This window comes from Sporomusa sp. 246TCP1, from assembly GCF_057319775.1.
The window spans coordinates 4,372,501-4,430,171 of record NZ_CM170492.1 but is presented as its reverse complement, the minus strand read 5'-3'; the positions used below and the strand labels follow the sequence as shown (position 1 = coordinate 4,430,171).

Sequence of the window (57,671 nt, the reverse complement as noted above, 5' to 3'; positions counted from 1 at the left end):
AGCGGACTAAGCATTTCCTTAGGTGGCGAGCTTATAAATGCTGGAACTAGTTTGGCAAGCAACATAGAAAACGCAGGCTATGTACAAGACAAACGACTTAAAGCACTCTATGAATACAAAGCAGTAAAAGATCTAAACACACTAAAAAATCTTAACAAAAATCTTAACAACATAACTAAGGGGTTAAACGTTAACATAAGCATAGGCAGTAGCAAAACAACCATGGAACGAACTATCCACGAGGAAACAGTCAACATGTCTAGCCTGACTGCAGGTGGAAATGTTTCTATCAAAGCTACTCATGAGGATGTCAACCTTGACGCTACAAGCATAAACGCAACCAATGTAAAACTAGATGCAAAGAAAGACCTAAACATCGGATCAGCTCAAAACATAGAGAAGACTAACACCAACAGCAAATCAAGTTCAACATCTGTAGGAGTTTCTGTTTCACCATCAGGTAATGTTAGTGGAGCAAGCATCGGTGGAAGTTCCAGCAAAGGAAAAGAAAATGAAGAAATCAGCACATATACCGAAAGCGTAATCATTGCCAACGATACTGCGATTCTAAAATCTGGTAAAGATGCCAACATTCTCGGCTCCCAGGTCAAAGGCAAAAACGTATTGGCCGCTGTTAGCGGCAACCTCAACATAGCTAGCCAGCAGGACACCGCTAACTACACAGCAAAGAATCAAAATGGTGGGATTAGCATTGGTATTGGTAAAGATAGTACCACCCAGGGTTCTGTCAGTACAGGCAAAACCAACTCTGACTACAGCAGTGTTATTGACCAGGCAGGTATTTACGCAGGACAAGGTGGCTTTGCTATTTATGTTGGAAAGAACACCGACCTGAAGGGGGCAGTCATTAGCAGCGAGGCTACGCCGGATAAAAACAAGATTAGCACCGATACTCTTACTTACTCGGATATACAGAACAAGGCGAAGTATAGTTCAAGCAGTACGGGAGTTAATTATAATAGTAGACTTACTCTAGGTATGAAATTAGGTGATTTAGGTCTTACTCCAAATATCGGAGTAACTGCATCTGATGATGCAGATAGTACCACTAAATCAGCCATTTCTCCAGGAACAATAGAAGTACGTAGTAACCCAAATCAAGATTTATCTAAACTTAGTCGTGATCCAAGTAAAGCTTTAAACGCATTAAATAAGATATTTGATAAACAAACAGTTAAAGAAAAACAGGAATTATCAGCTTTATTTGGAGAAATTGCATTTAGTGAATTACACAAGATTAGTGAAGAAAAAGGGTGGAAAGATGGCGACCCTGAGAAAATTGCACTTCATGCAGCTATAGGAGCTATTATGGCTCAAATGGGTGGAGGAGACGCTCTATCTGGCGGATTTAGTGCAGGTGTAAATGAAGCACTTTCTAAAGAGTTATCTAATATAAAAGACCCCGCACTACGCCAATGGGTAAGTTTTGTGGTAGGTGCTGCCGCCGCTGAAATTGCTGGTGGAACACCTGTTACAGGAGGAGCAACAGCTTCGAGTGGTACTAAGAATAATAATCTTGGAGTTGCTGTAGTTGGAGTAGTTGCAATTCCAGGGGTAGGAGAAGTTGCTATATTAGCTGGCGGAGCTATATTAGTTGGTGGAGTAATATATGAGGCTGGTTCATGGGTTTATAATAAGTATTTAAGCTATAAATATGATAAAGCTGTAGAAAATAGTGAACCAACAGAGAAACATACTGTGGTGGATGGGAAAAAACTGCCTAAGACTGGAGAACCAAATTCTTCTGCTGATATACTAAATCCAGATGGAAGTGTAAAACAGAGAAGATATTACGACAAAGATGGTAATGCGGATTGGGATATAGATTATAATCATACTGATGATGGAACACATACATTTCCTCATAAACATAAGTGGGGACCAGATGGGAGAGGAGAACCAGAGTGATATGAATAATTACGACTATAAATTATTGATGGAAGATTTATCAGATGGACGCGAAATTGAGTTTACATACAATGACATTTTATACGGAATTGTTCACTTTTCTGAGGGGTGGTATTTTGTAGCTGACAGTAAGAGAGTAAGTGAATACTACAAGAACCCGCTAGAGTTAGTAAAAACAATAAGTGTCGATGGAAAAAGTCTTGAAGAATTATTTAATAGTGGTAAAATACCGGACGAAGGATTCTATGTTTTGTAAAACTACATCTTTTCTTAGAGAAGTTAATACATAGAACTCATGACAAAAAGAGGTCAGTGAACGAAAAATCCGCTGACCTCTCTTTTCACCTCAGGTGTCGTCTAGTGAACAAACAATAATTGGATAATATTACGTATTGATAGTTTGCAAAAATCAAATCTCGTGAATCAGAATGATTTAGACTCATTACTGCCACAAAACGGACAACTACCCCCATAGCCATTGCCAGAATAGTTGCCACAAGAAAGTGTCAAGGGGACGGGGTTATTGACAAGAATAAGAGAAAGAAATAAGATAAGGATGGGGGTGAAAGCATGCCAAGAACAGCAAGAAAGAAGAGTAGAAGCGGAATATACCATATAATTATGAGAGGAATAAACCGGCAGACAATTTTTGAAGACGAAGAAGATTGTGTCCAATTTGTTGAGGCGCTGAAACGATATAAAGAAAAAAGCGGATATGAAGTTTATGCATATTGCTTGATGGGAAATCATGTACACCTGTTGATGAAGATAGGAATAGAGCCATTGGAACAAGTAATGCGCCGACTATGTGGCAGCTATGTATATTGGTATAACAATAAATATCAGAGAGTAGGTAATCTATTTCAAGATCGATTTAAGAGTGAACCAGTAGAAGATGATCAATATTTTCAAACAGTACTAAGATATATTCATCAAAATCCAGTTAAAGCGGGACTGGTAAAACACGTTGAAGAATATAAATGGAGTAGCTTTCACGAATATGTAAATCAAGCAAATTTGGTCGATAAAAATTTTCTACTTGAAATGATAAGTGACGACAGAGAAAAGAGAATACGAAAGTTTATAGAATATACTAACGATGTAAGAGATCATGAATGTTTAGATATTGATAATAATGTCAGACAACGAATAGCGGACGAAGAAGCAAGAGTTATAATAAAGACGGTATGTAACTTGAAAAATGTGATAGATTTACAGCAACTTGATTGCCAAACAAGAAATACGTACTTAAGAATACTTAAGCAGAAGCATAACTTATCAATTCGACAAATTGAAAGACTCACAGGAATTAATAGAGGGATTGTTTTAAAAGCATGAGTAAAGTGTCAGTAACCCCGTCCCCTCGACACTTATGGACTAGGTAATTTACAGAAGGTATTTAGTTCTGAGGAAGTTGCTAATGCGTATCAGGGAATTCGAATTATAAATAAAAAGTATGCAGGGCAAGTTTATGAATTAGAGGGTTCATTAGCTAACAAGTATCCTAATGGTGTAAGATTTACAGAAGATGGTTTTCCTGATTTCCGTTCATATGCAAAAGTAGAAGTAGAAGTAAGGGGAATGAAAGGAAATGCAGGTAGTGATATGGATGCCGCAAATAAGGCGGCGGGATTTACGAAGACACCAGAAGGATATACTTGGCATCATGCGGAAGATGGACAAACGATGCTTTTAGTTCCAAGGGATTTGCATAGAGCAGTAAGCCATACTGGAGGTGCTGCGTTACTTCGCAATGGAAGAATTATTCAGTATGATTGAGCTTATACTATGTACAATATTAAGGAGGGGCGATTGTGATTGATTTTAAAAAGAGTAAGGTTGCTTTTGACAAGAATGCGATTGAGGATTTCGAGAAAAATAATGGATTTAAGCTACCAAAAGAATATATAGAATTTTTGGAGACGTATAATGGTGGGAGACCTGAAGCGAATATAGTAAAATTGAAAGGATGTGAAATTGAATCATTTCTGATAGACACATTTTTTGGAGTGAATCTAGATAGCGATGATGATATTGTATATCAATTCAACGTTTTAATTAACCGGATTCCTAATAAATGTGTACCAATTGCAGATGTGGAAGGAGGGAATGTTATATGCATGAATCTTTCTACAGAGAAAAGCGGTTATATATATCTGTGGGATCATGAACTGGAATTGTTATATGGAGAAGGTATAACAATTGATAATATGTATTTTGTTGCAGAGTCATTTACGGAATTTCTTAACATGATAGAGCGACATAATCCTGTGAATACAGATTTGAGTGGATATGAAATAAGAAGTGTGAAAATATTAGATCCTGAGTTCTATAAAAAGATAAAACAAGAACAAGGTATTTAAAATCGAGAAGGATACTATAAAATTCAAAAAAGAGAGGTCAGTGGACGTAAAAATCGCTGATCTCTCTTTTCATCTGAGCCTAAGTGTCAAGGGGACGGGGTTATTGACAAGAATAAGAGAAAGAAATAAGATAAGGATGGGGGTGAAAGCATGCCAAGAACAGCAAGAAAGAAGAGTAGAAGCGGAATTTACCATATAATTATAAGAGGAATAAACTGGCAGACAATTTTTGAAGACGAAGAAGATTGTGTCCAATTTGTTGAGGCGCTGAAACGATATAAAGAAAAAAGCGGATATGAAGTTTATGCATATTGCTTGATGGGAAATCATGTACACCTGTTGATGAAGATAGGAATAGAGCCATTGGAACAAGTAATGCGCCGACTATGTGGCAGCTATGTATATTGGTATAACAATAAATATCAGAGAGTAGGTAATCTATTTCAAGATCGATTTAAGAGTGAACCAGTAGAAGATGATCAATATTTTCAAACAGTACTAAGATATATTCATCAAAATCCAGTTAAAGCGGGACTGGTAAAACACGTTGAAGAATATAAATGGAGTAGCTTTCACGAATATGTAAATCAAGCAAATTTGGTCGATAAAAATTTTCTACTTGAAATGATAAGTGACGACAGAGAAAAGAGAATACGAAAGTTTATAGAATATACTAACGATGTAAGAGATCATGAATGTTTAGATATTGATAATAATGTCAGACAACGAATAGCGGACGAAGAAGCAAGAGTTATAATAAAGACGGTATGTAACTTGAAAAATGTGATAGATTTACAGCAACTTGATTGCCAAACAAGAAATACGTACTTAAGAATACTTAAGCAGAAGCATAACTTATCAATTCGACAAATTGAAAGACTCACAGGAATTAATAGAGGGATTGTTTTAAAAGCATGAGTAAAGTGTCAGTAACCCCGTCCCCTCGACATCTCTTAGCCCAGTGTAATGGGAATTGCAGCAAGTGCAAGGGGAAAAATAAATGTTCCGGATAGAAGAAACCCCAGAGTTCAATTCAGAACTCTGGGGTTTCTTACTTGTGCTCTTATTTAGACATATCAGCCGGGTCGGCAATAGCGATGTCGCCTTCTTCGCCGGTACGGATACGGACGGCATTGGCAACAGGATAAACAAAGATTTTGCCATCACCGATTTTTCCGGTTCGGCAAGCCGTTTTAGCAGCTTCAAGCACCCGTTCAACCGGTACTTCACAGACAACAATTTCGATTTTCACTTTGGGAACTAAGTTAATGCTGTACTCTTGCCCACGGTATACCTCAGTGTGGCCTTTAGTTAGGCCGCAGCCATAAACTTGCGTTACGGTCATACCTGTGACGTTAATTTTTTTCATGGCTTCTTTAAGTTCCTCAAGTTTTTCCGGGCGGGTAATGATGTCAATTTTGGTAATTGGTCTCATGATAAGTTCCTCCTTTTTCTATATACAGCGTGTTAAAGCTTTTTGCAGGCAGATGTGCATTGGTACTACACCATCCGCCTGCACCTACAACTTCTTTAATCGGAATATATAGCTTATATTAGTTACAGTTTACGCGAGAGTCGTTTTTTTCGCAACTAATTCTTGCGGGACGCCACTTGCAGAGGAACCAAAGGCAATTGGTGAACCTGTCATGAAATCTTGATAAGCATAGCCCCGTTCGCCGTGTTCAGTAATGTCAAGGCCCTGAATTTCTTGTTCAGTAGTAGCGCGAACTTCCAAAAATAAGCTAATGGCTTTGAGAATAATGAAAGTCATTATGGCGGCAAATACCCAACTGATGCCAACACCAAGAAGTTGAGTGGTTAACTGACTAGCATTGCCGTAGAATAGGCCATCAGCACCAGCGGGGTTAACGGCTTTGGAGGCAAATAAACCGGTGGCGATAGCACCCCAGGTGCCACCAATGCCATGTACGCCAAAGGCATCAAGGGAATCATCATAACCGAGCTTAGGTTTCAGGACAGCCACAGCCAAGAAGCAGATAATGCCAGCAGACAAACCGATGATGACTGACGGGATAAGGCTGACAAAGCCGGCTGCTGGTGTAATAGCGACAAGACCGGCGACACATCCGGAAGCAGCACCCAAAATGGTGGGCTTGCCATGATATAACCATTCGGTTAATACCCAGGAAACAGTGGCAGCAGCAGCGGCTACATGAGTAACCACGAAGGCGCTGGCAGCAAGACCATTGGCAGATAAAGCGCTGCCGGCATTAAATCCAAACCAACCAAACCAGAGTAGGGAAGCGCCAATAACAGTCATTGGCAGGTGATGAGGCATCATGACTTCAGAGCCATACCCTTTGCGTTTGCCAATCATAAGGGCAATTGTGAGGCCTGAGACCCCGGAAATAATATGAACAACAGTACCACCGGCGAAATCCAGTACACCCAATTCGCGGATCCAACCACCTACACCCCATACCCAGTGAGCCATAGGATCATATACTAAGGTGGTCCAGAGCAAGGTGAAAACTACGAAAGCCCCAAACTTCATTCGTTCAGCAAAGGCACCGGTAATTAAGCCGGCAGTTATAACTGCAAACATAGCTTGGAAGATCATAAAAGCCTGATGCGGAATGGTTGCGGCATAATCGGCATTAGGTTCCATTCCAACACCGCTCAGGCCAACCCAGTCAAGGGAACCAATGAAATGATTGATGTCTGGTCCAAAGGCCAGGGAGTAACCAAATAATACCCATTGTACAGTGACTAACCCAATGATAAAAAAGCTTTGCATGAGGGTACTTAAAGCATTTTTGGTTCTTACCATACCACCATAGAATAAGGCTAAACCTGGAGTCATAATCATAACAAGTGCGGCGCTAACTAGAACGAAAGTTGTATCCCCGGTATCAATCTTGGCTGCTTCAGCTGGCGTTTCGCCGTCAGCAAAGGCAGCAGGTGCAAATACGAGCATTAACAATAAACATACTGTAAAAATAGTCCAGAGCTTTTTCATTTTTACATCCCTTCCTTTACTTAATAATTTTTTTTGAATGAAAGTATATTTTGGAATAAGTACATCCCCCCTTTGCGATATCCGGAAATAAAAAAAGCGCCTTAAAGGGTTACCCCTTCAGGACGCCATTGTCCGGAATCGTAGACACAAAAGCCTTCGCAAATAATTGCGAAGGCTTCATTGCCTAAATGATTAACTTGATGTAGTTACTATAACAAATGGTACAGTCCAGTGTCAAGTAGAATTTTAGTTTTTAAGCAAAAAAGTATTTTTATTGTGGAATTTGAAAAAGATGTCTAACGGAGATGTACCTTGAATATAAAAAGGTCTTATGTTATATTATATATGTAAAGTTGATATGGGAGCGGATGGGGCCTGGTGGCTCCTGCAGTCTTCAAAACTGTTCGTTGGGCGTTAATCCGTCCATGGTGGGTTCGATTCCTACACGCTCCCGCCAGTAGAGAATATAAGGTTTCTGAGGTTTTTCCTCAGGAGCTTTTTTGTTGTCTAGGCAGGAAAAACAATTTATGAGGCGGAAATATTGTTCTTGTTACCGGTGTTTAAACCCCGTGTCTCAATTTTAAAGTATGGAGGATAATTTAGTATGTTGTCACCAGATGAATTGATAGATGCATTTGCAAAAGTCGAAGAAGAAAACTGGTTGCTCAGGGCATTTTTAAAAGTCCAAGAACCTGATGCAGTAGATAAGATCGTTAATAGGCTGCATCGGGAGTTGTTTGCTGGTTTTAATTGCGTAGCCTGCTCAAACTGTTGCCAAACAATTATTCCGGTAATTGAAGAAAAAGAAATTCGCGTGATTTCATCAAAGCTTGGTTTAAATCCCGAGGATTACAAGAAAAAGTTTCTTGTTTCAACAGAGGAAGGCTTTATGATAAATAAAAAGCCTTGCTCGCATTTGGGTATAAATGGATGTTCAATCTATGAATATAGACCCGAAAATTGTCGCGAATATCCCTTTACTGAAAAAAAGGAAATAAGTGGGAGACTTATCAATCTTGTTGCAAATTGTTCAGTATGTCCTGTGGTGTTTGAAATATTTGAAAGGCTAAAGAAACATTATAAGGTTGATTTTGCAAAGTTTAAGGTTGAGCAGCAGGCGGTTTCATGGTTGGACGAAGATGATGATGGATATGATGATTTTGATGAATTGGAAGCTGAAGAAGAATTCTTTGCTGAGGAAGATTGGGCGGGTCTGGTAAAGTATAGATACCAGCGAGTGGAGCAGTATCCGGATGATTTTGACTATCAAAAGAGCCTCGGAGCAGCGTATGTGATGAATAAGGAATATGGGAAAGCGATTTTCTATTTGTATGATTTACATAAAAAGCATCCGGGGGACCTAGATGTTCAGTACGACCTACTGGATGCTCTGTTCGCAATAGGAAAAGATGAAACAGCAATAAACTGGATTGAGCAGCCGAATATTCTCCGGCTTAACAATGTTGTATTGGATGCTTGCTACAATTTTCTAAGAACAAAAAGAAAACCACGGACTGTTTATGACGTGTATCTGGAATTGCAAAGTGAAGGTTATGTAACATTTGATACCAATCAGCTAATAAATTTGCTGTTTTCCGATAACCGGTTTAGCGTTAAAGCAGGCGATGGGGAAAGCGACGATTGTTATGTGAGTATATTAAAAATCCCTAAAAAGTAAGAAACCAAGGGATTAAACCGTTAGTATGTTGGTGGTAATCCCCCAAAACGAGGGGACAGGATATTGTTTCAAGAAATATTTCCTGTCCCCTCGTTTTCGGGAATAGAGTTGACACTGGTGTTTAAATAAAGGAAACAAGACGAAGAACGAAATCGCTCCCGCGATGGCTTATTTACAGTTCAGCCTGGATAAGATAGATTAGATTGCCGCTAAATGCAAAGAACACTGAGTATAATTCGATAGTATATGACTTAATAGAAAGAAAAGCCTCAACCCCTGATTTATAAAGGTTGAGGCTTTTTTCATCGTTAGACCCGATACGTTTCTTATTTGCCAGCATTTAACTGATAAAGCAATGATATGGCGCTCTCCAACCGGACGGTTTGCTGCTCTTCATCCAGAAAAATCCACCAAGCATGTTTATTATCACAGATTTCAAAATCATGTTTAAATTCGGTTGATATCGTTGGCAGCCTTTCAATCGGGAAAAACAAATCAGTTGTTTTTCCATCAACCCGGCCATGAAAATAAAGTCCCTCACGGCAAAGGCTCACATACCCGCAGCCGCAACTGCGAAATGATCCATAAAATTTATCTGCAACCCACAGATCTGTTACTAGAGCCTGGATTTGAAATTTTTCGTCACGCACCCGTTCGCTCATGGTTTCACGTTGCCAAGCAGCCCATTTTACCGGATCATCAAACACTACGCATGTATGACCAACAGGTTGTAAAAATCCACACTCGTCAATAGTCGCGGTATTACCACATGCGCTGCAATATAGTCTGCTTCCCTTACTTCTCATCTTTTGTTCGCCCAGGCAACGCGGGCACTGATGCAAAATAAGATGAAGCTGCTCGGCCGCATGTCGATGGTAATAACGCTCCCTGGCCAAACGATTCCAGTCATAATCATTGTAAGTCAATGCCTGACAAACAACAGCATAGATTTGACTGGAATCCAGCACGCCAATATCTGCTGCTGAAAGAATTTGCTTTGCCACCGTTTCTACACGACCTCTACGCCAAAAAGAAGACCAGCGGGGCCAGGCAAGATAACCGCCATTTGTTTTAACGGCGACAACGGGAACTTTCATTTTTTTAATAAACCGAGCGATTGATTCAGGTATATCGCAACAGTTTCCGTCAATAGAGCGACGTCCCTCCGGAAAAACGCCGATAACACCCCCCCGGGCTATTACTGACAGCGCACCCCGTGTGGAACGAATGTCCGGAAAAAATTGTGTTTTGGGAATTGCGCCAAAAAGAGTCAGTATTTTGCCGATAACCAGTTGGCGAAAGTAAAAGTTTGTGGTGAGGAAGTAGCAGGGATACCTCGCAATCGCACATTGTACTAAAGCCGGATCAATAAATGATGTATGATTTCCCAGAACAATAAATGGCGGTTTTATGTCTTTAATACCGCTACGGTTGAACCTCACGTTGCCTCTAAATACCCAATATACGATACCATACGCCGCTGCTATCTGCAGCCATCCCAATATTTTGAGTTTTATGCGTGTAACAGCTTTAAAAGTATCGAACTTCATCAATATTGGCTCCTTATCAGGATATAAGCCTCTAACCGGCCTTACCTTGGGTTACCCATGCGGGGAATTTTTGCGCATCAAAAATTGTAAAAAAATCAAATACCGGCGGATTAAAATCCACATCCATCGACGGTTCACTAATAAATTCAGCACCATATTTATAATAAGCCTGCATAAGTATTGACATCTTCTTTAAAATGGCTCGCTGGTTAACTTCCGTGACAGCAAGTTCATTAGAAACAGCAGCAAGGTCCAGTTGCTTTTTTGGTTTTACCCCAAAAGCAACATTAACAGCGTTATTGCCGATCAAATACTTTGCTATTACGCCAATATCATTTTTAGCGTCAGCCGGCAACGTTGTAAGACCAATTAAATAATCATGGGGATTGTTCTTTAAGTAGGCTCCTAAGCCGGCAAATAGCAGTTTGAAAACGCTGGTATTTCTGTACTGAGCATCAATACAGGCTCGCCCAAGCTCTAGAATCTGTATCCTCTTATCACTCAACTTCCCAATATCAAACCATTGTTCAGAGTAAAATCCACCGCCTTGCGGTAACCTGTTTCCCGGCAAAAAACGAAAAGTGCCGACACAACGGTTATGTTCCACATCGCGAATAATTAAGTGATCACATAATTCATCAAAATAATCAATTTCCCCAGCATTCTCTTCCTTATACTCATTTTTCTTCTCGTTAAAATTAAGTTCTTGACAATAAACACTATATCGAAGGAGGTATATTTGTTTTTTTTCCGCTGCAGTTTCCGCAAGTTTCAAAAAAAATTTGCCTTCCCGAATTTCCATCAGTACATCACCTCATTTACTTTTGTTGTTTGTCATACCAAATATTTACATAAGTAATAAAGTTACCCTCTGTTTCATTTAATAAAAATATCAATTAGCGAAAGCACCCCTAGTCCGGCGATGATGATTCCCGAAAACTGATTAAGCATTTGCAATTGTCTATCGCAAAAATTAGTTCGCATGCTGACTGCAATCCGGCTCAAGGCCAACCAGGCGATGGCAGAGCCGCTGCAAACACCGCCAATAAGCAGGAGCAACTCCCGGTAATCTGCGTTGGCCCCCACGCCAATTTCAGTAAATACAACGGCAAAAGCCAAGATTGTCAACGGATTAGCCACCGCTAAGAAAAATGCTGCTACAAAACTGCCAAACATAGTAGTTTTCGATGGCATCGGGGCAAGTTCACCCAGTTTTGACCGAAAAATATACCAACCCCCAAAAAGGAGGAAGACACTACTGGCAAGAGCCAGGTAATGCCGATTGTCTTGTAGCAAGTCGGCAATTATCGATACCCCGAATATAGCTATTGCGCCATAAATCGCGTCAGCCATCACCGTTCCCAATCCGAAAGACAAGCCAGCCATCCTTCCCCAGGTCAGGGTATACCGGATGCACATTAACCCAGCTGGCCCTATGGGCGCTGCTATGAGGAAACCGATAACAGCTCCTTTGAAAAACAGGATCACTGTTTTCTTCCCCCTTGTAAAATTACTACATTTCAAGATTTTCCTGATGTAAGACGAAATGATATTATGATTAGGTGACAGAATGTACAGAAATTAACTACCATAATAATTGCACATTCTACAAGTATTTCCATTAAGATCATGTTATTTTTTTATGAAAATTAGCTGTAATAAAAAATTTAACAACTGCTTTACCAAAAAATAACCTTATTCATTTACATTATTTCGTAAAATAAAATTGATAGGGAAAACCATGTCTGTTCATAGGTTAAACCCTTGATAATAATTGACACGAGGAGGATATCTATGATTCGCACCGTCAACAATATCCTTTTGGCCATTTCCGACACTGGCGGCGGCCACCGCAGCGCCGCGACCGCAATAGTAGCTGCCTTGAACAACTGCGAACATGTCCAATGTACTCTTTCCGACTTGCTCAAAGCCACTGGCTTTCCTGTCTTGAGAAAAGCTCCGGAAATCTATGACTATTGTTCTCGCAAGCAGCTCTGGCTGAATAACTTTTTTTTCGAGAAAACTAATAGCATAAAAAGAATGAACCTACTGACTAAGTTTGTATATCAGCAGGCTGCGCCGCAATTCGAATGTGAAATTAGCCAAATCAATCCCGATCTGTTGTTGGCCGTTCACCCCCTGGTCATTGGACTGCTAGTCGCCAGTCGCAAGGCTACTCGTGCTTCCTGGCCAATTTTCACGGTCGTAACCGATCTGGCCACCCTTCACGCTTCTTGGGCAACTCCCGGAGCCGACTTGTATCTGGTACCGACAGAAGAAGCCTTTAATGCTCTTGTACGCCACGGAATCGCGGCCAGTCAGATTATCCTCACCGGCTTTCCCGTTCATCCTAAGTTTAGTTGCTCATCAGCACCCCGCCCAGAAATTCGTAAGGAGTTAGGCATTGATCCAGAACGGTTTTCAGTGCTTCTGACAGGCGGCGGCGTTGGTGTCGGCAACATGTCGGCGTGGATTAAGGAATTTGTGAAAAACTGTCCAGACAAGCAAATTATGGTAGTCACTGGGCGGAATCAAACCCTTAATGACCAGTTACAGGCCTTGAAAAGCCAGTTTGAATACCTTCACGTCTACGGTTTTGTCGACAACATGGAAACTCTGATGGCTGCAAGCGACGTCATCATTAGTAAGGCAGGTCCCGGCACCATCATAGAAGCGGTGGCAATGCGGCGTCCACTCATCATTACTGAGGCTGTCGGTATCCAGGAAACCGGCAACATTGATTTTGTCGTTAATAACCGGCTGGGTTACTTTTGCCCCGACCCGCGCCAGGGCTGCCGCATCATTAATAATCTTGCCGCCGGCGGCGATTTCGTCTTTTCAACTGATAAGATACCCCCGAATAATGGCTCGGCTCGCATTGCTACTATGATTTTCCAACAACTCCATGCCAGTTCAGTTCAAAAGACAAATAGGGAAGTACATGATACCGGCCTCTTCCGCGGTGCCTAACAACAGCTATCGTCGTCTGATACTATCCTTTATGTAAAAATAGCCATAACATACCCGAATGGTAAGTTATGGCTATTTTTCAAAAGGGGCAGGGCGTCAGAGTGCTTCTCGCATGTTGAATAAAACTGATACCCATTTTTACCTGTGGCCTTTACTGAAACTAAATCCCTGTCCCCTTGTTTCTTCTGGCCTTTACTGAAACTAAATCCCTGTCCCCTTGTTTCTTCTGTTTGCTGGAGTTCCAGTTGTGCTTAACAGGTAAGGTGTAAAGGAAATGGCAATACAAAGAAACTGCTTAATAGGGCTAAAAAAGAGTTGCATAATAACTATTATTATGTTATTATCTAATCAAGCACCATCCTTATAGCGACCTAGATTCAACTAAGTATTGCAGAGGTAGAAACGTTCAGTTTCGGTTGCAAAGCGGTTAGTATATCTGGCTCAGGATTGTGTTTTTTGTTTATAATTTAATCATCTGACTCCTAAGTATTGATGTTGAGTAAGTGACTGTTTGAAACAAGTTTTTTCATCTGGTTTGTAGTGGTTTATCTGGTTTTCTGGTTTAAATCTCACAGAGTGCGGACGAATCAACGTGTTAAATTTGGAATAGGTTGTTTGAGATTGTCGTGTGTAGTTTAGTGCTATAGGGATGGATGCGAGTAAAAACAGGTAGGAAGGTTATACTTCCTACCTGTTTTATGTTGCTAATAAAGGAAAAGCCCCACTAGGTTCAGTACCAACATCTGTGTCAGCAAGTGTAAAGTAGAGTAATTGCATACTGTCACTGCAGAATTGTTTTTTGTCTTCCTGGGCTTGATAGTGAAATTCAACCAGTGGTTGTGTTTCTTTCAGATGTCTGCAACTACGGCTAGGTAGACTTTGGCAGCAACCAACGATACAATGGTAGTGTCAGTACTGATAGAATTGAAAAAGGAAGAAAAACTATGTCTAATGGCAATAAAATAGGTCAGCGTATTGCTTTGTTTCGAAAACAACGGGGCTATACGCAAGAACAAGTCAGCTTGACATTGAATGTCACCCCACAAGCGGTCTCCAAATGGGAAAAAGGCAATGCTTTACCCGATACCCCATTACTGCCGCTTTTAGCGAAGGTGCTTGGGACATCAATTGATTGCTTGTTGACAGGAGGGAGCCTATTGGAAAAAGTAAGCCCTTATGATGGTGAATATAAGAAAGAAGAATATTATTGGGGACTCCAGCATTCCCTGCTTGCTGAGCAAATTGTAAAAATCATGCCAGATAAGGTAAACAAGTATTTATTAGATATTGGCAGTGGTGAAGGCCGGGATGCTATCTATTTTGCTAAATGTGGTTTCCAGGTGGATGCGTTGGAAATCTCAACTCCTGGTACCGAAAAAATCAGGCAGTATAGTCAGGCAGCTGGCTGTGAGGTCAATATTATTCAGGCCGATATGATTGGATATGAGTTTGCTGTTGCATATGACGTAATTTATTCTCATGGTTCACTTCAATTTTTGCCGTTGGAGCAACGTCCAAATCATTTTGATAAATATAAACGCTATACGAATATCGGCGGACTTAACGCACATTTACTATTTGTTGAAAAGCCATTTATAAAGACCGCGCCTGATTGGGGAAAAAACGAGTTTTTCTATTTGTCTGGTGATCTGGCTAAGTATTACTATGACTGGGAAATCCTTTGGTGTGAGGAACAAATTATAGACTGTAATTCGGCAGGAATACCACATCAGCATGCGGTAAATAGCATAATTGCTAGAAAAATAGATCGTACTTACTGAAAGGAAAAATATGTCAGGTGAGAAAAAGATAGTTGCCATAGGTGATTCTATCACCTATGGGTTTCCTTATTTACCATGCTTGTCATGGGTTCATTTAGCCGGTGAGGAGTTAGGCTTTTCGATAATCAACAAAGGTGTAAATGGTAACACCAGTTCACAAATGTTGGAACGGTTTGACTATGACGTTATCAGGCAGTTGCCATCACATGTCATTATAATGGGTGGTACTAACGATGCTTGCGTCAGAGTTGAGGCGGAAGAAGTAGATAATAATATTCGTTATATGGCAGAAACAGCTTTACAATATGGGATAACACCGATAATTGGACTACCAATACCTTGCAATTATCCTCAAGATGAATATATTCTCGGTCTATATCGCGAAGATGTGCGGGAATATGCACTTACTAATGATTTATATGTGATTGATTTTTATACAGCCTTTTTAAAATATGAAAGCAAGCAGCCACAAGTAGAATTTTACGCAGATGTGTTACATCCTAATGAGCGAGGCTATAAGGTTATGGCAGGGCTTGTTGTTAAAGCATTACAGATTTTTTTGAAAATCTAGAGGAGAACTTAGTACTTAGGCTTTGATTTAGATTTCCAACCCATTTTTTCGGCTTCATTCATTGCAGCACCTACTGCTAGTTCATCACAACGTTCATTCATCGGGTTGCCGTGATGGCCTTTAACCCAGTTCCAAACTACTTTGTGAAAACTATTTAGCCGGTCCAGTTCTTGCCAGAGATCTTTGTTGAGAACCGGGCTGCCGGCCTTGGTTATCCAGCCGTTTCGCTTCCAGTTTTCCACCCAGCCTTCAGCAAGGCCTTTGCGCAAGTATTGGCTATCTGTATGGAGAATAATACTGGTTGACTTATCAAAAAAATGGAGTGCTTCAATGGCAGCTTTCATTTCCATACGGTTGTTGGTGGTTGATGGCTCTGATCCGGCGATTTCCTTGACCAATGTGCCAAGCTGGATAACCGTGGCGTACCCACCGGGACCGCCAGGGTTTTTCAGGCAAGAACCGTCAGTATAAATAATGACGCTGTCATCATCATAAGCTCTTTGCTTTTGCGGTGGAACCGGAGAAGGACTTGCTTTGGCGGTTTTGGATTTTGCTGGCTTTGAAGGTAGCGAGATATTACGCGGTGGCAGGGCGCCAGTTAAGAATTCTTTAGCTTCGCTCTCGATGGCAAAGCCCTTATAAGCAGCTTTGGGGTAGCCATCTACCTGATCTTTGCATTCGTCCCAGGTCCGATAGATTCCAGGAACACGTCCTGTTTTGACAGCGTAGAAATGTTTAACCATACTTTCTCCTTTCAAGGTTTGGGGTTTATTTATAATTATATGTTAATCAGTAAGCATGTCCATAACAAGAGGTAAAAATAAAAAATAAAAAAAACAATATACATAATCGTCAATAGCAGGAAAATAAAATTAAAAACGGAATATACAGAAAACAATGGGACCTGGACTGTGACCTTTACTTTCCAGGTTTTATAAATAGTTAAAGGGGGTTAAACATGAAAAAGATTGTTATGGTTATTATGGCTTCAATGCTAGTAATGAGTTTACTGTCAGGTTGTGGTGGAGAAAAGTCAGCTGATCAGAAAGCTCCAGTGAAAAAGTTTATTAATATTGCGACAGGTGGTACAGCTGGGGTTTACTATCCTCTTGGTGGTGCAATTGCTGAAATACTGAACAAAAATGTTCCGGGTGCTAATGCTACAGCTCAAAGTACAGGTGCATCGGTAGCCAACATTAATATGCTCAAAGATGCTAAAGTTGAATTAGCTATGGTACAGAATGACACAGCGTATTATGCTTTTAAAGGTATCGAAATGTTCAAAGATAAACAAGTTGCGAATATGAGAGGTGTGTCTACTCTTTATAATGAAACCATTCAAATCATTGTGTTAGAAGACAGTCCGGTTAAAAGCATTAATGATTTGAAAGGCAAGAAGGTGGCTGTTGGCTCAATTGGTAGTGGAACTGAGGCTAATGCTCGTCAAATATTAGAGGCTTATGGCCTTGCATATGCCGATTTAGATCCACAATATCTTTCTTTTGGCGAAGCTGCCAATGGTTTAAAAGACGGTAATGTTGATGCTGCCTTTGTAACAGCAGGTGCTCCGACGGCGGCAATACAAGATATTGCATTTCAAAAGAAGGTTAGATTGATTCCGGTAGAGACTGATAAAGCAGAGGCATTGATCAAAAAATATCCTTTTTATGCTAAACAATTAGTAAACGCAAATACCTATCCTGGGCAAGCAACAGATATTACGACTGTAGCAGTGAAAGCCATGTTAGTCGTTCCTGAGAGCATGGACGCTGAAACGGTTTACCAAATCACAAAAGCGATTTATGGTAACACTGATCGACTAAAAGCCGCTCATAAGTTAGGTGAAGGCATTACTAAAGAAACTGCTTTGGAAGGTATGCCAATTCCTGTTCATCCTGGTGCGGAGAAGTTCTTTAAAGAAAAATAAGATGTAGGAGCAATAAAATGCCGGGATTACTTTAGGGGTACCTGGCATTTTATCCAATAGTATGGTAAAGAAAGTAAGTAAGCAAAAAAAAATGCTTGTGACTGGTTTTTGTTTGTTAATTGGTATTGTAATTTATTGGTGGTTTCTCCCATTAAGGATCGTGATAGAGACAGAGTCAGGGATTGCACTTTCCTTGCCTACCTATCCAGAAGATACTTTTAGTATAAGATTTACTCACTCGGTTCATAAAACACCAGTGTGGGAAAATTTTGTTGTTAGAGGAGTAGATGAACTTACTCTTACATCAACTGAATATCGGTCCTATGGTGTTGGGATGCCCTCGTTGCCTTCTGAAGGTGTATTTACTCAACTTGGAGATCGATTTATATTGACAAATTTGAATCGTTCTTTCAGGCAAATACCAGTAAGGGTAGGTCCGGAGGCAAAATTATCCTTTATTCACCAGGAACAGGAATATCCTCTTTACCAATGGTTTGATGCGGGGACGTTGGTGACTGTGCGCATCAACTATGATTACTGGTGGTTTGTTTCGGGTATGCTTAATCAGAAATAGTCTAGTCTGGCATAACTAAGGAGTGAGTAAATTGGCAGTTGAGGAAGAACAAAAACAGTTTGATGCAGATGAACTACTTAAAGAATTTGATTCAGAGGCTGATAAGCGAGTCCTAACAGGTTTTATTGGTAAGATTGTATCGACCATTGCAATTTGTTTTACTCTTTTTCAGTTATATACTGCTTTTTTTGGCGTTCTTGATGCCCAATTACAGCGGGCCGTCCATTTGAGTTTTGGTATGGGTCTGATTTTTTTACTGTATCCTAGTCGCCATAATTGGTCGCGGACAAGTATACATCCCTTTGATTTATTGTTAGCTATTGTTGGGGCAGCAGTGCCTATGTATGTTGTTGTGACATATCATCAACTGGTATTGCGCGCGGGAACAGTGACTAACCTTGATTATGTAATTGGTGGTATTGGAATTTTAATGGTAATCGAAGGCTGCCGTAGAGTTGTAGGCAAGCCAATGGTTATTGTTGCGTTATGTTTTATCACATATGCTTTTGCGGGGCCTTATCTTCCTAATATCTTAGCGCATCGGGGCGTTAGTCCCTCAGATTTAGTAGCACATTTGTATTTTACAACAGAAGGTATTTTTGGAATTCCGTTGGGTGTTTCATCCACTTTTATCTTTCTGTTCATCTTATTTGGAGCTTATTTGGAGTCAACCGGCTTGGGTAAATTTTTTATTGATATTGCCAATTCTATTGCTGGCTGGGCCAGTGGTGGTCCTGCCAAAGTTACTGTTTTGGCTAGTGGTATGATGGGGACAATATCAGGCAGTTCAGTAGCAAATGTTGTGGGAGTTGGTAGTTTCACCATTCCCATGATGAAAAAATTGGGTTATGAAAAAGAATTTGCTGGTGGAGTTGAAGCCGCCGGGTCTACAGGTGGTCAACTTATGCCGCCAATAATGGGCGCTGCCGCTTTTCTCATGGCTGAGTTTATTGGAGTTCCTTATCTTGATGTAGTGAAAGCTGCAGTCATACCAGCACTTTTATATTACATGGGAATTTGGATTGCTGTTCATCTTGAAGCCAAACGAAAAGGCTTAAAAGGTATTCCCCGCCATCAATTACCCAAACTTAAAGAGGTTTTTTGGAATCGTGGGCATCTTGCATTACCCTTAATTGCAATTCTATATTTGCTTGTGGATGGGCAGACGCCAACCAAAGCGGCTCTGTGGGGAATTGTTATTGCCATTCTTGCAAGTGCATTGCGTAAGTCAACTCGCATGAAACCGGGTCAACTGATTGAAGGATTAGAAAAAGGTGCCAAAGGTGTTTTAGGTGTACTTGTTGCCTGCGCTACCGCTGGTATTATTATTGGTGTTGTGACGAAAACCGGTGTAGGGCTAAAACTTGCTGGTGGGCTCATTGAGTTAGCTGGTGGTATGTTGCTCCCGGTCATGTTTTTTACAATGATTACCTCCATTATTTTAGGAATGGGTGTGCCGACAACAGCAAATTATGTTATTACAGCAACTATTGCTGCGCCGGCATTAATACAATTGGGCATTCCAATTATCGCTGCCCATATGTTTGTATTTTATTTTGGTATCATTGCTGACATCACGCCGCCTGTTGCTTTGGCCGCTTATGCGGCGTCAGGCATATCTGGCGGCAACCCCATGAAAACAGGGATTACGGCATCAAAACTAGCGATAGCAGCTTTTATAGTTCCCTATATGTTTGTTTACGCACCAGTGCTATTGATGGTTAAAGCCACTCCAGTAGAAGTAACTATGGCTGCTGTTTCTGCTGTAATAGGGATGTTTGGCTTAGGGGTAGCGATGATTGGTTATTGGTATACAGCTGTGAGCGGGGCCGTGAGGGTCATATCCTTCATCGGCGGTTTAATGCTGATTGAACCAGGTCTGGTGACTGACATCCTTGGAATTGTAATACTTGTTGGTCTTTATTTTTTCCAACGCAATAAAGCAAATGCACAGTAAAAGCAGTATAAGAATATCAAAAAAACAGAAGGAGCAGAGACGCCCCCGGTGCTTTGAAAGTATTGGGGGCGTTTCCTATTCCCCGGGTGGGGACTCTACCCCACCTGAAGTAACGCCGCCTATAGAGGCGGGAGTATTAGCTTATCGACGAAGTTGAAGAACCAGTTAAACGATTCTGCTTGCATTCATTATTATAAACACTTCTAATATATTAGTAATATCGCCTGGTAAAGTGTGATTGTGCCGACCGCTGATACTATTTAAAGCTGAAGTCAATGCTGCTTGAAAACTGGGTGTTAATACCACATCCGGATTAGACGAAACTAGGGCACTAAGGTTGGTATATAAGAAAATTTCAAGCTCGTCGCCGATATCAGGACTGATTATTGACTCTGCTCTAGAGAGCGAGATTTTGTTCATGTCGACACCTCATCCTAACTAATAATATAGTATATGTGACCACATCTTCTCCAAACACATATTCAGCAATTCTAAAGCTTGCAGACATACGAAGGTTATATGTATTTTCATTTGTAGAAATGGCTCGGTGCATGCAATGATTTTGCTATGTTTGGCAGGAAAAGTGGTTGGGGGGACAGAAAGGTTTTCTTGTGATGGAGTATAAGAATGAAGCAAAAAAATAATAGTTGGTGTTTAGAGAATAGTATTAGGTTTTTGGCAGGAAAATAATGTAAGCCTATAGAAGATATAACAAAAATGACCATTATATGTATTATTTTGCCGAAAATAACTACGATAAGATTGCAATAAAGCATACTGCCGTCTCATTTGTTGAAGGAGGGAAAAATGAAAGAGAATAATTCTGGCGACAAAAGTTATAGCCAGCAATCCGGAAGGGAATCCTCTTCTGTAGCAGCGGCAAAAGCCGCTAGGCCTGTCTTGACAACAGAACAAACAGACGGTAACCAGGAACAGCGGCAGGATTGTTCGATCACTGGTGAAGTTTCGAGGGATGGCCAATCGCGGATTATTTCAAGCCCAGTAACAGACGGCAAGTTGTTCCCGGATGGAACCGAGGCACTTAATCGGATTATTGCTTTGTTATGCAAAACCAGCGGTATTAATTTCGCTGAATATAAGCAGCTAACAATAAAACGGCGGATCATGCGCCGAATGAGTTTGCTTAAGCTCGACAAGCTTGACAATTATGTTGTTTATCTGCAGCAAAATGGTGCAGAACTTACCGCTCTGCAGCAAGATCTGTTGATCAATGTTACGAAATTTTTCCGTGAGCCGCAGGCATTCGAGACTTTAAAAAAGACGATTTTCCCATTGATTGTCAGTACTGTGGCACCCAACGTGCCTATCCGGCTGTGGGTGCCTGGTTGTTCAACAGGCGAGGAAGCCTATTCATTGGCTATTGCTTTGCTGGAATTTTTGGCGGACAACTATGTTGATAGGCGAATCCAGATTTTTGCTACCGATATTAATAAAACGGTTATCGACAAAGCACGAGTTGGAATCTACCCGAAGACAATCATGACTGATGTTAGTACAGAACGTCTTAGCCGTTTTTTTGTTGAAGTGGAACAGGGCTATCAGGTCAGCAAGACGATTCGCGATATATGTGTATTTGCCAGGCAGGATATCGGACAAGATCCGCCTATTTCCAGGGTGGATCTTGTCAGTTGCCGCAATGTGATGATCTATTTTGGGGCGGCATTGCATAAGCGAATATTCCCGATTTTTCATTACGCTCTGAATCCCGACGGCTATCTTATTTTGGGGGCGTCAGAGTCTATCGGTGTATTTGCCGATCTGTTTAACCTGGTGGATAAAAAATATAGGATTTATACGAAAAAATCAGTTGTCACGCCGCTGGTGTTTGATTTTTCGGCTGCTGAGCATGCGGCAACGCTCCAAAACCGCAGTAAGGACGAGGTTGTCGGTTTGAGTGCCGGTTCCTGGCTGGATGTGCAAAAAGAAGCTGACAGGATCGTTCTCAGCAAATACGCTCCAGCTGGTGTCGTTATCAACAGCCAACTGGATATTATTCAATTCCGGGGCCGGACTGGCGTTTATCTTGAACCGGCATCAGGAATGCCGAGCGTAAACCTGCTGAAGATGGCCCGGGACGGTTTGTTTGCCGGACTGCGAGCAGCCGTCAATCAGGCTAAAAAAGAAAATATAACGGTTAAAAAGGAAGGATTGCATGTTCTCCAGAATGGGCAGTCACTCCCGGTTAATGTTGATATTATTCCGATCAATGGGCCTTTTTCCAAAGGAGAGTATTTTTTGGTATTGTTTCGGGAGGGTGTATCACAGCCTCCATTGCCTGATAGTACGTCTAACAGTGCCAGTGCGGCACCGGAAGCGGTACAACAGGCGAGGGCTGTCGATGAAGTCTTGCGTCTGCAACAGGAGGTCGCCGCCACGAAGGAATACCTGCAGTCGATCATCGACCAGCACGAAGCGGACAACGAAGACCTCAGGTATGCGAACGAAGAAGTGCAATCAAGTAACGAAGAATTGCAGAGCATGAATGAAGAAATGGAGACAGCCAAAGAAGAACTCCAGTCGACCAACGAAGAGTTGATGACCCTGAACGAAGAACTGGGAACCCGCAATATGGAATTGAACCATGTCAATAACGATATGATCAATCTACTTCGTAGCATCAGCCTCCCTGTCCTTATACTTAGCAACGATTTGCGCATCAGGCGTTTCAACTCGGCTGCTGAGCCGGTATTTAACCTGATTGGCACCGATGTCGGACGGCCGATCAGCAATATTAAGCCGAATATTGCTGTTCCCGATTTGGAGCAAGTGAGCCTCCAGGTAATCGACACGCTAAACAGCGCTGAGCAAGAAGTTCAGGATCGATGGGGGCATTGGTATTCTATGCAGATACGTCCTTATCGGACTACAGATAACAAAATTGATGGTGTTATTATCACCTTTGCCGATATTGACGTTATCAAGCAAAGCATTAGAGTTGCCCAGGAGGCTCGGGAGTATGCCGAAGCCATTGTGGAAACCGTAAGGCATCCCATGGTGGTTCTTGACACCGACCTGCGACTGAAGACAGCGAACAAGGCTTTTTGTCAGACTTTTCGGATGACGCCTGGAGAAGTGAGTGGTCAATCTATTTTTCAAATCCAAAACAGCAAGTGGAATTTGCTGGAACTGCGCACCCTGCTGACTGCTCTTCTGGAGCAAGATGCGGCATTTGAAGATTTTACGGTTAGCGGCGACTTCACTGATAACCGCAAATTAACCATGTTGATTAATGCCCGCCGGATTGTAAGATTGCACGACAATACCAAATTGATTCTGATGGCCTTTGAGATTGTTGCCTCGTAGCTAGGATAAGGGTAAAACCAAATGGATAGGCGAATAGCAGGACAATGCCAGGAGATGCCCAAGAGAACCGGGTGGGAATAATGTACTCGGTCAGGAGGAGGCTATATATATGGCCAGATCAGATGCCGAAGGTAAGCGGGGAATCGGTAATCCCGCGAAGCCGCTTCTATCTTTGGATAATGCCGGAACAGAAGAAATAGAGCAGCTAAAAGAGAAACTTCAGGCCCAGGAATGGGACTTGGAAATTCAGTGCCAAGCAATGCAAGAGGCTCTTGGGGAGTTGGAAGAATCACGCAACCGCTATGCTGATTTGTATGATTTTGCGCCGGCGGGTTACGTGACTTTTGATGACAAGGGTTGTATCAGTGAGATTAATCTTGCTGGCGCGGCTTTATTAGGCTTGGAGCGATCACGTCTGCTCGGTATGCCGATGACTGTTTTTCTTGATAAAGGTAGTTATAAGCTTTTTTTTGATCATCTGCGTTCATGCAGATTGACTGCTAAAAAAGTAATTAGTGAAGTAGAAATAATATCCAAAAAAACTACGACTATCTATGCACAGATTATCAGTATGCCGCTGCCGGGCGCAGGTAGCTATGGAGCAAACTATCGGTCAATTATCACCGATATCACGGAACGCAAGCTTATGGAAAAAGAGATGTCCCGCATGGAACGGTTAAATCTGATTGGGGAAATGGCCGCTGGTATTGCCCACGAGATTAGGAATCCCTTGACGACAGTAAGAGGGTTTCTGCAGTCTTTTATGAGGAAGAAGGAATTTGTCCAGTATGATTCGCGGCTTAATTTGATGATCACCGAACTGGACAGAGCAAATTCCATCATTACAGAATATCTTTCGCTGGCCAGAAACAAGCTGCTTGATCAGTCACTGCAGAACCTGAATACGATTGTCCAAAAGCTATTGCCACTATTGGAGTCTGATGCACTGCTTAATGAAAAATGGATTGTTACGAAATTAGCGGTCGATATACCTGATTTGCTGCTGGATGCCCAGGAAATGCGTCAACTAATTCTTAATTTTGTCAGGAATGGGCTGGAAGCTATGGTGCCGGGAGGACAATTGACGATTGGCACGTATGCGGAAGCTGAACAGGTGGTCTTATATATTCAAGATCAGGGTATCGGTATTCCACAGGAAATTGAGCAGAAATTAGGTACGCCCTTTGTGACAACGAAAGAAAATGGCACCGGACTGGGGTTGCCGATATGTTTCAACATAGCCAATCGACATAATGCAAAAATTGAGGTAAAGACCGGAGATTCCGGGACCACTTTTATGGTAAAATTTCCACAGCCGTAATCAACTGTGATATGTTACAATCATGAGTAAACTGGCAAATAGTTTATTAAACATAGAAAAGGAGTCTTGTTATGCCAATAGCGCCTACTCCGCCAACAAAACCCACGCCGCCTATTGCGCCTACGCTTACTCCGACAGGTTCCCATACAGGGACTGATAATCCGCCGGTATCTTCAGGTAGTTCAACCCCAAATTCGGATAAAACGGTAAGTCCAGGTCTGTCAGGTACAGCTAAGAAGCTAGATGATTTAGGAAAGGCTTTTCAGGGGAAGTCAGCCCAGACTAAGGATGGCGAAAAGTCAGCACCTGCTGCAACAACGACAAGCAAAACAAATAGTATCCAGGCAGCTCCCGCCGCAGGCCCTGATTCGCAGGCTGCGGTTGCTGCGCAGACTGCTGTTCCGGCGAAACCGCCGGTGGTAAATAGCAAGCCGTCTGGACTGAACTATCTTCCTTTTATTGGGCTAGTGGCAGTTGCTGCGGTGATTTTAGTGGGTTTACGCTTATTTAAAAAGGGACCAAAACAACAGCATACGCTGAGTGATTGTGCTAAGAAAACAGCTACGGTAACTAATAAAGAGGGCCTAGATATAGTTGTATCGCCACAGACGACAGCACCTCAAGCAGAAAAACACTTTGAAGTGCGAGTGTAGTTTGACGAAAGATGGAGAAACTTGGCTTTAAACTGAAAAACACCTAGTTATGAACAGATAATTAGGTGTTTTTCGATTTATACAATGCTTTTTCCAATTGTATATTATAGACAGGGAAAATATTATATAATATAATTAAAAGTACGTTTAAAATATGTTTTTAAATAATTACATTAGGGGAAAGGATGTGAATATAACGAAAAAAGAGATATGCACAGATAAGCCAACAGTTAATAAGCTTATTGAAGCGGCCATTCCTTTATTTGCAACTAAAGGGTTAGCTGCTGTTTCCGTAAAAGAATTGGCTGATGCTGCCGGGGTTAATATTGCCCTAATCTCGTACTATTTTGGCGGGAAAGATAAATTGTATGCATTTGTACTAGAAAATCAATTAGCAATACTAAGAGATGCCATTGATGCCATTAGTAAAGAAGAGATTTCAGCTGTTATGAAATTAAGACGCTTTGCGGATCTATTGATTGTCACTAATAAAAAAAATCCCTACATAGACCGTTTATTTTTCACGGAAGTATTCAATCCGACCAAATATTTTGACAGTTTGGTGAAAAGTGCTACACGTCATTCGCATTTTTTTTTGCAGGGATGTATTGAAGAAGCGAAACGTAATGGTGAATTTAGATCAGATATTGATTCAGATCTTGCTGCTATGTCGCTGTTGAAAATATTGAACTTATCCTTTACAGCTCAGGATCTTTTTAAAGAATTGATGCCAAGCAAACAAGACATTGCTACAGAATATATGTCACAGGCCCTTGAAATCTATTTAAATGGTGTTGCCAAGCACTCTTAAAAACAGTAAAAATGGGAGGGAAAATGGTGAATAAAAAAAGTATTCTATGCCTTGCTGTAGTATTTCTAATTGTAGCAGCAGGCTGTAGTAAACAACAAGCGCCCCGTCAACATAAAGAAGTGGCAGTCAAGGCTATGCAGGTTATACAGCAGGATACCCCTGTTACATACGAGTTTGTTGGCGAAATTGTAGCCAAAGATGAAATCCAAATTAAAGCACAGGTTACTGGTAATATTTCCCGCAAACTATTCAATGGTGGTGACACGGTTCAAGCCGGGCAACCTTTGTTTGAAATTGATCGGCGCAAATATGTAGCGGCAGTAGCCGATTCGCAGGCTCAGGTCGCGCAAGCGCAGGCTTCGCTGAGTAACATCCAACGCGATGTTGTGCGGTATCAGAATTTAGCTGATCAAGGCGGTATTGCTGTTCAAACATTGGATACCTCAAAGTCACAGGCCGAGCAGGCTGCCGCACAGGTAAACGCTTATCAAGCCAAATTGGACCAGGCCCAGAATGATTTATCAGATACGGTGGTTGTGTCGCCGGTAAATGGTCGGATTGGTGTAGGCGAATTAAGTGTCGGCGGCTATGTTCAGGCTGGCAGTACAGTTATGGCAACTGTTTCCACAGTAGATCCTGTGCAAGTTCGTTTTAGTATGAGTGAGAATGAATACTTAAAATTCGCCCAAATGGGCAATGCACCTGATGCCTGGGGACAAAATCTTAAACTCATTCTCAGCAACGGTAGTGAATATCCAATTACCGGTCGTTTGGAGCAGATTGACCGGGGGATGGCTAACCAAACAGGTACATTGGCGATGAAAGCCTCTTTTGGCAATCCGCAGCAATTGCTGGTACCAGGTATGTTTGCCCGGATTGTGGCTGTTGGCGAAACCCGGCAGGGAGCACTGCTTATTCCTCAGCGTGCTATTCAGGAACTGTTAGGCAAAACTTTTGTCACTGTTGCCGGTGCCAATAACGAAGCTGTAACTAAGCAAGTAAAATTGGGACCTAAAATCGACAACCTGCAAATTGTAGAAGAAGGGCTTACAAGCCAGGATATTGTTGTTGTGGAAGGGTTTGCGAAAGCCCAGCCAGGAACACCGCTTACTATTACCATGATCGGCCTTAACGATCTAATTATTCCAGGCGCGAAGTAGGGGGGGCGGGTTTATGGCAAAATTTTTTATTAACCGACCAATCTTCGCAATCGTCATATCCATACTTATTGTGCTGGCAGGCGGTATTGCTGCTTATACCCTGCCAATTGCCCAATATCCCCAAATTACACCGCCCCAGGTCAGTATCGGCACCACCTATACCGGTGCTAACGCGGATGTAGTGGAAAAAACGGTAGCCCAAGTCATTGAGCAGCAGACCAATGGCGTACAAGGCGCGGTTTCTATGACCTCTACCAGCTCCGATACAGGCAGGTATTCACTTAATGTCAAATTTGAATTAGGGGAAGATCCTGACATGGTGACAATGTACACCCAAAACCGGGTAGCGCAGGCTAATGCCGGCCTGCCTCAGGACGTGCAACAATCGGGCGTAACAACCCGTAAAGTTTCACCTGATACGGCGGTGTATTTCAGTCTTGTTTCCCCCAACAACAGTTATGACAGCGTGTTTCTCAAAAACTATGGTAGCATTAACATCCTTGATGACATTCGCCGGGTTAAAGGTGTAGGCGATGTTAGCGAATATGGTGCCGACTTTAGTATGCGTGTTTGGCTCAAACCAGATAAGCTGGCGCAGATGGGAATTACGGCTGCTGACATCGTTAGTGCCATTAAAGAGCAAAATGTGCAGGCACCAGCCGGTACCATTGGTCAGCTTCCGTCAGTAGCAAAGCAGGAGTTCCAGTATACGGCCAGTATCCAAGGCCGTTTGGTTACTGAAGAAGATTTTAGAAAAGTTATCATTCGCGCACAACCGGATGGTTCGGCTATTCACTTGGGCGATATAGCTACAGTTGAATTAGGGTCTAAAGATACTGCTGTTAAAAGTAGCTTTGACAGTCATGAGGCTGTTGTTTTTGCCGTCCAGCTGACAACAGAAGCTAACGCCCTGGAGACAGTTAAGGGTGTTCGGAAAGTCATTGAGGATGCATCCAAACGCTTTCCACCAGATATGGAGTACCGTATCCTTACTGATAATACCAAATATATTACCGAGTCGTTAGAGAAGGTATTACATACTTTCGTGGAAGCCCTTGCGCTGGTACTGATTATTGTTTATTTGTTCCTGCAAAATTGGCGGGCCACTTTGATTCCCATGCTGGCAGTGCCGGTTTCGTTGGTCGGAACCTTTGCAGCCTTTGTCATATTAGGATTTTCCATTAATACCCTGACTCTGTTTGCGATGGTACTGGCCATTGGCCTGGTAGTTGATGATGCTATTGTTGTTGTGGAGGCAGTTGAGCACCACATGCGTCATACCGGTCTTAACCCGAAGGAAGCGACAATCCGGGCAATGGAAGAAGTATCTGGTCCAGTTATCGCGATTGCTTTCGTGCTTGCGTCTGTTTTTATCCCGGTTGCCTTTTTTGGAGGAACGACAGGAGTTTTGTATAAACAATTTGCCTTGACAATCGTGGTTTCTATGGCGCTATCGGCGCTAGTGGCGCTAACATTGACTCCGGCGCTATGCGCTATGATCTTAAAGCCGTATACCGGCGAAGAACGCCCCGGTCTGATGGGCAGATTTTTTAACCGTTTCAACAATTGGTTTGATCGTATACTTGAAAAATATTCTAATGGTGTCCAGCGTTCGATTCGCAGAGCTGGCTTATGGGGTGTAGGCTTAGCAGTAATTGTTATCTTGTGCGTCTGGACGCTGCGGGTTATTCCTTCTACCTTTGTGCCTGATGAAGATCAAGGCTTCCTGTTATCTGTTGTTAGTTTACCGGAAGGGGCAAACCTAAACCGCACCACAGCGATTGCCAAGCAGGTCGGCGAAATCTATCATTCCCTGCCTGGCGTAGAAACCACTGGGGAAATAGCCGGGTATGACGTTTTAGCCGGTGGACAAAAGCCAAACGGCGCGATGGTAATTGCCGGACTAACGCCGTGGGGAGAGCGGACAACACCTAATACCCAGTTGAAAGCTATAATTGGGCAAGCCATGGGCAAAGTAAGTAATATACCGGAAGCTACTATTTTTGCCTTTAGCCCACCTGCATTGCCGGGCATTGGTACTGTCGGCGGTCTGACCTTTATGATTCAGGATAGAGGTGCCTCGACTATGGCGGAAATGAATGATGTATCTCAGCAGTTTATTGCCGCAGCCCGGAAGCGTCCGGAGATCAGTATGGCCCAATCAAGTTTCCGGGCTGATACGCCTTCGTACCGTTACGAAGTTGACAGGGAAAAAGCGAAAGCTTTGGGAGTTCCTGTTCAGGATATATTTACAGCCTTGCAAACCTTTCTGGGCGGTATGCAGGTAAATGACTTTAATCGCTTTGGCCGTACTTATAAGGTCATGCTGCAGGCGCAGCCGGAATTCCGCTCCGATGTGGATGCAACCCGTTTTTTCTATGTGCGGAGTTCTGCCGGTACTATGGTGCCGCTCAATACTTTGGTAACACCGGTTGCAACTAGCGGCCAAACGCTGATTAAGCGGTTTAATGGCTACCCGGCCATGCAAATTAATGCGACCACAGCTCCAGGCTATAGTTCTGGCCAGGCAATGGACGCATTGGAAGAGGTAGCGGCTGAGGTGTTGCCTCAAACCTTTACCTACGAATGGTCAGATTTAAGCCGTGAAGAAAAAGTTTCGGGCGGACAGACACCGATTATCTTCGGTTTTGCCCTGTTATTTGCTTTCTTATGTTTAGCTGCTTTGTATGAAAGCTGGAACATCCCATTTGCGGTACTCTTATCGGTACCCACAGGTATTTTTGGCGCAGCCTGCTTCATTTACGCCCGGGGACTGGAAAATAGTGTTTATATGCAAATTGGTTTAGTTATGCTCATCGGTCTGGCAGCTAAAAACGCGATCTTGATTGTAGAGTATGCCAAAGCCAGAACAGACAAAGGCATGGAACCAGTGCAGGCAGCAGTGGAAGCGGCCAAGCTCAGGCTGCGGCCTATCCTGATGACTTCGCTGGCCTTCATCTTAGGCTGTATTCCGTTAGCGATATCAACAGGTGCCGGTTCTGCCGCCCGTGCGGCATTAGGCACTACCGTTGTCGGTGGTATGACGGCAGCTACCAGTTTGAGTATCTTCCTGGTGCCTGTATTATTTGTTGCTATTGAATACGGGGCTGCTAAAATTAAATCTTTTAAAGTAAGTCACAAAGCTTGAGATAATTTCCCAAAACAGCCGTGCAGAAAATTCTGTGCGGCTGTTTGTGCGTAAAAAGAGACAGACCTCTCGTTTCTAACACATAATTAATATTTTAATTGTAAAATAAGGAACAGAAGTGATGGTGGCGTTACATGAATTAATAGTATTTAGGAGGTCTTCCTATGATGATAAAATCAAGGCAAATCGAACTTGCACAGTCAGTGCCGGCCATTGTTGGAATACTGGCAGCAAAACGGCAGGCATTAGTAGAGCGTGCCGGCATGGAAGCGGCCGCGATGGTAGCTAAAGCTGGTTTAACGATACGTGAGCAGCAGGCGGCCATGGCTGTAGCCGATTTGTATTTGCAGTATTGTCAGGAAGATGAGAATAATCAAAGGTGGAGCGAACTTATGGAGGACGCTATCCGGCAGGATGATACAATATAAATTAAGATGAGTTTTTTGGCATATAACGCGAAAAAAACTACCAGGGACAGTCAGCTAAGGACTGTTCCTGGTAGTTTTTATTTTATTAAGAAGGGTCAGGATATGAATTTTATGCTAATTATAGCAGGAAATTCACAGAAGTGCAGCGAAAATTGCGAAATATGATAAATGAGGGAACGTATTTTGCAGGGGGGAAGAGAAGATGAAAAGAAGTAAAATGTTATTTGTTATGATTTCGGCAATTGTGTTATCTGTTATTTTTAGTGCGGGTGCATTTTTGTCGTGGTTTCGGTTTAGAAAGGGTTATGTCACCGGTAATTTTGGATAATAATGATAAACCCATTTATGGTCATAAAAATCTTGATTATGAAAAAATAGTTAGTCGTGGGATGGCTGCTTATTCGACAGATGGTATTAATGATTTATCCCAGGCCGGAAGTAATCCTCTAGTAGTGAAAGCTGTGCGCTTAGCTGGTCAAAATTGCAATCCGGTTATTTCGGTGGAAGATGCGAATCGTGTTCTAATCGAAAATCAAGTGACTGGTTTTCTTAGTAATTGTTCAGTAGTATTTATCGAATAGCAGGTATAATACTTAAGGATTCACGAGTATTCGTGGATCCTTTGCTGTTTGTATGGCGTATTGTATGTATCTAGAAATAGGACTTTTGTCCCTGGAACTGTTTTACATAGTATGTTATTCTTAAAGCAAGAAACTAAAGCATAAGGGGGAGGCTGTGACAAATGCTTGATTATTTGTTTACATTGTGTGTCTTTGGTGTTTTGATTCTGTGCTTTAGCGGTATCATTAGGGTTTTATTTGATAATTTATTTAGAAGTGACAAATGGTGATGTTTACATTTACAGATAGTAGGGGCGGTTCTGATTGGAATGATAGCTATCATTTTAATCAGAACCGCCCTTTTGTGATTAGGGACTCTAGTACCTGCGATCTTTGGGGCTTATTTGGCTAAAAATAAGCCAGCCATGGTGGTTTTTGTGTTCTACCTGCCAGAATTGGCCATCGTCTGATTTGCTATACACCCGGACTACGTCACCTAATTTTAGCGTTTCGATAACTGGCGCTGAGGGGGTTGGCTCAGCGAAGATTTTGACTTGATCGACGTTGGTTACTGCTGAGAAGACAGCTTGTACAGGCAAAACCATGCAAGTAACCAGCAAAAGCAGTAAGAGTAGTTTTGGGTAGAAGGGAATTTTTTTCAAGGTAATTCCTCCAGTCTGGTAAGTCTGATAAAAATAAAATTCACCAAGTGGAAACGTAAATCCTATGTGCCAGCCCTAAGTTTGTAGACAATTTTATTTATGATGAGGATTATCTGAAAAAACATGTAGGGATTTGGCATTTTGGTTGCGAATAAATAAGTATGTTATAATGTATTGCTGAGAAACTTCACAGAGTTAAAAAAGGGAGAGAAGCCCAATGACGGATATGATAGAGGATTATAAGTACTTGTTTGCCTTGCATTTGGAGGATATCAGCAAGCGTTACGGGTTACTTTATTATGATGTTCTTAGAGGTAAGATGCCAGCCGAGGCTCAGGAAGTATATGCGGAGGGCTTAGCTCGGGTGTTTGAGTATATGAACTTGCGTCATGGTTTAGAAATGGAAGAGGTTATGGCCGTTCATGAAACGATAATAGAAACCGTGCTGGCCGAATTTATTATTGCGGCATTGCATAACGCTACATTAGACAATCCACAAGTGCTGCATTGATGCAAATGAAATATAGCTGTACCGAGTTGGTAGGAGGGGGGAGTAAGTGCATAGAAATATGGTTTATGTGACACGGGTGGCAATCCTGGCAAGTGCAGCCACAATTTTGATGCTGTTGGAGCTGCCAATTATTTTTATGCCGCCTTTTTTGAAACTGGATTTTAGTGATATACCAGCTATTATTGGTGCTTTTGCACTGGGGCCATTGGCAGGGTGCTTGATTGTGATGCTGAAAAACATCCTGCATGTAAGTAGTACGCAAACGGCGGGTATTGGAGAGATGGCCAATTTTTTGGTTGGGACAGGTTTTGTTGTACCTGCAGCTGTTATTTATCGCCAAATAAAGAATCGTACAGGGGCGGTTCTGGCTCTTGTTGCCGGAACATTTTCTATGACGCTGGTGGCGGCGGCAGTAAATTATTGGGTTTTAATTCCACTATATCAATCAGCATTACATCTTCCTCTTGAGGCTATTATTACTATGGGGAGGGTAGCGAACCCATTAATTGTTGATCTTAAGACTTTTATTGTTTTTGCTATTGTGCCATTTAATTTAGTCAAAGGTAGTATTATTTCGCTAATTACCCTGTTGGTCTACAAAAAGCTTTCCCCAATTTTGCATTAACAGAGTGTGTTTCAAAAAACACACTTTCCTTAATATTTTTTAAACTGTTATAAAATACCCCGGTGTTAAACGCCATGAAGTCGCACAGCAAGGGTATACTCGGTTTCTATGCTGAAAGGCTCAACGACAAAGAGGGTATTTTGTAACAGTCTCTAACATAAGGAGGAAGAGGATGACTGAAAAAAAGACACCTAGAGTAAAGACTGGAATTTATCGTCATTATAAAGGAAAGCTATATCATGTTGTCGGTGAGGCTATTCATAGTGAAACTGGGGAAACGTTGATTGTCTACCGGGCATTGTATGGAGAATACCGGTTATGGGTGCGTCCGAAATCTATGTTTTTTGAAAATATTGTACTAGATGGCAAGGAGGCCCCACGCTTTGCCTTGGAAGTAGAAGTTGACAATTGAATGTAAGAATAATAGTTTAAAGGCCGCCAAATTGGCGGCCTTTGCTATACACTTTTGTTAGGCAGGGTGACATTGCCGGTAATTGCCAAAATTTGGCGCACGGCGGCTTCCAGTGAACCAGTGTTTTTTACTACATAAGTGGCCGTTTGCCACATATCGAACTCACCGGTACTTTTGGCGTATTCAATACGACGGTTGATAAGCGCGTCAGCATCACCGCGGGCCAGCATGCGGGTTATGATAGTATCATAGTCGGTCATAAGAAATATGGATTCAAGGCGATTAGCCAGTAATTTTTTTAGCTGGATAAGCCCTTGCATTTCAACAGCTACTAAGCTTACTGGGTAAAGTTTGACTTTATCTAATACCTCTGCTTTACTCAGTCCGTAGTAATTTCCCGAGTATTCTACCCGCTCAATAAGCTCGGTTTTTTGAAACTCATCTTTACTAACAAAATAATAGTTAACACCATGCTTTTCACCGGGTCTGGGTTTACGGGTAGTATGGCTGACCATTTCGGGGATGGCATATTGGGCAAGCTCATGTAAGATACTGCTTTTACCAGCGGCTGGGGGACCAATCAGTGCATAGACCTTGTTCATAAAAGACCTCCTTGTCGGTGTTGATACTAATATATCGTTTAAAAAAGTCGCTAAGTTTACTCCCGGAAGAAAAACAAAGTCCCCCAAAAAAATATTTTGGGTCTAATTTTGGATAAACATCATATACTGTTTATTGTGGTACTAATTTAGGAGGTGGCAGGATGCTGGTGCATATTCAGTGCGGGGTCGTAATGGAAGTCGATCAAGAGGGCAATCATATTTGCCCGAAATGTGGTAAAACCATTAAACCCCGTATATCCCGTAAGTAGACGAAGGCTTGTTGACTGTCCTGGGGATTTTTGCTACACTAATAAAATGCATAGACTTTAGTTAATAAAGGGTGACAATAGATGCTGCATGAATTTTCCCGGACAGAATTATTAATCGGCACAGAAGGCCTGAGTAAATTAGCGAAAAGCAAGGTGGCTGTTTTTGGTATCGGCGGGGTTGGGACATATGCTGTGGAAGGCCTGGTGCGCTCAGGTGTAGGTAAATTTGTGCTGGTGGATGATGATTATATTTGTCTGACTAATATTAACCGGCAGCTGCATGCTACTAGAAAAACGATCGGGAAGCCTAAGGTTGAGGTTATGAGAGAACGTATCCTCGAGATAAATCCCAAGGCAGAAGTCACTGTTTTTCAGGAATTTTATTTGCCGGATACGGCAGACAAACTGCTTGCTGACGATTATACGTATATCGTGGATGCCATTGATACCGTTACCGGTAAGCTTGATCTTGTTGTCAGGGCCAAAGCTAAAAATATTCCGGTGATCTCCTCCATGGGGGCTGGCAATAAGTTGGATCCAACGCAGTTTGAGGTGACTGATATTTTCCGTACTTCAGTGTGTCCATTGGCAAAGGTGATGCGCCAGGAGCTGAGAAAGCGGGGTATCACTTCACTTAAGGTAGTCTATTCAAAAGAGGCGCCGCTTACCCCGGTGGAGACAGAGAGTTCTAGCTGCAGTGAAGCCTGCATTTGTCCGCAGGAAACAATGCGCAAATGTATATCGCGCCACCAAATTCCTGGCAGTATTGCTTTTGTACCGTCAGTGGCTGGCCTCATTATTGCAGGGGAAGTAGTTAAAGACATAGTTTTTTGTAGAGTGTAAAAGAAGCTTAATGGACAGGAGAGTCCATTAAGCTTCTTTTACTTGTTGGCCCGTTTTTTGGTGTATACTTCCCAAGCGCTCATAACCTTTTGCCGGGAATACTCCAGGCGTTTGGCAGTTACTTTACTGTTATTTCTTTCACTCTCAGCAGAGAGATCGTAAAGGGTGTTGTTGAGGGAAGATACTAAGGCTGCCAGCAATTCATGTACATCATCGTTAGAAGTTTCCATAAAATCAAGTCTCCCTTCGGGGATTTGCAATCTACCGATGAGGGTAGATAGCAGTTTATTAAAAGTATAGCCGGATATTTAGGCAAATGCAATAATAAGTCAAAATACTTAATTACATAAAAATTAAATGTTTCAAAATATCCCGAACTATTGCGGGTAACTAATAGCTATGGTATAGTTAATTCAAAAGATAATGATTTTTAGCGATGAAGCTATTGGGCAGAGAATTCTGCTCATAGCTTTTTATGTTTTTACGGCAGAGTATTTTCTGCAGACAGTTTACCTATTTTATTTAGGCTGACCACGGTTAGTTACTGGGGTAAGCCTTTTAATGAAGTGTAAATGTAATTTTCTTATTATAAGTCCTACTTAGAGAAAGGAAGTGGCCCGTTTTATGACGCGCATGCTTACCGATAAACACCCCTGCTTTTCCAGTCAAGCCCAGGATCAATATGCACGTATGCATCTGCCAGTAGCGCTACGGTGTAATATCAGCTGCAACTATTGTAGTCGTAAGTATGATTGTGTTAATGAAAGTCACCCTGGAGTAACTAGTGAATTGTTGTCACCGGCAGATGCGCTTGCCAAATTTGAACAGGTGAAAGCTGCTATCCCTAATCTTAGTGTGATTGGGATTGCTGGTCCAGGGGATGCCCTGGCTGATTGGAAGGAAACCCGTGAGACTATTGAACTTATTAAGAAAAAAGACCCAGGCATGCTATTTTGCCTGTCAACCAATGGCCTGCTACTGCCCGAATACGCTCCGGAAATAGTCAAACTTGGTGTTCGCCACGTCACGGTAACCGTAAATTGTACCGACCCAATTGTTGGTTCACAGATCTATGGCGCTGTTAATTACCAAGGTACTCGTTATGTTGGGGCAGAAGGTGCTGAGATTCTTTTGAATAACCAGCAGGAAGGAATAATGTACCTGGCGGGGCATGGTGTTGCGGTCAAAGTGAATCTTGTAATGATAAAAATGGTTAATGATTGGCATATGCCTGCTGTTGTCAAAAAAGTCAAGCAATTAGGTGCTTGTCTTACCAATATAATGCCCTTCATTCCCACGCCGGGTAGTGTATTTTCCGGGCTGCCGCAAACTAATATGCGCGATGTTATAGCCATGCGTGCAGCTTGCAACGATGAACTGAAGCAGATGACCCATTGTCGCCAGTGTCGGGCAGATGCCATTGGTCTTCTAGCTAAGGATCGTAACAGTGAGTTTAGAAACTGTGTAACTGCCACTCCGGTTGAATTGGTTGAACGTAAAGCATTGCCGTTTGTCGGTCATTACAAGATAGCAGTTACTACCAAATTTGGTAAAATGGTTGATTTAAACTTTGGTCAGGCCGATGAATTCTATATTTATCAGGTAAATAATAACCGGTATGAGTTAATGGAAACGCGCAGCTTGAAAGAAAGTTGTAGTATCGATGGGGACTGTGATGCCAAAGAGAAGCGGCGGGAATCCACGCTGGCGGCACTGCGGGATTGTGATGCTTTATTGACTATGCGGATCAGCTATCAGGCGCAAAAGCGTTTGTTAAAGCAGGGTATCATGTCGGTGGAATATTGCTATACCGTGGGAAGTGGGCTTTATTATGCCGTCGAACAACTTGAATTAAAGGAAGCTGCCAGATAAAGGTCTGGATGGATAGTAATGGAGATGGAGTAATAGTTATTACTGCTGTATGCAGAAAACTTAATTTTCGAACATTATTCGGAAGTGTTGCAGATGGGGTTTATCTATGGTATAGTGTGTTTAATAGAAATTGGTTTTCAGCGATGAAGCTATGAAGTAGAGAATTCTACTTATAGCTTTTTATGTTTTTATGGCAGCGTAAATTCCTGCAGATAGTTTAATAGTTTTAACAAGCAATGAGGCTTACCACAGTTATTGATTGTGGTAAGCCTTGTCTTGTTATCAACCAAAAGGTTAACTTTTCTAAAAGCAGGATAAGGAAGGGGGGTGATTATCTTCCAAACAAATAAAAGGCCTCACGAGTACTACCAATACACGTGAAGCCACAGCAAATCGCAATCCCAAGCGGGCAGCAAGGGTTTATTGATTATGCCTACTATTATTATATTCTACACACTAACATTTTTCAACAGATAAACCCGCTATGCCAGAATTATCGTTATAAAAAAAAGGAGGAAGTTAACAATGAGACAGGTTGCTATTTATGGTAAAGGCGGTATCGGTAAATCGACTACAACGCAAAACACAGTTGCGGCGTTAGCTGAAGCTGGAAAAAATATTATGGTAGTTGGCTGTGATCCTAAGGCCGACTCGACGCGGTTACTGTTAAATGGACTTTGTCAAAAGACAGTGCTTGATACACTGCGTGACGAAGGTGATGATATTGAACTTGATGCTATTTTAAAAGAAGGTTTTAAAAGTACCCGCTGTGTAGAATCCGGTGGTCCTGAACCAGGGGTAGGCTGCGCTGGTCGTGGCATAATCACCTCAATTAATATGTTGGAATCGCTTGGAGCCTATACTCCTGAACTCGACTATGTGTTCTATGATGTACTTGGCGACGTTGTTTGCGGCGGTTTTGCGATGCCAATTAGAGAAGGCAAAGCCGAAGAAATCTATATTGTAGCTTCCGGAGAACTCATGGCTTTATATGCGGCTAACAATATTGCCAAAGGTATTCAAAAATATGCAACAACAGGCAAGGTTCGGTTGGGTGGCATTATCTGCAACAGCCGGAAGGTAGATAATGAATTGCCGCTTTTGAAAGCGTTCGCTGAAGAACTTGGTTCTCAGCTCATCTATTTCGTACCAAGGGATAACCTGGTTCAACGTGCTGAAATTCACAAAAAGACGGTTATTGATTTTGATCCTGAAGCCGGTCAGGCCAATGAATACCGTGCTTTGGCTAAGGCCATCGACGATAATAAATTGTTTGTTATTCCAAAACCTATGACGCAAGATCGTTTGGAAGAACTCATGATGCAACATGGCTTCCTTGACGCCATTGCCTAAGCTTAAACGACGAAAAATGAAGGAGTGAATGTTGTGATATTAATCAGAGCCATTATTAGACCAGATAAAAAAGATGAAGTGCTGGCCGAACTGTCACAAGCCGGATTTAACGCTGTTACTGTCGTTGACGTTGTGGGCCGCGGCAAACAAAAAGGCATTAAAATTGGTGGGGTCGTTTATGATGAAATCCCCAAAACGCTGCTTTTAATGGCAGTGCGGGCCGAATATAAACAGGAAATTATTAAGGTAATAATGGAAGCGGCCAAAACAGGTGAAAAAGGTGCCTATGGCGACGGCAAAATATTCATAACGCCTGTTTCCGAGGTATACACCGTGTCAAGCGGCATGAAAGAACTGTAAAGGAGGCTGTACCATGCAAGAGATTCTAGCCATAGTACGCATGAATAAAACAAGTGCTACCAAGAAAGCATTGGTAGAAGCCGGGGTAGCCGGATTCACAGCCTTCAAGGTCATGGGGCGGGGAAAACTAATTGATGATCCAGCTGTTGTAGCCGAGCGGAAAGACAAAATGATGAGCATGGCTGGTGCTGACGAGGCAGATGCGGAAATGTTGATTGATGGCTTTCTCGATGGACACCGGTTGTTCCCACGGCGATTATTTACGATTTTAGCCCATGATGAAGATGTACCCAGGATTGTGGAGGCCATTATGTCGGCCAACCGCACCGAAAATAAGGTGGGGGACGGAAAGATCATTGTTATGCCCATGCTGGATGCTATTAGGGTTCGTACCGGTGAAGCCGGCGAAGACGCAGTATAAGCTTGGTTAATAAGGAAGCAAAGGGGGAAAGCAGCATGGCTGTTACTGAAAAGGAGTTACAAGAGATACTTGATCAATATCCATCTAAAGTCCAAAAAAATCGTACAAAACACATCTTTATTAAAGATGGAGCAGAAAGTGCGCAGGTAATTGAAGCCAATACCCGAACGATTCCAGGTATTATTACCAACCGCGGCTGTGCCTACGCCGGTTGTAAAGGCGTTGTGCTCGGCCCGCTTAAAGATATGGTTCATATTACTCATGGCCCCATTGGTTGTGGCTACTATTCCTGGAGTACTCGCCGCAACAAAGCTAAATCGGATGATCCCACTCAGAATTTCCTTAACTATTGTGTATCAACTGATATGCAGGAAAGTGACATTGTGTTTGGCGGCGAAAAAAAACTTGCGAAGGTTATAGATGAAGTGGTAGATATCTTTCATCCCAATTGTATTACGGTTTCGGCTACCTGCCCGGTTGGACTGATTGGTGATGATATTAGTGCTGTCGCCCGGGCAGCTGAATCCCGCCATGGGGTTCCTGTTCTTGCCTTTAGCTGTGAAGGCTATAAAGGCGTCAGCCAGTCGGCCGGTCACCATATTGCCAACAACATCTTGATGGAGCGGGTTATTGGAGCAGGCGAAGCCGAGAAGGCTGCTGGTAAATATCCTATCAATATTCTCGGCGAATACAACATTGGCGGCGATAGTTGGGAAGTAGAGCGAGTTTTAAAGGAGATCGGTTATACTGTTGTATCGGTCATGACTGGTGATGGCTCATATGAAGAACTAAAGAATGCCCACACTGCAGAACTCAATCTGGTTCAATGCCATCGCTCAATTAATTATATCGCAGATATGTTAGAGACGAAGTATGGTACACCTTGGCTCAAAGTCAATTTCATTGGCATTCAAGGCATGTGTGAATCTCTCAGAAACATGGCGTTGTACTTTGGCGATGAAGCGCTCATTGCTAAAACGGAAGAAGTAATCGCACGTGAAGTGGCGCGAATCGAACCACTCATTGAGCAGTACAAGAAGATTTGTGATGGCAAGACGGCATTCTGCTTTGTTGGTGGCTCGCGTGGTCATCATTACCAGGGGCTTTTTGCCGAGATAGGGATTGAAACAGTATTAGCAGGCTATGAATTTGCCCACCGGGATGATTACGAAGGGCGACAGGTTATTCCTACCATCAAAACCGATGCTGATTCTAAGAATATTCCCGAGCTGCAGGTGAGGGCGGATGAACAGCGTTTTCGCCTGAAAGTATCGCCGGAAAAAATGGAAGAACTTAAGCAGAAAATTCCATTAAGTGACTATGCAGGTATGGCTGTGACCATGAAGGACGGCAGTATCATTGTTGATGATCTCAATCACTTTGAAACAGAGGAGTTTATCAAGCTTCTCAAACCGGACATCTTTGCCTCCGGTATCAAGGATAAATATGTAATTCAGAAAATGGGTATCCCGGCCAAACAGCTCCATTCGTATGATTACAGTGGTCCCTATGCCGGTTTTAACGGCGCAGTTAATTTTGCGCGAGATGTGAGTATGGGATTTGCTTCTCCTAGCTGGAACTATATAGTTCCGCCCTGGCAGGATGAACCGCTGTTAACTGGTACTGTAACTGAGGAAGGAGTGGCCTGATATGCTGGATTGTACACCTAAAGAACATAAAGAACGTAATAGTGGCGGCATGATTAACCCGGCTAAAACCTGCCAGCCTATTGGGGCTATGTACGCTGCCCTGGGGATTCATGGTTGTTTGCCGCATAGTCACGGTTCACAAGGCTGCTGCTCTTATCATCGTATGCACTTATCCCGGCATTTCCGGGAGCCGGCCATGGCTTCTACTTCGAGCTTTACCGAAGGAGCCTCGGTGTTTGGCGGCGGTGCCAACCTAAAAACCGCCATAAAAAATGTATTTTCTATTTATAATCCAGAGGTTATGGCAGTGCACACTACCTGCCTGACTGAGACCATCGGTGATGATATTCCCAATATTATTAAATCAACCGAGGTTCCTGAAGGCAAGATCATTATTCACGCCAATACGCCGAGTTATGTAGGCTCACACATTACCGGCTTTTCCAACATGACCAAGGGGATGGTCAGTTATCTGGCAGAAGCTACTTTGCCGGTAAAAAGAGAACAGGTCAATATCATACCCGGGTTCGTTAATCCTGGTGATATGCGGGAGATTAAACGTATTGTTAAGGTCATGGGAATTAAGTCAATCATGTTCCCTGATACCTCTGGTGTGTTGGATGCGCCAATGACAGGAAAGTTCACCATGTTTCCACAGGGGGGTGCTACTGTGGCGCAGATCAAAGACAGCGGAAATTCTAAACTGACATTGGCTCTCGGACGTTTTGCCTCAAGTGATGCGGCCGAGTTATTGGTCCAAAAATGCCAGGTGCCGGCAACTACCTTGAAAACACCGATTGGAATTAAGGCTACCGATGCTTTGCTTGTAGCCTTGCGCCGGGCGTTTGCGCAAGAAGTACCCTACGAGCTGGAAGAAGAACGTGGTCAATTGGTAGACATTATGACGGACACTCACTTTCACTTCCATGGCAAACAGGTAGGTATCTTTGGTGATCCGGATATTGTTACCGGTTTGACAGAACTTGTTCTGAGTCTGGGAATGAAGCCAGTCCATATCTTAACAGGTACACCGGGCGGGGCCAAAGGATCAGTTACCGGAAGTTTTGAAGAAGAGATTCAGGCTATGCTGGAACCCGCGGGTGTGACAGCTAATGTCAAGGCAGGTGGCGATTTATTTACTTTCCATCAGTGGCTCAAGAATGAACCAGTTGATTTGATTATAGGTAATACCTACGGTAAATATATAGCTCGCGCGGAAGATATTCCGCTGGTACGAGTTGGTTTCCCCGTATTGGATCGCAGTGTTCATTCCTATTTGCCGATTGTTGGCTATCGCGGCGCTATGCGCCTGATTGAGAGTATCAGCAATGCGCTATTAGACAGAGCAGACAGGGATGCTGCTGATGAAGATTTTGAGTTGGTTATGTAGTTAACCAGGAGGTGAAGATATGAGCGAGGCGACTGCGGCTATTTCGGAACGGGAACAATTTATAGCTACCAAAGGACGAAGAAAAAACACGATAAAGTGCGATGCTGACAGTATTGCCGGCTGTGTCAGTCAACGGGCCTGTGTGTACTGCGGGGCCAGAGTAGTTTTAAATCCGGTTACTGATGCAATCCATCTGGTGCATGGCCCGGTTGGCTGTGCCAACTACACCTGGGATATTCGCGGCAGTTTGTCCAGCGGCTCCGAACTTTACCGTAACAGTTTTACTACTGATTTGAGGGAAAAAGACATTATTTTTGGCGGCGAAAAGAAGCTGGCCCGGATGATTGATGAACTTGTGGCTAAATACCAAGCCAAGCTGGTATTTGTGTACTCCACCTGTATCGTTGGGGTAATCGGTGATGATTTGACGGCTGTGTGCAAAGCGGCGGCCAGCCGTCATGGTATTGAGGTTATTCCTGTGGAATCCAGTGGTTTTATTGGCAACAAATCAGCTGGTTACCGGGCTGCCTGTGAGGCGCTATTAAAGCTCATCGATCCGGTTGACCGGCGCGAAGCCGCCAGTAGAACCATCAATTACCTGGGAGAATTTAATCTGGCTGGTGAAGCCTGGATTATTAAAGACTATCTCCAGCAGATGGGGGTAAAGGTCAACACTGTATTTACCGGTGATTCGACTAGTGCCACCATTAAGGGAGCAGCTAAGGCTGCACTCAATATTGTTCAGTGTGCTGGTTCAATGTATTATTTGGCAGGCAAGCTGCAGGAACTATATGGTATTCCGTACCAGCAGGTGTCTTTCCTGGGGCTTGAAGATACTGCACAATCGTTGCGCAATATTGCTGAGGCTATGGGCGGCGGTGAACTCAGGGCTAAGGCGGAAGTACTCATTCGTCAGGAAACTGACAGGGTGGCACCCATTATTAAAGGCTACAGAGAAAAACTGGCAGGTAAAAAAGCAGCCGTCTATGTTGGCGGTGGGTTTAAGGCCATCTCGCTAATTAAGCAGTTTCGGGAAATTGGCATTGAGGTGGTAATGGTAGGTACGCAGACCGGGCGCCCGGAGGAATATGACACCATTAATGAACTTGTCAGTGATGGTACTGTTATTTTAGATGATGCCAATCCGGCAGAACTGGAACGTTTTATGACTGGTCAAGGAGCGCATCTGTTGGTAGGCGGTGTCAAGGAACGGCCGTTGGCCTACAAGCTGGGACTCGCGTTCATTGACCACAATCACAACCGTAAACATCCTTTAAGCGGTTTTGATGGTGCCGTTAACTTTGCGCAGGAAGTATACTCTACCGTGTGCTCACCAGTATGGCAATATACCGCTCGTCAAGGAGGTGTCTGATATGGAAAACCCCTGTCACATGTGTATGCCGATGGGTGGAATATTGGCGCTTAAAGGTATTGAACGATCAATGGTAATTGTTCATGGTTCGCAAGGGTGCAGCACCTATATGCGGCGACATATTGCTGAGCATTTTAATGAGCCAATTGATGTTGGTTCCTCTTCGCTTAATGAAAAAGGGACAGTGTATGGCGGTGAGGCTAATTTGCGCCAGGCCCTTGATAATATTAATAAAGTTTATCAGCCAGGACTGATTGGTGTTGTTACCACCTGTCTGGCTGAAACCATTGGGGAAGACATAGCCAGGATAGTAGCTGACTATCGGCAGGAACGCAAGCTTGTTATGCCGATTGTTACTGCCAATACTCCCGGTTATGGCGGCAATCATAGTGAGGGTTATTGGCTGACTGTCCGGCGTTTGGTTGAGACGCTGGCAACCGCCACCGAACGCCATAACAAAGTAAATATCATTATACCCAGCATTAGTCCGGCCGACATTCGAGAACTGAAGCGTTTGCTTACTGCCATGGATTTGGAATATATGTTGTGTCCTGATATAGCGGACACTCTTGACCGGCCATACCTTGCTAACTACAGTAAATTACCTGCGGGCGGCACGCCTATAGCGGATCTTTACCGCATGGGTGGTGCGCCGGCAACCATTGAAATGGGTGTTACCTTAGATAGTAGTATATCACCCGGAAAATATCTTGAAGATACCTTTGGTGTACCACTGTATTCTGTACCATTGCCGATTGGTATTCAAAACACGGATGCCTTTATGGGTGCGATCGAGACTATCAGCGGCAGGAACCGGCCTGCGGACATTGAGAACGAGCGGGGACGGCTTATTGATGCCATGATTGATTCTCATAAATATAATTTCTTCGGACGCAGTGCCATTTTTGGTGATCCTGAACTTGTCTATGCTGTGACGCAGCTCTGCCTGGAAAACGGTATTCGCCCAGTAGTAGTAACCGGGGATAAAAGCGGGAACTTGTCGCGGCTTTTACCCAAAACTGAGATGTCAGCCGAAACTGTTGTATTATCAGATCCTGATTTTGATTTAGTTCAGCAACAGGCCAAGGCGGGTGAGGCTAATATTGCTATTGGCCATTCGGACGGGCGCTTTCTTACTGAAAGAGATCATATTCCCCTAGTGCGTTTAGGATTTCCCATTCATGATCGAGTGGGTGGTCAGAGGCTGTTGTCAATAGGGTATACTGGCTCTATGAACTTGCTAGACAGAATTACCAACACCTTGCTAGCCGAAAAATATCAGTACTACCGCCAGAATATGTACCAAAAATATTATAAATCATCATAACCCTTACTTGAAGAAAGGAGGTGACCGCTCTATGGCGAGCGTGCTTACCGATAAACATCCCTGTTTTTCTAGTGAAGCCCAACATAAATATGCCCGTATGCATCTGCCGGTAGCGCCGCAGTGCAATATTAGCTGCAACTATTGTAGCCGTAAGTATGATTGTGTTAATGAAAGCCGCCCTGGAGTAACTAGTGAAGTGCTGTCACCTGCAGAGGCGTTTGCAAAATTTGAAAAAGTGAAGGCTGCCATCCCCAATCTGAGTGTGGTTGGAATTGCCGGTCCGGGGGATGCTCTGGCTGATTGGAATAAAACCCGTGAGACCATTGAGCTTATAAAAAGAGCAGACTCTGACGTGCTATTTTGCTTGTCAACTAACGGGTTATTATTGCCCGAATACGCCCCGGAAATAGTTAAACTTGGTGTACATCATGTCACGGTGACTGTTAACTGTACCGAACCGGTCATTGGCGCCCAGATCTATGGAGCTGTCAACTACCAGGGTACTCGTTATACCGGCACAGAAGGTGCAGAAATTCTCTTGAACAACCAACAGGCAGGCATTAGGTATTTAGCTGATCATGGTGTTGTTGTCAAGGTAAACATTGTAATGATTACCATGGTGAATGACAGGCATATACCTACTGTTGTCAAGAAAGTTAAGCAATTGGGTGCCAGTCTGACCAATATTATGCCCTTCCTTCCCGCGCAGGGTAGTGTATTTTCCGGGTTGCCGCAAACCAATATGCACGATGTTACGGCCATGCGGGTGGCTTGTAATGTTGAACTGAAACAGATGACCCATTGCCGTCAGTGCCGGGCAGATGCCATTGGCCTTTTGAGTCAGGATCGTAACAATGAGTTTAGAAGCTGTGCTGCTACCACGCTGGTTGAAGCAACTGAGAGTAAACCCTTGCCGTTTGTCGGTTATTACAAGGTGGCAGTTACTAGCCAAGCCGGGAAATTAGTTGATTTGCACTTTGGTCAGGCCGAAAAATTTGATATTTATCAGGTGAATAATAACCGGTATGAGCTAGTGGAAACGCGCTGCTTGGAAAAATATTGTTCTGGCAATGAAGACTGTGATAGCGAAGATAAGCGGCGAGAGGCTATAATGACAGCCCTGAGTGATTGTGATGCAGTATTGACAATGAGGATTGGTTATCAGGCCCAAAAACGTTTGTTAAAGCGGGGTATTATGTCGGTGGAATATTGCTATACCGTGGAGAGCGGGCTTTATTACGCTGTTGAACAGCTGGAATTAAAGGCAGCTGCCGTGTAAAAGTGAAGGAGGAAGGAAAATGGCGCGGGACATAGCGGTGTTTATTGGGGACAAAGGCAGTACAGCGTCCCTGGAAGATCCAGGGAAAATAGTTATTTACCGCCGTCAGCAGGGAAAGTGGCGGCTGACTGACTCCTTGCCATTTCAATTTGACCGCACCAGCGGTATGGCTGGAGTACGGCGGCAATTAGCGGACACAATTCAATGGTTGGGCCAGTGCCGCGTATTTGTCGCGCAGACAGTAGTTGGTCTGTTATACAAAGAATTAGAACAAAATGGGTTTAGTATTTGGGAGTTTAATGGTCGTCCGGCAGACTTTTTAGAATACATTTTAGTGCAGGAAGAGTTGGCCGCCCGCGAAAGTGAAACAGGTAAACCCACAGCGCCGGCTATTGTTGAGACTGGGCCGGGTTGTTTCAAGGTGTCGCTCAAGGATATTCAACAAAATGGCAGTGGGTTAACCTCCAAACAAGTATTGCAGCCGCTATTATCGGGCAATTACTATCAGGTGGAGGTGCTGTGCAGTCATATCCCGCCTTGGCTGGAGGTCGAGTGGGAAAGTGGCCGTCTGGACTGTCAATCAGAGCGCTTGGAAAATGGTGTCAAGCTGGTGATAAGAAAACAACGCTGCGGGTGATCGATGTGAAGAAAATTATGTGGTTAGACCAGACTTTGAATATCGCTATCAGGCAGAAGTTTGCCGCGCAAAAGCTTGTAGATTTTGCTGGTGTGCTAACTGCTTTGGGGATACAACAGGCAGTCATTCACCTTGATGAATGGCAATGTAATCGCCCGGAGTTGGCTGAGGTGCAATCCCAGATTCGACTTTATGGGCTTCTTAACCTTTTAGGCTGTGAACTGTCACTGGCCGAGCAGGCAGGTATAAAGCAAGTTGTCCTGGTTTGTGATGCTACAAATCAAGTGGAGTTTGGCACCAGATTACGGGAAGTTATGAAAGAGGCTTGCCCGCGAGGCTTGGTAGTTTCTTTGTTTGTTGAAGGGATAGACGTTCTTACGGTAGAAGCGTTGTCAGGCCTTATCGCTAATATAAAAAAATATCCGATTGCTGCCGTCGTATACCAGGATAGAGCTGGTAAGGGAAATCCGTTTGCGCTATTTGATCAAATAACTCTCCTGAAAAGTAGCTTGGCTTGCCCCATAGGCATTTCAGCTGGTAATGCCTATGGTTTGGCAACTGCCAATACTCTGGCAGCATTAAAGGCTGGTGCCACACAAGTGGTGGAATCAGTAGGCGGGATTGGCGGCTATGCTCCGTGGGAAGAGGTGCTTCTGGCTGCCAGACAACTTTTAGGGATCAACACTAAGCTGCCACCTAAGCTTGCAATCGGCTGTGGTCAGATATTTTCTATGTTGGGTTTGACGGTGCCAGTAAACAAAGCTATTATTGGCTCAGCTATTTTTGCACATGAATCAGGTCTACATGTTGATGGTATTACCAAAGCTCCGAAGCTGTATGAGCCATTTGCCCCTGAATTGGTGGGGTTAAGTAGACAGCTTATTGTTGGCAAACACTCCGGGACGGCGGCGCTTAGAACAAAATTTGCGGCTTGGGGTATTTGTTTGGAGGAAGATGAGAGTAAGCGTTTGCTGGCTGGAGTACGGGCGTTAGCTGTTCGTAAGAAAACAGCCATAAGCGATGATGAACTCCGGAGATTATACCTATCAGGCTGAAAGGAGCCGATTTATGCCAGAACTCAAACCCGGATTTCTTATTGATACTACGATGCGAGATGGGGAACAAGCGGCCGGGGTTGTATTTTCTGCTATGGAAAAACTGGGAATTGCGATAGCTTTGGATAATGCCGGTATTACTTGGATTGAGGCAGGTACCCCGGTGATGGGGCAGGAAGAGGCCGAGGCCATGCGACTCATCCTGAATTCCGGGCTGAAGGCGGTTGCCTTTTCCTGGAATCGCGCTTGCCACCAAGATATTGCGGCTTCCGTAGCTTGCGGTTTTGAGTTTTTGCATATTTCTGTGCCTGTATCTGACCTCCATATTTATCGTAAGCTAAAGCAAAGCCGAAAATGGGTGTATGAGCAGCTTACCAGTGCTGTTTTTTTGGCCCGGAGCCACGGCTGTCGTGTATCTGTGGGGGCTGAAGATGCTTCGCGGGCCCATCCTGATCAATTTCTGGAATTGGCTGAATTGAGTGAGCGTTTGGGGGTTGTACGAATTCGTTATGCGGACACGGTTGGTCTGTTAGACCCGTTTTCCACCCGGAAATTAATGAGTCATTTGGCGGTCCGCTGTTCACTGCCAATCGAATTTCATGCCCATAATGATTTTGGTCTGGCTACAGCCAATACGGTGGCTGCCCTACAAAGTGGGGCATTATTTGCCAGTGTAACTGCCACTGGTATTGGTGAGCGTGCAGGTAATGCTGCGTTGGAAGAGGTGCTGGCTGTTCTTGAAGAGACTGACATTATACCAGAAGGTACTAATCTGGCTGCGGCAAAAAAAATAGGCTGCCAAGTGGCAGCCATAAGCAGTAGACGTGGGTTTTCATAGAGTCTAAAATATTTGGTGAGCCTGCCCGTTACTCTGTCGCTCTGGGCGGGCTTTTTTGATGTTTTTCTGGATTTCCGGGCTGGTGCGAGCACCGGCTACGATGGTAACTGAGGAAAGATTTTTACTAAATCCTTTACCGTGAGAATATTTTATTTTCGTTTTCACGGCAGACCTCCTAGTATAGTAGTTGTTAGTTTTTTAGGCGTTGGTAAAGTTCCTGGTATTTTTTAAATACAGGATCTGCGGTTAAATCGCTATCAAGACTGTGATCAAGCACGGCTTTCGGACAGAATTCTGAGGAAAATTCACAAGAGCTACTTTCGATGCAATCTTCGCACCCCTTGAATTTATGCTGCAGCATAAAAATCGCCTCCTGATAAGTTATTGAACGTAAAAATTTCAACACGTACAATATATTCCTGCATCCAAGAAGTTGTAAAAGCTTTAACGCGTTGTATATAGTTTCCCGCAACCAGCAGCAATTTATTACAAATAGATAAACGAATATTTTTCCTTACGATTTGGTTAAAGTTACAGTGCAAAGGCTGCTTGCTTTGATTATCCATATAGATAATGATATAATATAAAAAATAAAACTATATTCGAAAAGTGGTGACAAGTTGTGCAAACAGGCCAGGTTGGGCAGCCTTATATACCAGGGCAAGGTAAGCTGGAAGAAAAAATTAGGTATCGCTTGGATAATGAGGGGCATAGTTTGCTTATTGTCAAAACAAAAATTACCGCTCAGGAAATTGAGGATGTTGAGAGTGGTGCAATTGAGTTAGGCATATATGTTGATGGTCCTATTATTTTTTTGCTCTTTAAGTTTGGGACAAGTAAATGGAATGATGCACCATACTCCTGGCATACTGTGCCGTCAGGTATTCGTGTGTATCCGCAGGAAGCTCTAGAGGTTAGTACGCTTACGGTTGTGTTGGTGGAGGCAACTGACGGTCTTGTGAAAGCAGTGCGGGAAATCCCACTATCTGTGGAATTTGCCGGTCAACTTAATGAGTATATAACTATCCAGGCTAATGGTAGTTTCAACGGCTTATCCTATGCCAAGCATATAAACATGGTGTACAATCAGTACACTGCTGAGGAAATGAGAGAAATGGCTACCACGTATATGAACATCAGCTGTTAATACCATAATGCGTAATTGAGAGGAGAAATGATCATGAGCGAATTAAAAACATGGCACAATCAAACAATTGCAGCTAAAGTGATTGAAGCTTTGCAAAAGAATCATTTTACTGCCAGCTATGTAAATACCAAACAAGAAGCATTAGATAAACTGGCTGCCCTTATTCCTACTGATGCTACTGTGGGTATTGGTGGCTCATGGACAATTAAAGAAGTTGGGATTGATACGCTGCTTGAGGAGCGGGGCAATACCGTATTTAATCATAATAAACCGGGTTTATCGCCGGAAGAGGCACTGGCAGTGCGCCGCAAGGAAATGACTAGTGACGTTTTTTTAACAGGCACGAATGCGCTGACCCTAAAGGGTGAACTTGTCAACGTTGATGGCGCAGGCAATCGGGTGGCTGCGATGATCTTCGGGCCCAAGAAAGTTATTGTAATTACTGGTGTTAATAAAATTGTTACAAATCTTGAGACTGCAATGGACCGGATTGAGCTGTTTGCTGCTCCTATTAATAATAAACGGTTAAATCGTCCGAATCCTTGTACGGTGACAGGGGAATGTATGGATTGCCAAGGGCCAACCCGGATATGTAATGTTACTACTGTTATGCATAAAAAGCCATCAGCTACCGATGTTGAGATAATCATCATCGGTGAAGAATTAGGTTTTTAATTGAATCAATAAATAAACGCTTGCTTTCTTTTTATATATTATGCTATCATCAAATTGCTTTACATCCATCATTTTTAGGTGGCATCTGCGAGGAGTCACACTAAGTAACAAAGAGAATGGATGTGGCGGAATTTTCATAGTTAAATATACCGCTTAGATCCGCAGGACTGAGACGGGAGGTAGCAAGGGAGATCTATGCCTTTCGGACACGTGCCGGAAGGCTTTTTATATTACTTGCTTCTTTACGGCGTGGGCGTAAGCGGGAGGGAGTGAGAAATGGAAAAACCAAGTTTTGCTATTATTGGAGCAGGTAAGGTGGGAGACGCGCTTGCGACAAGTTTGTGCCAATGCGGTTACAGATTAACCGGAGTTGCAAGTAGGAGCCCGGCGTCAGCTGTGATGCTGGCTGAACGTTTTTCTGTACCGTGGTCGGTAAATCCGGTAGAAATTGCGCAAAAGGCAGAGATTGTCTTTATCACTACATCAGACAGGTATATTGGAGATGTTGCAGGGCAGATTGCACAAAATGGCGGTTGGTATGAAGGGCAGTATGTGTATCATGCCAGTGGGGCTTTGCCAGCCGATACCTTAGCAGCTGCCAAGCGACAGGGGGCCTTTATTGGTGCCTTGCATCCATTGCAATCCTTTGCAAGTATGAAAAATAAAACCGGTTGCCTGTCTGGCGTGTATTTTGCTGTAGATGGTGACCATGCAGCGGTTAATCTTGCTAAAACTATGGTGCGGGATATGGGAGGGGATAGTTTTCTTGTACCACCAGATAAGCGGGTGCTTTACCACGCAGCTGCCTGTATAGCGTCAAATTATTTGGTGGTATTGGTGCATAATGCGGTTAGCTTGTTGCAACAACTCGGACTATCTGCCGAGGAAGCGACAACTGCATTGTTGCCGCTTCTGCAGGGAACGGTGGAGAATTTGGTCAATAAGGGGACTCCTAAAGCGCTGACCGGGCCTATTGTAAGAGGGGATGCCAATACCGTGGCTGCTCATCTCCAGGCGTTGGCGCGACAGGATAATAACAGTGAGAAATTATACAGGCAATTAGGTTTACATACTTTGCTGCTAGTACAACAAATTGGCAGTCTTAAAAGAGCACAGCTTGAGACAATGAGCGAAATGCTGAGCGATAATGCTGGAGGGAAATATGAGCCATAACAAAATAACGACAAGTGTTTTGCGTCAATACAAAAGTGAAGGCAGGGCAATTACTATGCTGACAGCGTATGATTATTCCATGGCTAAGCTCTTGGATGAGGCCGGGGTGGATATGCTTTTAGTAGGTGATTCATTAGGAAATGTCATTTTGGGCTATGACTCTACGCTGCCAGTAACGATGGAAGATATGCTGCATCATGTTAAAGCCGTATGCCGGGGCACTAAACGCGCGATGGTGGTTGCCGATATGCCATTTATGTCTTATCAAGTATCGATAAAAAAGGCTGTTAAGAATGCGGGACGTTTGCTGCAGGAAGGCGGCGCGCAGGCGGTAAAACTGGAAGGCGGCGCAGCCATGGCCGATACGGTGAAGGCAATTGTGACAGCAGGTATTCCGGTGGTAGGTCACTTGGGATTAACACCGCAGTCAGTTAACCAATTAGGCGGCTTTAAGGTACAGGCCAGAGATGAAGAAACCGCGCAAACACTGTTGGATGATGCCCGGGCATTGGAGGCTGCAGGAGCATTTGCGCTGGTATTGGAATGTATACCGGATGGGCTGGCCAGGAGAGTGTGTGAGGCGGTTGCCATCCCCACGATCGGCATCGGTGCCGGCGCCGCTTGTGATGGACAAGTACTGGTTAGCCATGATTTATTAGGTTTACATTCAGGATTTACGCCGAAGTTTGCTAAAAAGTATGCAAATTTGCACCAGGAAATCAGGGCTGCTGTTGAAATGTATATCAAAGAGGTGCAGGAAAGACAATTTCCTGCACCAGAGTATAGCTTTAAAATGGCTGACACTATGCTGGAAAAATTGTACTGATTGAATTGTGGTAAGGAGAGGAATGTAGGCAATGCGAGTAATAGAAACTATTCAAGAAATGCGTGCTTTTGTAAATTCTGCCAGGAAACAAGGGAAAAGCATCGCATTGGTTCCCACTATGGGAGCATTGCATGAAGGTCATTTGACGCTGATGCGGTGCGCCAAAGCACAGTGTGATATTGTCATCACTAGTATCTTTGTTAATCCTACTCAATTCGGTCCGCAGGAGGACTTGGCGTGTTACCCGCGTGACTTGGCAGGTGATAGTGAAAAAGCAAGTGGTGTGGGCGTGGATGCCATTTTTCATCCAACTGTAGCTGAGATGTATCCTAATAGGTATGCCAGTTATGTATATGTCGAAGAAATAACAGACAAGTTATGCGGGCTTTCACGTCCCGGACACTTTCGTGGCGTTACAACTGTTGTTAGTAAATTATTTAACATTGTACAGCCGGATAAGGCGTTTTTTGGACAGAAGGATGCCCAACAGGTACTGGTAATCGACCAGATGGTTCGTGACTTGAACATGAATGTGCAGCTTGAAATTGTACCGATTGTGCGCGAGGATGATGGTTTAGCGATGAGTTCACGTAACAGATATTTATCAACTGAGGAACGCAGCGCGGCGATGGTCTTGTCCCAGAGCCTTTCGCTGGCAAAGCAGCTTGTTCATGAGGGCGAGCGGGATATAGCGAAAATTCGTGCAGCAGTAGTTAGTGTTATCACTGAGCAACCATTAGCTAACCTAGAATATGTGGAAATTTACAGCTATCCTGAGCTGGAGTCTGCCAGCACTTTATCAACAAAAGCATTGTTAGCACTTGCAGTCAGGTTTGGTACAACCAGACTGATTGATAACACCATACTGGAGGCAATCTGATGTTGTTGACTTCACTAAAAGCAAAAATTCATTGCGCTACTGTCACCGAAGCCAACTTGAATTACATGGGAAGCATTACGATAGACGAGGCATTGTTAGAAGCGTCAGGTATTTTACCTAATGAAAAGGTTCAGATTGTAAATAACAATAATGGCAGCCGGTTGGAAACCTATGTAATCAGCGGGCCGAGAAATTCAGGGATCATTTGTTTAAACGGGGCTGCCGCCCGGCTGGTGCAGCCCGGTGATGTGGTTATTATCATTGCATATGCGATGATGACTGAAGCAAAGCAGAAAAAATATCGGCCCAAAATAGTGATGGTCGACAAGGCTAATCGGATTGCGGAAATAAGGCAGGGTGAACTCCATGGTCAAACAGCCGCACGATAAGTTCTACGTCATAGTCTATGCCGTTTAAGTAGATCAATAGGTTGTAATGAAGAAAGGTGCTGGAGAAAAACACAGTTCCTTTCTTTTTTTGTGCTTGTCTGACAAATTAGCGCATATCAACCACTTCAACTTCATATATGTTATTGTCTTAAGCATTTGCTAAAAGGGGATGGCTGTATGGATAAAAAGTGGGTATACAAACCGGTTTTTTGGGTAATCCTTGTTTTTATCATGACTATTTTGCCTGGCAATGCTCAGGCTATGAAGTCAGATTTGTTACCACGAATTATCATCAATCTTCCCAGTCATACACTGGAATTATACAAAGGGAATACTCTACTCAAGGAATACCAGATTGCTGTTGGTAAACCGTCTTCTCCTACGCCTACGGGAGAGTTTTCAATAATAGAAAAGGAAGTAGATCCCTGTTGGTACCCTCCGGACAAAGGAACTGTAGTGCCGTCAGGGCCGAATAATCCCCTGGGATATCGCTGGCTGGGTATTGCGCCTATGTACGGCATTCATGGAACAAACGCATCTTGGTCGATTGGGGGAGCTGTGTCGAATGGTTGTGTACGAATGCAGGAAGCAGATGTGGAAGAGTTATTTGAATATGTTGCTTGTGATACGCCGGTTAAGATAGAGTATGAACGGGTTAAAGTACGGGTTGACGCCAACGGAAGAGCCTCTATTGGCATTTATCCGGATGTTTATGGTCGGCAGAGGATTACACTAACTGGTGTTAAACAGGCACTTGCCAAAGCTGGTTTAGATGGTTTGGTCGAAGATACCTTCTTGAAGTCATTGATTCAGGAGGTTCCTGACAGACAAATAGAATTTGCCCAAATTCACAAGCTCAAGATAAATGGAACAATGCGTACAGAACACATAATTTCTATAGCTGGTGAAAAACAAATACCGGTTATGGCATTGGCTGATAGTTTAAATACTTCGGTAAAATGGGATGAAAACGGCCAAACAGTATCCCGACAAAATAAAATAGTTCCCGGCAAGAAACGTGGTAATACAATATATATTAGTCTGAAATACTTGCCAACATTATTTGGTGGCCGGGAAGTATGGAATGACAGTCAAAATTGCCTGGAGTTCATTTTGCCTGTGGCCAAATTCGGCGGGCAAATCCTATCCTGTGACATTTACCAGCAAGAATCCGTCTGGATGGTGCCAGCGTTGACCGTAGCTGCCGTGTTAGGTGAACGTATAAAATGGCAGCCTGGTACACCGGAATTGCTCATTCACGGGAGAGCAGCCCCTATTATCATTGTGGACGGACAGCCATTTATAACTGTCAATGATATGGGACAATTATTTAATATGGCAGCCCACTGGGATGGTCGGATACAAACGTTGGAGTTGTCTTATCCGTTATATATGATAGATTATTCGATGTACCTTGATCCTGGTGAGGAATATCTTTGAGCAAGGTTGGGATGTAGGAAGAAGGCGACTCGTTTAGGTAGTCTACTTTGCAATTGTGTGATAATATACATAAATTCACAGTTGACGTAAGCGATAAGGCATGATACTATAAGTGAGTCGCCTTGATGAGCGATGAAATATTCCCAATCAAGCTAACAACTTAGTTGGAATGAATAAAAAGATGTTGACACGGTGAAGCAAACGTGATAACATATATAGATGTTGGCTCCACAAGGACGCGAACGACAAAATGTTCCCTGAAAACTGAACAATGTAAGTAATGCATCAAAAAGCCAGATGTGCGGTAGTATGTCGCTTGCGACATACAAAACCAAAAACAATTTTTTAATAGCTTTAAAGAGCCAATTGGCTTTTCATAAATTTTTTTATGGAGAGTTTGATCCTGGCTCAGGACGAACGCTGGCGGCGTGCCTAACACATGCAAGTCGAACGGGGAGTTAGTAATAACTCCTAGTGGCGAACGGGTGAGTAACGCGTAGACAACCTGCCTCTAAATTGGGGACAACACCGCGAAAGTGGTGCTAATACCGAATGTGGTATCTTAGTCGCATGACTAGGATAAGAAAGGTGGCCTCTGAATATGCTACCGATTAGAGATGGGTCTGCGTCTGATTAGCTAGTTGGTGAGGTAACGGCTCACCAAGGCTTCGATCAGTAGCCGGTCTGAGAGGATGAACGGCCACACTGGGACTGAGACACGGCCCAGACTCCTACGGGAGGCAGCAGTGGGGAATCTTCCGCAATGGACGAAAGTCTGACGGAGCAACGCCGCGTGAGTGAAGAAGGTCTTCGGATTGTAAAGCTCTGTCGTTTGGGACGAACGTGTTCTATGTGAATAATGTAGAGCAATGACGGTACCAAAGGAGGAAGCCACGGCTAACTACGTGCCAGCAGCCGCGGTAATACGTAGGTGGCAAGCGTTGTCCGGAATTATTGGGCGTAAAGGGCGTGTAGGTGGATTTTTAAGTCGTGTGTCTAAGTGCGGGGCTCAACCCCGTATAGGCGCAGGAAACTGGAAATCTTGAGTGCAGGAGAGGAAAGTGGAATTCCCAGTGTAGCGGTGAAATGCGTAGATATTGGGAGGAACACCAGTGGCGAAGGCGACTTTCTGGACTGTGTCTGACACTGAGGCGCGAAAGCCAGGGGAGCGAACGGGATTAGATACCCCGGTAGTCCTGGCCGTAAACGATGGGTACTAGGTGTAGAGGGTATCGACCCCTTCTGTGCCGCAAGCTAACGCAATAAGTACCCCGCCTGGGGAGTACGGTACCGCAAGGTTGAAACTCAAAGGAATTGACGGGGGCCCGCACAAGCGGTGGAGTATGTGGTTTAATTCGACGCAACGCGAAGAACCTTACCAGGACTTGACATTGAGTGAAAAACTAAGAGATTAGTTCCTATCCTTCGGGGTACACGAAAACAGGTGGTGCATGGCTGTCGTCAGCTCGTGTCGTGAGATGTTGGGTTAAGTCCCGCAACGAGCGCAACCCTTATCCTTTGTTGCCAGCACGTAATGGTGGGAACTCAAGGGAGACTGCCGCAGACAATGCGGAGGAAGGCGGGGATGACGTCAAGTCATCATGCCCCTTATGTCCTGGGCTACACACGTACTACAATGGGCTTAAACAAAGCGAAGCAAGCCCGCGAGGGTAAGCCAAACGCATAAACAAGCTCTCAGTTCGGATCGGAGGCTGCAACTCGCCTCCGTGAAGTCGGAATCGCTAGTAATCGCAGGTCAGCATACTGCGGTGAATACGTTCCCGGGCCTTGTACACACCGCCCGTCACACCACGAAAGTTGACAACACCCGAAGCCGGTGGGGTAACCAGCAATGGAACTAGCCGTCTAAGGTGGGGCCGATGATTGGGGTGAAGTCGTAACAAGGTAGCCGTATCGGAAGGTGCGGCTGGATCACCTCCTTTCTAGGGAGAACCGTTCGGTGTAACAACTGAACTAAC

General features: G+C 43.5%; 56 protein-coding genes, 1 tRNA gene and 1 rRNA gene (1 of these 58 running past the window's edge). 46 read left to right on the top strand and 12 right to left on the bottom strand.

The features are described 5' to 3' along the window. The 6 genes from AC1ECB_RS20945 to AC1ECB_RS20920 all read left to right on the top strand — a co-directional run. Positions 1 to 1,929, top strand: partial view of a hemagglutinin repeat-containing protein gene (locus AC1ECB_RS20945; RefSeq protein ID WP_485669376.1) — the 3' portion only. The gene continues 1,197 nt to the left of window position 1, outside the view; the window shows 1,929 of its 3,126 coding nt (coding positions 1,198-3,126); its start codon lies off the left edge, out of view; its stop codon occupies positions 1,927 to 1,929. A 1-nt stretch (position 1,930) separates the two neighbouring features. Continuing rightward, the gene (locus AC1ECB_RS20940; RefSeq protein ID WP_485665600.1) at positions 1,931 to 2,185 is read left to right on the top strand and encodes a hypothetical protein; all 255 of its coding nucleotides are present in this window, start codon (positions 1,931 to 1,933) and stop codon (positions 2,183 to 2,185) included. Between the two features lie 314 nt (positions 2,186 to 2,499). Continuing rightward, positions 2,500 to 3,267, top strand: a complete 768-nt coding sequence (locus tag AC1ECB_RS20935; RefSeq protein WP_485665599.1) for an REP-associated tyrosine transposase — start codon at positions 2,500 to 2,502, stop codon at positions 3,265 to 3,267. A 243-nt stretch (positions 3,268 to 3,510) separates the two neighbouring features. Further along, positions 3,511 to 3,708, top strand: a complete 198-nt coding sequence (locus AC1ECB_RS20930) for an HNH endonuclease signature motif containing protein (protein WP_485665598.1) — start codon at positions 3,511 to 3,513, stop codon at positions 3,706 to 3,708. A gap of 35 nt (positions 3,709 to 3,743) precedes the next feature. Next, positions 3,744 to 4,292: an SMI1/KNR4 family protein gene (locus AC1ECB_RS20925; RefSeq protein ID WP_485665597.1), complete on the top strand. Its 549-nt coding sequence runs from the start codon at positions 3,744 to 3,746 to the stop codon at positions 4,290 to 4,292. Between the two features lie 150 nt (positions 4,293 to 4,442). Next, positions 4,443 to 5,210 carry an REP-associated tyrosine transposase gene (locus AC1ECB_RS20920; RefSeq protein WP_485665596.1) on the top strand — a complete coding sequence of 256 codons (768 nt, stop codon included), beginning with the start codon at positions 4,443 to 4,445 and terminating at the stop codon, positions 5,208 to 5,210. A 145-nt stretch (positions 5,211 to 5,355) separates the two neighbouring features. Here the strand turns inward: AC1ECB_RS20920 and AC1ECB_RS20915 are convergent, their stop codons facing one another. Next, positions 5,356 to 5,727: a P-II family nitrogen regulator gene (locus AC1ECB_RS20915; RefSeq protein WP_094604490.1), complete on the bottom strand. Its 372-nt coding sequence runs from the start codon at positions 5,725 to 5,727 to the stop codon at positions 5,356 to 5,358. Between the two features lie 129 nt (positions 5,728 to 5,856). Continuing rightward, the gene (locus AC1ECB_RS20910; protein WP_485665595.1) at positions 5,857 to 7,272 is read right to left on the bottom strand and encodes an ammonium transporter; all 1,416 of its coding nucleotides are present in this window, start codon (positions 7,270 to 7,272) and stop codon (positions 5,857 to 5,859) included. 360 nt (positions 7,273 to 7,632) lie between these two features. On the opposite strand from AC1ECB_RS20910, the gene AC1ECB_RS20905 reads away from it, so the two are divergent. Both AC1ECB_RS20905 and AC1ECB_RS20900 read left to right on the top strand, forming a co-directional pair. Beyond that, a tRNA-Sec gene (locus tag AC1ECB_RS20905) sits at positions 7,633 to 7,729 on the top strand. Between the two features lie 147 nt (positions 7,730 to 7,876). Continuing rightward, on the top strand, positions 7,877 to 8,950 hold the full coding sequence (locus AC1ECB_RS20900; RefSeq protein ID WP_485665594.1) for a YkgJ family cysteine cluster protein: 1,074 nt from the start codon (positions 7,877 to 7,879) through the stop codon (positions 8,948 to 8,950). A 326-nt stretch (positions 8,951 to 9,276) separates the two neighbouring features. On the opposite strand, the gene AC1ECB_RS20895 is transcribed toward AC1ECB_RS20900, so the two are convergent. The 3 genes from AC1ECB_RS20895 to AC1ECB_RS20885 form a co-directional block, all read right to left on the bottom strand. Next, complete coding sequence (locus AC1ECB_RS20895) at positions 9,277 to 10,500, bottom strand: lysophospholipid acyltransferase family protein (protein WP_485665593.1); 1,224 nt, start codon at positions 10,498 to 10,500, stop codon at positions 9,277 to 9,279. A gap of 31 nt (positions 10,501 to 10,531) precedes the next feature. Next, the gene (locus AC1ECB_RS20890) at positions 10,532 to 11,302 is read right to left on the bottom strand and encodes a GNAT family N-acetyltransferase (protein ID WP_485665592.1); all 771 of its coding nucleotides are present in this window, start codon (positions 11,300 to 11,302) and stop codon (positions 10,532 to 10,534) included. Between the two features lie 74 nt (positions 11,303 to 11,376). Next, positions 11,377 to 11,988, bottom strand: coding sequence for a LysE family translocator (locus tag AC1ECB_RS20885; protein WP_485665591.1), 612 nt, complete (start codon positions 11,986 to 11,988; stop codon positions 11,377 to 11,379). Between the two features lie 306 nt (positions 11,989 to 12,294). Here AC1ECB_RS20885 and AC1ECB_RS20880 point away from each other — a divergent pair, with 306 nt between their 5' ends. The 3 genes from AC1ECB_RS20880 to AC1ECB_RS20870 all read left to right on the top strand — a co-directional run bounded on the left by AC1ECB_RS20880 (position 12,295) and on the right by AC1ECB_RS20870 (position 15,822). Continuing rightward, complete coding sequence (locus tag AC1ECB_RS20880; protein ID WP_485665590.1) at positions 12,295 to 13,470, top strand: MGDG synthase family glycosyltransferase; 1,176 nt, start codon at positions 12,295 to 12,297, stop codon at positions 13,468 to 13,470. A 944-nt stretch (positions 13,471 to 14,414) separates the two neighbouring features. Next, a complete protein-coding gene (locus tag AC1ECB_RS20875; protein WP_485665589.1) occupies positions 14,415 to 15,251 on the top strand; it encodes a helix-turn-helix domain-containing protein in 837 nt (278 codons plus the stop codon). A gap of 10 nt (positions 15,252 to 15,261) precedes the next feature. Then, positions 15,262 to 15,822, top strand: a complete 561-nt coding sequence (locus AC1ECB_RS20870) for a GDSL-type esterase/lipase family protein (RefSeq protein ID WP_485665588.1) — start codon at positions 15,262 to 15,264, stop codon at positions 15,820 to 15,822. Between the two features lie 8 nt (positions 15,823 to 15,830). Here AC1ECB_RS20870 and rnhA read toward each other — a convergent pair whose 3' ends face one another. Further along, on the bottom strand, positions 15,831 to 16,565 hold the full coding sequence (gene rnhA, locus AC1ECB_RS20865; protein ID WP_485665587.1) for a ribonuclease HI: 735 nt from the start codon (positions 16,563 to 16,565) through the stop codon (positions 15,831 to 15,833). A gap of 215 nt (positions 16,566 to 16,780) precedes the next feature. Between rnhA and AC1ECB_RS20860 the strand changes: the two genes are divergently transcribed. From AC1ECB_RS20860 to AC1ECB_RS20850, 3 genes are all read left to right on the top strand, one after another. Next, on the top strand, positions 16,781 to 17,749 hold the full coding sequence (locus AC1ECB_RS20860) for a TAXI family TRAP transporter solute-binding subunit (protein ID WP_485665586.1): 969 nt from the start codon (positions 16,781 to 16,783) through the stop codon (positions 17,747 to 17,749). A 61-nt stretch (positions 17,750 to 17,810) separates the two neighbouring features. Beyond that, the gene (locus tag AC1ECB_RS20855; protein WP_485665585.1) at positions 17,811 to 18,323 is read left to right on the top strand and encodes a DUF1850 domain-containing protein; all 513 of its coding nucleotides are present in this window, start codon (positions 17,811 to 17,813) and stop codon (positions 18,321 to 18,323) included. Positions 18,324 to 18,354: 31 nt separating this feature from the next. Beyond that, a complete protein-coding gene (locus tag AC1ECB_RS20850; protein ID WP_485665584.1) occupies positions 18,355 to 20,280 on the top strand; it encodes a TRAP transporter permease in 1,926 nt (641 codons plus the stop codon). A gap of 165 nt (positions 20,281 to 20,445) precedes the next feature. On the opposite strand, the gene AC1ECB_RS20845 is transcribed toward AC1ECB_RS20850, so the two are convergent. After that, positions 20,446 to 20,700 carry a hypothetical protein gene (locus tag AC1ECB_RS20845; RefSeq protein WP_485665583.1) on the bottom strand — a complete coding sequence of 85 codons (255 nt, stop codon included), beginning with the start codon at positions 20,698 to 20,700 and terminating at the stop codon, positions 20,446 to 20,448. Positions 20,701 to 21,087: 387 nt separating this feature from the next. On the opposite strand from AC1ECB_RS20845, the gene AC1ECB_RS20840 reads away from it, so the two are divergent. The 8 genes from AC1ECB_RS20840 (at position 21,088) to AC1ECB_RS20805 (ending at position 31,706) form a co-directional block, all read left to right on the top strand. Continuing rightward, complete coding sequence (locus AC1ECB_RS20840; protein ID WP_485665582.1) at positions 21,088 to 23,604, top strand: CheR family methyltransferase; 2,517 nt, start codon at positions 21,088 to 21,090, stop codon at positions 23,602 to 23,604. Between the two features lie 109 nt (positions 23,605 to 23,713). Beyond that, positions 23,714 to 24,925 carry a two-component system sensor histidine kinase NtrB gene (locus tag AC1ECB_RS20835; RefSeq protein WP_485665581.1) on the top strand — a complete coding sequence of 404 codons (1,212 nt, stop codon included), beginning with the start codon at positions 23,714 to 23,716 and terminating at the stop codon, positions 24,923 to 24,925. A gap of 71 nt (positions 24,926 to 24,996) precedes the next feature. After that, positions 24,997 to 25,578 carry a hypothetical protein gene (locus AC1ECB_RS20830; RefSeq protein ID WP_485665580.1) on the top strand — a complete coding sequence of 194 codons (582 nt, stop codon included), beginning with the start codon at positions 24,997 to 24,999 and terminating at the stop codon, positions 25,576 to 25,578. Positions 25,579 to 25,765: 187 nt separating this feature from the next. Beyond that, positions 25,766 to 26,389 (top strand): TetR family transcriptional regulator, encoded by a 624-nt coding sequence (locus AC1ECB_RS20825; protein ID WP_485665579.1) that lies wholly within the window; start codon positions 25,766 to 25,768, stop codon positions 26,387 to 26,389. A 23-nt stretch (positions 26,390 to 26,412) separates the two neighbouring features. Continuing rightward, entirely contained in the window at positions 26,413 to 27,549 is a 1,137-nt protein-coding gene (locus AC1ECB_RS20820; protein ID WP_485665578.1) for an efflux RND transporter periplasmic adaptor subunit, read from the top strand. A gap of 13 nt (positions 27,550 to 27,562) precedes the next feature. Further along, the gene (locus AC1ECB_RS20815) at positions 27,563 to 30,697 is read left to right on the top strand and encodes an efflux RND transporter permease subunit (protein WP_485665577.1); all 3,135 of its coding nucleotides are present in this window, start codon (positions 27,563 to 27,565) and stop codon (positions 30,695 to 30,697) included. 164 nt (positions 30,698 to 30,861) lie between these two features. After that, positions 30,862 to 31,125, top strand: a complete 264-nt coding sequence (locus AC1ECB_RS20810) for a hypothetical protein (RefSeq protein ID WP_485665576.1) — start codon at positions 30,862 to 30,864, stop codon at positions 31,123 to 31,125. 305 nt (positions 31,126 to 31,430) lie between these two features. Beyond that, on the top strand, positions 31,431 to 31,706 hold the full coding sequence (locus AC1ECB_RS20805) for a hypothetical protein (RefSeq protein ID WP_485665575.1): 276 nt from the start codon (positions 31,431 to 31,433) through the stop codon (positions 31,704 to 31,706). A gap of 356 nt (positions 31,707 to 32,062) precedes the next feature. On the opposite strand, the gene AC1ECB_RS20800 is transcribed toward AC1ECB_RS20805, so the two are convergent. Continuing rightward, the gene (locus tag AC1ECB_RS20800; protein WP_485665574.1) at positions 32,063 to 32,347 is read right to left on the bottom strand and encodes an SH3 domain-containing protein; all 285 of its coding nucleotides are present in this window, start codon (positions 32,345 to 32,347) and stop codon (positions 32,063 to 32,065) included. Positions 32,348 to 32,564: 217 nt separating this feature from the next. Here AC1ECB_RS20800 and AC1ECB_RS20795 point away from each other — a divergent pair, with 217 nt between their 5' ends. The 3 genes from AC1ECB_RS20795 (at position 32,565) to AC1ECB_RS20785 (ending at position 33,895) form a co-directional block, all read left to right on the top strand. Then, positions 32,565 to 32,858, top strand: a complete 294-nt coding sequence (locus tag AC1ECB_RS20795; RefSeq protein ID WP_485665573.1) for a hypothetical protein — start codon at positions 32,565 to 32,567, stop codon at positions 32,856 to 32,858. A 46-nt stretch (positions 32,859 to 32,904) separates the two neighbouring features. After that, positions 32,905 to 33,483, top strand: a complete 579-nt coding sequence (locus AC1ECB_RS20790) for an ECF transporter S component (protein WP_485665572.1) — start codon at positions 32,905 to 32,907, stop codon at positions 33,481 to 33,483. Positions 33,484 to 33,655: 172 nt separating this feature from the next. Further along, positions 33,656 to 33,895, top strand: a complete 240-nt coding sequence (locus AC1ECB_RS20785; protein ID WP_485665571.1) for a DUF1653 domain-containing protein — start codon at positions 33,656 to 33,658, stop codon at positions 33,893 to 33,895. 44 nt (positions 33,896 to 33,939) lie between these two features. Here AC1ECB_RS20785 and AC1ECB_RS20780 read toward each other — a convergent pair whose 3' ends face one another. Further along, a complete protein-coding gene (locus AC1ECB_RS20780) occupies positions 33,940 to 34,497 on the bottom strand; it encodes a guanylate kinase (RefSeq protein ID WP_485665570.1) in 558 nt (185 codons plus the stop codon). Positions 34,498 to 34,847: 350 nt separating this feature from the next. On the opposite strand from AC1ECB_RS20780, the gene AC1ECB_RS20775 reads away from it, so the two are divergent. Continuing rightward, a complete protein-coding gene (locus AC1ECB_RS20775; protein WP_485665569.1) occupies positions 34,848 to 35,609 on the top strand; it encodes a tRNA threonylcarbamoyladenosine dehydratase in 762 nt (253 codons plus the stop codon). A 38-nt stretch (positions 35,610 to 35,647) separates the two neighbouring features. Here the strand turns inward: AC1ECB_RS20775 and AC1ECB_RS20770 are convergent, their stop codons facing one another. Continuing rightward, positions 35,648 to 35,839 (bottom strand): hypothetical protein, encoded by a 192-nt coding sequence (locus AC1ECB_RS20770; protein WP_145092853.1) that lies wholly within the window; start codon positions 35,837 to 35,839, stop codon positions 35,648 to 35,650. Positions 35,840 to 36,233: 394 nt separating this feature from the next. On the opposite strand from AC1ECB_RS20770, the gene nifB (AC1ECB_RS20765) reads away from it, so the two are divergent. The 12 genes from nifB (AC1ECB_RS20765) to AC1ECB_RS20710 all read left to right on the top strand — a co-directional run bounded on the left by nifB (AC1ECB_RS20765) (position 36,234) and on the right by AC1ECB_RS20710 (position 49,162). Then, on the top strand, positions 36,234 to 37,481 hold the full coding sequence (nifB, locus tag AC1ECB_RS20765) for a nitrogenase cofactor biosynthesis protein NifB (RefSeq protein WP_485665568.1): 1,248 nt from the start codon (positions 36,234 to 36,236) through the stop codon (positions 37,479 to 37,481). Positions 37,482 to 38,006: 525 nt separating this feature from the next. Further along, positions 38,007 to 38,834 (top strand): nitrogenase iron protein, encoded by an 828-nt coding sequence (gene nifH, locus AC1ECB_RS20760; RefSeq protein WP_485665567.1) that lies wholly within the window; start codon positions 38,007 to 38,009, stop codon positions 38,832 to 38,834. A gap of 33 nt (positions 38,835 to 38,867) precedes the next feature. Then, positions 38,868 to 39,194, top strand: a complete 327-nt coding sequence (locus AC1ECB_RS20755) for a P-II family nitrogen regulator (RefSeq protein ID WP_021167799.1) — start codon at positions 38,868 to 38,870, stop codon at positions 39,192 to 39,194. 13 nt (positions 39,195 to 39,207) lie between these two features. Beyond that, positions 39,208 to 39,615, top strand: a complete 408-nt coding sequence (locus tag AC1ECB_RS20750; protein WP_021167798.1) for a P-II family nitrogen regulator — start codon at positions 39,208 to 39,210, stop codon at positions 39,613 to 39,615. 35 nt (positions 39,616 to 39,650) lie between these two features. Beyond that, on the top strand, positions 39,651 to 41,264 hold the full coding sequence (gene nifD / locus AC1ECB_RS20745) for a nitrogenase molybdenum-iron protein alpha chain (RefSeq protein ID WP_485665566.1): 1,614 nt from the start codon (positions 39,651 to 39,653) through the stop codon (positions 41,262 to 41,264). Between the two features lies 1 nt (position 41,265). After that, complete coding sequence (gene nifK / locus AC1ECB_RS20740; RefSeq protein WP_485665565.1) at positions 41,266 to 42,654, top strand: nitrogenase molybdenum-iron protein subunit beta; 1,389 nt, start codon at positions 41,266 to 41,268, stop codon at positions 42,652 to 42,654. Positions 42,655 to 42,673: 19 nt separating this feature from the next. Beyond that, on the top strand, positions 42,674 to 44,026 hold the full coding sequence (gene nifE, locus AC1ECB_RS20735) for a nitrogenase iron-molybdenum cofactor biosynthesis protein NifE (RefSeq protein WP_485665564.1): 1,353 nt from the start codon (positions 42,674 to 42,676) through the stop codon (positions 44,024 to 44,026). Between the two features lies 1 nt (position 44,027). Further along, positions 44,028 to 45,353: a nitrogenase component 1 gene (locus AC1ECB_RS20730; RefSeq protein WP_485665563.1), complete on the top strand. Its 1,326-nt coding sequence runs from the start codon at positions 44,028 to 44,030 to the stop codon at positions 45,351 to 45,353. A 31-nt stretch (positions 45,354 to 45,384) separates the two neighbouring features. Further along, on the top strand, positions 45,385 to 46,632 hold the full coding sequence (gene nifB, locus AC1ECB_RS20725) for a nitrogenase cofactor biosynthesis protein NifB (RefSeq protein WP_485665562.1): 1,248 nt from the start codon (positions 45,385 to 45,387) through the stop codon (positions 46,630 to 46,632). A 19-nt stretch (positions 46,633 to 46,651) separates the two neighbouring features. After that, positions 46,652 to 47,269, top strand: coding sequence for a Fe-only nitrogenase accessory AnfO family protein (locus AC1ECB_RS20720; RefSeq protein WP_485665561.1), 618 nt, complete (start codon positions 46,652 to 46,654; stop codon positions 47,267 to 47,269). Beyond that, the gene (locus AC1ECB_RS20715; protein WP_485665560.1) at positions 47,185 to 48,324 is read left to right on the top strand and encodes a homocitrate synthase/isopropylmalate synthase family protein; all 1,140 of its coding nucleotides are present in this window, start codon (positions 47,185 to 47,187) and stop codon (positions 48,322 to 48,324) included. The genes AC1ECB_RS20720 and AC1ECB_RS20715 overlap by 85 nt, the downstream gene beginning before the upstream one ends. 13 nt (positions 48,325 to 48,337) lie before the next feature. Then, positions 48,338 to 49,162, top strand: coding sequence for a beta/alpha barrel domain-containing protein (locus AC1ECB_RS20710; protein ID WP_485665559.1), 825 nt, complete (start codon positions 48,338 to 48,340; stop codon positions 49,160 to 49,162). A 3-nt stretch (positions 49,163 to 49,165) separates the two neighbouring features. On the opposite strand, the gene AC1ECB_RS20705 is transcribed toward AC1ECB_RS20710, so the two are convergent. Next, complete coding sequence (locus AC1ECB_RS20705; protein ID WP_485665558.1) at positions 49,166 to 49,327, bottom strand: hypothetical protein; 162 nt, start codon at positions 49,325 to 49,327, stop codon at positions 49,166 to 49,168. Between the two features lie 25 nt (positions 49,328 to 49,352). Next, a complete protein-coding gene (locus tag AC1ECB_RS20700) occupies positions 49,353 to 49,523 on the bottom strand; it encodes a hypothetical protein (RefSeq protein ID WP_485665557.1) in 171 nt (56 codons plus the stop codon). A 261-nt stretch (positions 49,524 to 49,784) separates the two neighbouring features. On the opposite strand from AC1ECB_RS20700, the gene AC1ECB_RS20695 reads away from it, so the two are divergent. From AC1ECB_RS20695 to AC1ECB_RS20660, 8 genes are all read left to right on the top strand, one after another. Next, positions 49,785 to 50,309: a hypothetical protein gene (locus AC1ECB_RS20695; protein ID WP_485665556.1), complete on the top strand. Its 525-nt coding sequence runs from the start codon at positions 49,785 to 49,787 to the stop codon at positions 50,307 to 50,309. 33 nt (positions 50,310 to 50,342) lie between these two features. Next, on the top strand, positions 50,343 to 50,984 hold the full coding sequence (locus AC1ECB_RS20690) for a lactate utilization protein (RefSeq protein WP_485665555.1): 642 nt from the start codon (positions 50,343 to 50,345) through the stop codon (positions 50,982 to 50,984). A gap of 276 nt (positions 50,985 to 51,260) precedes the next feature. After that, positions 51,261 to 52,157 carry a Rossmann-like and DUF2520 domain-containing protein gene (locus AC1ECB_RS20685; protein ID WP_485665554.1) on the top strand — a complete coding sequence of 299 codons (897 nt, stop codon included), beginning with the start codon at positions 51,261 to 51,263 and terminating at the stop codon, positions 52,155 to 52,157. After that, positions 52,147 to 52,983 carry a 3-methyl-2-oxobutanoate hydroxymethyltransferase gene (panB, locus tag AC1ECB_RS20680; RefSeq protein WP_485665553.1) on the top strand — a complete coding sequence of 279 codons (837 nt, stop codon included), beginning with the start codon at positions 52,147 to 52,149 and terminating at the stop codon, positions 52,981 to 52,983. Before AC1ECB_RS20685 ends, panB begins: the two co-directional genes overlap by 11 nt. 31 nt (positions 52,984 to 53,014) lie before the next feature. Then, positions 53,015 to 53,863: a pantoate--beta-alanine ligase gene (gene panC / locus AC1ECB_RS20675; RefSeq protein WP_485665552.1), complete on the top strand. Its 849-nt coding sequence runs from the start codon at positions 53,015 to 53,017 to the stop codon at positions 53,861 to 53,863. Next, positions 53,863 to 54,252 (top strand): aspartate 1-decarboxylase, encoded by a 390-nt coding sequence (panD, locus tag AC1ECB_RS20670; RefSeq protein ID WP_485665551.1) that lies wholly within the window; start codon positions 53,863 to 53,865, stop codon positions 54,250 to 54,252. Before panC ends, panD begins: the two co-directional genes overlap by 1 nt. A gap of 177 nt (positions 54,253 to 54,429) precedes the next feature. Then, complete coding sequence (locus tag AC1ECB_RS20665) at positions 54,430 to 55,692, top strand: L,D-transpeptidase family protein (RefSeq protein ID WP_485665550.1); 1,263 nt, start codon at positions 54,430 to 54,432, stop codon at positions 55,690 to 55,692. 385 nt (positions 55,693 to 56,077) lie between these two features. Next, positions 56,078 to 57,635 (top strand): 16S ribosomal RNA (locus tag AC1ECB_RS20660). Positions 57,636 to 57,671: the final 36 nt, after the last annotated feature.

Bases quoted from the DNA above. Each gene is read 5' to 3' on its own strand.
- panB (WP_485665553.1), top strand. From the start codon at position 52,147: ATGAGCCATAACAAAATAACGACAAGTGTTTTGCGTCAATACAAAAGT.
- AC1ECB_RS20720 (WP_485665561.1), top strand. From the start codon at position 46,652: ATGGCGCGGGACATAGCGGTGTTTATTGGGGACAAAGGCAGTACAGCG.
- AC1ECB_RS20805 (WP_485665575.1), top strand. From the start codon at position 31,431: ATGTCACCGGTAATTTTGGATAATAATGATAAACCCATTTATGGTCAT.
- AC1ECB_RS20665 (WP_485665550.1), top strand. From the start codon at position 54,430: ATGGATAAAAAGTGGGTATACAAACCGGTTTTTTGGGTAATCCTTGTT.
- nifH (WP_485665567.1), top strand. From the start codon at position 38,007: ATGAGACAGGTTGCTATTTATGGTAAAGGCGGTATCGGTAAATCGACT.
- AC1ECB_RS20780 (WP_485665570.1), bottom strand. From the start codon at position 34,497: ATGAACAAGGTCTATGCACTGATTGGTCCCCCAGCCGCTGGTAAAAGC.
- AC1ECB_RS20875 (WP_485665589.1), top strand. From the start codon at position 14,415: ATGTCTAATGGCAATAAAATAGGTCAGCGTATTGCTTTGTTTCGAAAA.
- AC1ECB_RS20940 (WP_485665600.1), top strand. From the start codon at position 1,931: ATGAATAATTACGACTATAAATTATTGATGGAAGATTTATCAGATGGA.
- AC1ECB_RS20710 (WP_485665559.1), top strand. From the start codon at position 48,338: ATGCCAGAACTCAAACCCGGATTTCTTATTGATACTACGATGCGAGAT.
- AC1ECB_RS20700 (WP_485665557.1), bottom strand. From the start codon at position 49,523: ATGCTGCAGCATAAATTCAAGGGGTGCGAAGATTGCATCGAAAGTAGC.
- AC1ECB_RS20855 (WP_485665585.1), top strand. From the start codon at position 17,811: ATGGTAAAGAAAGTAAGTAAGCAAAAAAAAATGCTTGTGACTGGTTTT.
- nifB (WP_485665568.1), top strand. From the start codon at position 36,234: ATGACGCGCATGCTTACCGATAAACACCCCTGCTTTTCCAGTCAAGCC.
- AC1ECB_RS20935 (WP_485665599.1), top strand. From the start codon at position 2,500: ATGCCAAGAACAGCAAGAAAGAAGAGTAGAAGCGGAATATACCATATA.
- AC1ECB_RS20915 (WP_094604490.1), bottom strand. From the start codon at position 5,727: ATGAGACCAATTACCAAAATTGACATCATTACCCGCCCGGAAAAACTT.
- nifE (WP_485665564.1), top strand. From the start codon at position 42,674: ATGAGCGAGGCGACTGCGGCTATTTCGGAACGGGAACAATTTATAGCT.
- AC1ECB_RS20930 (WP_485665598.1), top strand. From the start codon at position 3,511: ATGAAAGGAAATGCAGGTAGTGATATGGATGCCGCAAATAAGGCGGCG.
- AC1ECB_RS20730 (WP_485665563.1), top strand. From the start codon at position 44,028: ATGGAAAACCCCTGTCACATGTGTATGCCGATGGGTGGAATATTGGCG.
- panC (WP_485665552.1), top strand. From the start codon at position 53,015: ATGCGAGTAATAGAAACTATTCAAGAAATGCGTGCTTTTGTAAATTCT.
- AC1ECB_RS20775 (WP_485665569.1), top strand. From the start codon at position 34,848: ATGCTGCATGAATTTTCCCGGACAGAATTATTAATCGGCACAGAAGGC.
- AC1ECB_RS20895 (WP_485665593.1), bottom strand. From the start codon at position 10,500: ATGAAGTTCGATACTTTTAAAGCTGTTACACGCATAAAACTCAAAATA.
- AC1ECB_RS20750 (WP_021167798.1), top strand. From the start codon at position 39,208: ATGCAAGAGATTCTAGCCATAGTACGCATGAATAAAACAAGTGCTACC.
- AC1ECB_RS20685 (WP_485665554.1), top strand. From the start codon at position 51,261: ATGGAAAAACCAAGTTTTGCTATTATTGGAGCAGGTAAGGTGGGAGAC.
- nifB (WP_485665562.1), top strand. From the start codon at position 45,385: ATGGCGAGCGTGCTTACCGATAAACATCCCTGTTTTTCTAGTGAAGCC.
- AC1ECB_RS20920 (WP_485665596.1), top strand. From the start codon at position 4,443: ATGCCAAGAACAGCAAGAAAGAAGAGTAGAAGCGGAATTTACCATATA.
- AC1ECB_RS20785 (WP_485665571.1), top strand. From the start codon at position 33,656: ATGACTGAAAAAAAGACACCTAGAGTAAAGACTGGAATTTATCGTCAT.
- AC1ECB_RS20890 (WP_485665592.1), bottom strand. From the start codon at position 11,302: ATGGAAATTCGGGAAGGCAAATTTTTTTTGAAACTTGCGGAAACTGCA.
- AC1ECB_RS20795 (WP_485665573.1), top strand. From the start codon at position 32,565: ATGACGGATATGATAGAGGATTATAAGTACTTGTTTGCCTTGCATTTG.
- AC1ECB_RS20860 (WP_485665586.1), top strand. From the start codon at position 16,781: ATGAAAAAGATTGTTATGGTTATTATGGCTTCAATGCTAGTAATGAGT.
- AC1ECB_RS20840 (WP_485665582.1), top strand. From the start codon at position 21,088: ATGAAAGAGAATAATTCTGGCGACAAAAGTTATAGCCAGCAATCCGGA.
- AC1ECB_RS20910 (WP_485665595.1), bottom strand. From the start codon at position 7,272: ATGAAAAAGCTCTGGACTATTTTTACAGTATGTTTATTGTTAATGCTC.
- AC1ECB_RS20835 (WP_485665581.1), top strand. From the start codon at position 23,714: ATGGCCAGATCAGATGCCGAAGGTAAGCGGGGAATCGGTAATCCCGCG.
- AC1ECB_RS20810 (WP_485665576.1), top strand. From the start codon at position 30,862: ATGATGATAAAATCAAGGCAAATCGAACTTGCACAGTCAGTGCCGGCC.
- nifD (WP_485665566.1), top strand. From the start codon at position 39,651: ATGGCTGTTACTGAAAAGGAGTTACAAGAGATACTTGATCAATATCCA.
- AC1ECB_RS20870 (WP_485665588.1), top strand. From the start codon at position 15,262: ATGTCAGGTGAGAAAAAGATAGTTGCCATAGGTGATTCTATCACCTAT.
- rnhA (WP_485665587.1), bottom strand. From the start codon at position 16,565: ATGGTTAAACATTTCTACGCTGTCAAAACAGGACGTGTTCCTGGAATC.
- AC1ECB_RS20770 (WP_145092853.1), bottom strand. From the start codon at position 35,839: ATGGAAACTTCTAACGATGATGTACATGAATTGCTGGCAGCCTTAGTA.
- AC1ECB_RS20690 (WP_485665555.1), top strand. From the start codon at position 50,343: ATGAGCGAATTAAAAACATGGCACAATCAAACAATTGCAGCTAAAGTG.
- AC1ECB_RS20845 (WP_485665583.1), bottom strand. From the start codon at position 20,700: ATGAACAAAATCTCGCTCTCTAGAGCAGAGTCAATAATCAGTCCTGAT.
- AC1ECB_RS20815 (WP_485665577.1), top strand. From the start codon at position 27,563: ATGGCAAAATTTTTTATTAACCGACCAATCTTCGCAATCGTCATATCC.
- AC1ECB_RS20830 (WP_485665580.1), top strand. From the start codon at position 24,997: ATGCCAATAGCGCCTACTCCGCCAACAAAACCCACGCCGCCTATTGCG.
- AC1ECB_RS20820 (WP_485665578.1), top strand. From the start codon at position 26,413: ATGGTGAATAAAAAAAGTATTCTATGCCTTGCTGTAGTATTTCTAATT.
- nifK (WP_485665565.1), top strand. From the start codon at position 41,266: ATGCTGGATTGTACACCTAAAGAACATAAAGAACGTAATAGTGGCGGC.
- AC1ECB_RS20880 (WP_485665590.1), top strand. From the start codon at position 12,295: ATGATTCGCACCGTCAACAATATCCTTTTGGCCATTTCCGACACTGGC.
- AC1ECB_RS20900 (WP_485665594.1), top strand. From the start codon at position 7,877: ATGTTGTCACCAGATGAATTGATAGATGCATTTGCAAAAGTCGAAGAA.
- panD (WP_485665551.1), top strand. From the start codon at position 53,863: ATGTTGTTGACTTCACTAAAAGCAAAAATTCATTGCGCTACTGTCACC.